Here is a 41,483-nt window from a genome sequence, read left to right on the forward strand (position 1 = left end):
TAAAGACGAAGTCCCTATTGGATGTGTCATTGTCAAAGAGGATCAGATTGTTGCCCGAGCTTACAATCAAAGAGAAACCAAACAGGAATCAACGGCCCATGCGGAGATTCTCGCCATTGAAAAGGCGTGCCGCAAATTGGGGTCATGGCGTCTGGAGGGATGTACATTATATGTGACTCTGGAACCATGTCCTATGTGTGCGGGAGCCATTATTCAGTCTCGAATAGAAAGAGTGGTATACGGCGCCTATGATCCAAAGGGCGGCTGTGCAGGGACGTGTACGAATTTATTCTCGGTAAAAGGATTCAATCACTACCCTTCCCTGTCTGGAGGCGTATTGGAACAAGAATGCTCAAGTCTTTTAAAGGAGTTTTTCAAAAGGAAACGAAAGAAGGCTTGAGCCTTTATGTTATAATAAATAAGTTAGAAAGTGAGGTCTGGTGGTATGTATCAGGCACTATACAGAAAATATCGCCCTCAGCGTTTTGAAGATGTTGTGGGACAGAAACATATCATACAAACGTTAAAGAACGCAGTGGATCAAAATCGAATCGCTCATGCCTATTTGTTCTGCGGTCCCAGAGGAACGGGAAAAACTACGGTGGCGAAGATCTTTGCGAAAATGTTGAATTGTGAAAGTGCAGATCATAAACCGTGCGAAGAGTGCACCAATTGTCAAATGGTACAGAATGGGAATCATCCGGATATCATTGAAATCGATGCCGCTTCAAACAATGGAGTGGATGAAGTTCGTAATTTGATTGAAAGAGTAAAGTATGCCCCTATGCAGGGAAAATATAAAGTGTATATCATCGATGAGGTCCATATGATGACCACAGGTGCCTTTAATGCTTTATTAAAGACCATTGAAGAGCCCCCGGCTCACGTAGTGTTCATTCTTGCGACAACAGAACCCAACAAGGTTATTTCCACGATCATTTCGCGTTGTCAGCGATTTGATTTCAATAAAGTCTGTTTGGAAGATCTAAAGAACCGTCTTCAAATTGTCTGTCAGTTGGAAAACATTCAGATTGATGAAGAAGCAATCGCATTGATTGCTCAGCTGAGCGATGGTGGAATGCGTGATGCCCTCTCCATTTTAGATCAATGCTCGGCTTATTGTGTATCGAAGATCCAGGTCAACGATGTTCGTCAGATCTATGGTGTAATGACCACCGAAGAATTGGGAGATATCTTTTATAATCTTTATAAAGGAAAGATTGAAGAAGTCATCAAAGATCTTCAACAGGCTCAGGAAACCGGTATGGATCTCAAGAGAATGACACAGGATCTGATTTCTTTATTAAAGGACAGTGTAATTCTGGATTATGCATCCAATACAGACCTGGTCACAGAATCGAACAAACAAGTCATAGAAAAAAAGGTAGCACTCTCCCCTGCTCCTTTCCGTATGCGTGTGCTGGAGGAATTGATAGAAACGTATAATAAATACAATCACGCTTCCAGTGTTTTAGACTATTTAGAAACCGCTCTTTTGAAATGTGTATCGGATTCATATGAACAAAAAGAAGAAATCCAGATGGAAAACAAACCTATTCAGAAAGTAGAGATGAATGTTCAATTGGAGAAAAAAGAGGATAAATCATATGAATCTCCATCTGAAAAATCAGAAAAAGTTAAAAAAGAGTTAAAAAATGACGATATTTTGGTTAAAAATGAAGAAAATCAAATATCTGATGTTTCACGTGAAACATTAAAAAGTGAGAAAAAAGACGATCATAAAATCATATTGAACGATGAATATGTGCTTCAGCTCTTGGTGGGAGCAAAGAAATCCGAACGGCAAATGGATACTGAAAAAATGAAGAACAACGATCTCTATTTGTCGGATTTGAGTAGTGCTCGTTACGCCTCCAGTTTAAGAAATTGTAAGATCGTGGCCAGCGGAACGAATTATCTGATTGTAGAAGTAAAATCAGAAATCCAGGCAAAAGAAGTGAATTCGATCCAGCTGGAAGATGGATATGAAAAGTATACAGAACAACTTTTAGGAATACCGAAGGTTATCTTCGCCCTGGACCCGGTACAGTGCGAGCGAGTGCTCAAAGAGTTTAAAGAAAGAATGAGGGACAATGCCCTGCCTGAGCCGGCTATTGTGGATATATGCATCAAAGAAGATGAAAACACAACGAAAGAAGAAACAATCGAACAAAAAATGAAACGATGGTTTCCAGGAATTCAAGTCATAGATGACTGATCCTATGAAAAAGAAAGGAATTGAACTGTATAATGTATCCAATAAAATTTGAAAACCTGATTCTTGCCTTTCAAAAACTTCCGGGAGTAGGAAGAAAAACGGCAGAACGGTATGCCTACGAAACATTGAATTGGAATAAAAACAAGCAGGAAGAGTTTATTCAAGCCATAGAAGTTTTAAAAGAAGGCATAGAACGCTGTGAAACGTGTGGAAACCTATGTGAAGGACGAATTTGTACGATTTGTGAAGATAAAAATCGAGACACTTCCCTTCTCTGTGTGGTTCAAAGCCCAAAAGATATAGAGGTTATAGAATCCATTCAGGAATATAACGGATTGTATCATGTATTAAACGGCCTGATCAACACTTCAAAAGGAATTATGCCAGAAGACATACGGATTGAAGAACTGATCAAACGCATAGAATCCAATCAAGTGGATGAAGTGATCCTTGCGCTGGATCCGACGCTTGAAGGAGAAACGACTTCTATGTACATTGAAAAGCTTGTAGGAGAAAAGGCAAAGGTCACACGATTGGCATATGGCATTCCTATGGGCGGACATTTGGATTATACCGACACATTAACACTGTTAAAGGCTTTTCAGGGCCGAAAATAACCAATATCTTCTCTATCATATGAAATTTATAGGATAAATCATATTAAATATATGGATTTTATAGATTTTATATGATTTTTTATATTCTTTTCACATGGTCTAATGATTTTCTGTAAAGGTAAATTTTAAGCTTTTTTCATTCATATGAATTCAGATTCAAATAAAAATGTCGTATATTATATTCATATGACTGCAAAAACATCTTTTATTCAATCATATGAATAAAGAAATACTTAAAAAATACAATAATAAATTCCTGTGATTTTACATATGAATTGGAACAAATACAAAAATCAAAGAAATTTTAAGATGTGAAATTCCTATGAAACTATGGAAATAAAAAAAGAAGTGTGTTAGAATATAAAAACCAAAATAGGATTGGTGTTAGGAAAATCATAGGAAGGGGAGCTTTATGGAAGAAAAAACACCTATTGATGTTTTCTACGACATGGATATTGCACAGATTTGTCAGCATTTTTCCAAATCACGAAATACAGTGGATAAGGCCATTGCGAAATTGATCAAAGATAACCCGGATAAAGACTGGAAATACAAGAATCCTGAAACACGGCGGATCACGATCAAAGCCGAAGGGGTAGAGCGGTTATCGAAGTATTTCCGCAAGGAGAAACATGAGATTTCAACCGTGGAAATGGAACTTCGCTTTGAAAATGAAAAATTGAAAGCGATCATTGAAGAAAAAGAAAAGGCTCAAGAACAAATTGAAGCCTTATACCAGGAACGTCTTGCCTTAGAAATTGAGAAAAGTAAACAGACTTTCTTGTTGGAAAATCAATCGAAGGAAGAACAGATTCAAAAACTTACCTTGGAAAATAATTCCTTAAAAGAAGAAACCGCTGCCTTAGAAAATATGAGGAAAGAAATCGAAGATTATAAGAAAAAAGAAGAAGAATATAATTCGAAATCCTTCTTCTATCGTTTAACTCATAAATTTTGATATTGAAATGCCCTTGCGATCTTGCTGGGGCAATTTTTTTTATATTGTTTATGAATTGGCTCCAAAATCTGATTAAAATAGGAAATTCCATCGTGTTCATATCGATATTCATATTCAATTTCGTAATCGGTAGCTTGATCGAATTCTGTGATATCGGCACAGATCTGGGCTTGTTTAAGGTTGAGAACGCTTCGGTACGTTGTGAAAGAAACGATGGGTTCTACATCCAGTGAAATGTGATGCATCGAACACCATTCCAGAATTTCCGGATCTTTGATCTCTTTTATGGTATCGACATCAATTTGTTTTTCATATTCATAATGAGTGATGGCATCTTTTTTGATTTTTAAAGTAAAGATGTTCTGGTGATTGATTTTTCGGATTCGAAGCGCTCCGTTACACTTTTTTATTTGATTGTCTGGTGTATCGTAATATGTATTGGTTTGTTTTATTTGTTTCTCAAAATCATATGAATGGATGATTTTATCATATTCTTCTTTGGTGATAAGAATTTTGAGTTCTCTTTCTATCGGGTCGTTCATAAATGTTCCTCCTTTTGAAAATATGGTACAATAGATGAAAATGAAAGGAAAGATGTCCATGCGTTTTACTACGATCGTACGAAATGATGAACATTCCCGTCAAGTTTCGAAACATTTGATTCAGGAATGTCAAAATAGAGGCTGGATCTATGATTCGGACAATCCGGAAATGATCTTATCGATTGGCGGAGACGGGACCTTATTGCGAGGCATTCATCAATATCTTCCTGTATTGGACCAAATCAGTTTTGTCGGTATCCATACAGGGACGTTGGGATTTTTTACGGATTATACGCATGAAGAAATTCATTCCTTTTTAGAGGATATTGTGGCGAATATTCCTTGTTATGAAGAAATGCCTTTATTACAGATGGAGACTTCTTTACAGAAAGAGACTTGTTATGCCTTGAACGAGATTCGTATTGAATCTTTTTCCAAGACTTTGTCCTTTGATGTTTATATCGATGGCGAATTTTTTGAACATTGTACAGGTTCCGGCATCTGCATCAGTACACAGGCAGGGTCTACTGCCATCAACAGAGCTTTGCAGGGGGCTGTAATCGATGATGGACTTCGGGTTCTTCAACTTTGTGAGATCATGGCCATCTCGCATAAAAATCATCATTCTTTAAGAAATCCTTATATCATGCGGTCTGACCGGGAAGTGAAGATCCAAGGGCAGTCTCTGGCGATGGCTCGAGCTTGTTATGATCATCTGGAAACTTCTTTACAGGATGTCGAATGGGTCAAGATCAAAACGTCAAAAAAAAGAGTGCGGTTTGCGCACTATCGAGAATACTCGTATTTGAAACGCTTAAAAAATTTATATTAAGTTCTCGTTTTCTTTCGGGAACTTTTTAATTTCTTAGGTGCTCTATGTCCAATCACAATCACTTTTTTGGAGACAGGTGAAATATTCATGATGATCGCAAAGGCGATAAAATAAGATAATATACTACTTCCTCCATAGGATATCATCGGTAAAGTGATTCCTGTGATTGGTAACAAACCAACGATCATGCATAAGTTTTGAATTTGTTGGTAGATCAACATCGCAATGACACCAATGACAATAAAACGGTCTCTTCGGTTTGCCGTGTTATAGGCAATTTTAAATAAGACCAAGTCAAATCCCAGGCAGAGAATCAAGATGAAACTTGTTCCTAATAGCCCGAAACACTGACCGATCGCCGCGAAGATGAAGTCGGTGTGAGCTTCGGGAATGGCAATGATATCGGCCTGCATTCCATAGCCGGAAACCCCGGCGCTTCCTAACGACAACAAGGCTGTATAGAGCTGATTGGAGCTTCCTTGAATGTTTCCTTCCGGATCCAGCCAGGCATCGATGCGCGAAAGACGATAGTTGGATATAAAGACTTCCAACAGTTCTCTTTGAAAGAAATAAAGATAGAAAAAACCGGCCACAGCGATTCCAATCAGAATAAACAAGACCCAAATATACTGTTTTCGAATACCGGAACACATCAAGAGGATCATTGTGGTCAAGGCGATGATGATCATAACTCCAGTATCTGGCTGTAAAAGGATCAATACCATCGGCGGCACAACGATTTTTGCGATCTTGATAAGAAGGTTCAAATCGTCTTTGTTGGTAGGCTCTGGATGCTCATCCTGGTGCAGGGCAATTGTCTTGGAGACCAGCACGATCAAAACGATCTTGATAAATTCGCTGGGCTGAAAGCTCGCAAAGGGCAAAGAAAACCAGGAAACGGCTCCATTGATGCTGCCGGCAAACGGCAAATGGATCGCATTGCCGCTGACAGAGATCAGGATCCGGGAGATAAGGAGATAGACCAAACATCCCATAAGAACGGTATAGGCTTTTTTCATTATGGAATAGATGGCTTCATTGGGGAAGGAACACAGGATGAACATGGCGGTAAAACCAATGCCGTACCACATGATCTGACGGAACATATATCCATATCCGGAACCATCACTGATCAGGTTGAATGCGTTATAGAGGGCAAAAAAGCTGGTCAGGCCCATCAGCACAAGCATTAAGATAAAACCGGTATCGATGCGAAAGGTGTATTTTCCTAACGTGATGGTCTGTTTCATCAAGGTCCTCCTTTTCTGATGGTTAATAGTATATCATAGAATGGAAACTCTTTGAAAAATTGTTATAATAAGGATATGTCAGAAAAAAAATACACACCAATGATGCAGCATTATATAAAACTCAAAGAAGAAAACCCGGAACCTATTTTGTTTTATCGTCTGGGTGATTTTTATGAGATGTTTTTTGAAGATGCCAAGATTGCCAGTCAGGAGCTGGACCTTGTTTTGACAGGCAGAAGCGCCGGCGTAGAAGAAAAGGTTCCCATGTGCGGGATCCCGTATCATGCCGCGAACTCCTACATTCAGCGATTGATCAAAAAAGGATATAAAGTGGCTATTTGTGAGCAGCTTTCCGACCCGGCAACTTCCAAAGGTCTGGTGGACCGCGGGATCATCAAGATCATCACGCCGGGAACGTACATGGATGAAAACCAGGATGCGAAAGCGTCCAATTATATGGCCAGTGTGATTCTTTCCAGTTTTGAGATCTTGATCCTGTATGGAGAACTCAGCACCGGCGAATTGAAATACCAAACGATTGAACGGTCTCTGGTCGCTCTTCAAAAAGCCGTTTTGGAACAGGAAGTCAAAGAGATCATTTGTCCGGTTTCCCTGGATAAAAAATGGAAAAAAGCGTTAGAAGAAATGGACCTTCTGGTTTCTTATCAGAAGAAAACCGAGCTGGAAAAAGAAGATGCGGTTTTATTGAATGGAGAAACCTCAGAAAATTTAAAACTGGCTTTGGCCCAGCTGATGGGATATTTAAAAGAAACTCAGAAGCAGCATATCGATCATTTTTTACCGGTTCTCTGTATGAACAAAGAGTCCACTTTGATCATGGATTATGAAACCAAAAAACATCTGGAACTGACTTCCAGTCAGTCGTCCAATGAAAAGGGCTGCAGTCTGTGGGAGTTTATGGATCGCTGTCAAAGCGCCATGGGATCCAGACTGTTGAAACGATGGATCGAAATGCCTTTGTTGGAAGTATCGAAGATTGCCAAACGACAACAGGCAGTTCAGGCACTGATCGATCAATTTATGCTTCGGGAAGATCTTAGAGAACATTTGTTCTACGTTTATGATATGGAACGTCTGGCTTCCCGTATGGCCTACGGGAATGCGAGCCCCAGAGATGTTTTACAGCTGGTAGCGACATTAGAACACGCCAAACCGATCCTGGATCTATCCTGTGAACTGGAAAGTTATCCGGAATTCAAACAAACCCCGGACTGTCAGGATCTTTTGGATAAAATTCGGGATGCCATCGTACCCGATCCGCCATTGACATTAAAAGACGGCGGCGTTTTTCAGACGGGTTATGATGAAACGCTGGATCAGTTAAGAGAAATCAGTGAAAAAGGAAAGAATTTCATTCTTGATCTGGAATCCAAAGAACGGGAAAGAACGGGAATCAAATCTTTAAAAATTGGATACAACCGCGTATTTGGGTATTATATTGAAGTTCGTAACGGAAATTTATCCGCCATCAAAGAAGAATTTGGCTATCACGCTAAACAAACGTTAGCCAATGCCACCCGTTTTGTGACCCAGGAGTTAAAAGAAAAAGAAGAACAGATCCTGCATGCCCAGGAGGAGAAAGTAAAGCTGGAACAGGAATTGTTTCGTCAGCTGTTGAATCAGATCAAGTACCGCTTGTTCGATCTGCACGCTTTGGCCAAGACTTTGGCCACGGTGGACAGCCTGGTATCGCTGGCCGTTTTAGCCAGTGAAAAAGGGTATACATGCCCGGTTTTCCATCCTGATCAGAGCGTCTATGTGATCGAAGGGAAGCATCCGATCCTGGATGCCCGGATGAAAAAGAAGAAATATGTATCCAATGACTGGATCATGAAAGATACAGAGTGTATTCAGCTGATCACCGGTCCCAATATGGGCGGAAAATCCACGTATATGCGCCAGAACGCCTTGTTGGTGATCATGGCACAGATGGGAAGTTTTATCCCTGCCAAAAAAGCCGACCTGCCGATTTTTGACCGCATCTTTACCCGCATTGGAGCCAGCGATGATATTCTTAGCGGCAAGTCTACGTTTATGGTGGAAATGATGGAAGCCAATGTTGCATTGCGCTATGCCACGAAACGATCTTTGATCCTCTTTGATGAGATTGGAAGGGGAACCGCAACGTATGACGGCATGGCTCTGGCCCAGGCGATGCTGGAGTATATTGAAGAAGCAATTCAGGCCAAGACCTTATTTTCAACGCATTATCATGAACTGACCCAGATGGAAGAATTTCATTCCGGGATCCATAATGTTCATGTCGATGTAAAAGAACAAAAAAATGAAATCGAATTCCGCTATCGTGTCGTGGAAGGAAAAGCCGATCGGTCTTATGGAGTCAATGTGGCCCGTCTGGCCCATCTTCCCAAAGTTGTGTTAGAAAGAGCCAGTCAGCTTCTCCACGATTTTGAAAGTCAGGGAATTACCCAGGATTATCAGCCCAGTCTTTTTGTGATGGACCAGGTGGAACCGCAAAAATCCGAACTGCTGGAGCGGTTAAGAAATCTGGATGTGGATTCCATGTCTCCAAGAGAAGCGCAGGATTTTTTATACGAAATCAAAAAACTGGCGGATCAAATTGAAGAATAGGAGGCTTTCATGTCAAAGATCCAAGTGTTGAGTGAACATTTAACCAATATGATCGCAGCCGGAGAGGTCGTGGAAAGACCGGCAGGCATTGTCAAGGAATGTGTGGAAAACAGTATTGATGCCGGCGCCAGAGTGATCGATATCGAAGCCTTTCAGGGCGGGATCGAAAAGTTGATCATCACCGATGATGGAAGCGGGATGGATCACGAAGATGCCCAGATGGCTTTTATGCGTCATGCCACCAGCAAGATGCATCGAGAAGAAGATCTTTTTAATATTCAGACCATGGGCTTTCGCGGAGAAGCTCTTCCCAGTATTGCCTCTGTGGCCAAAGTGGAAATGCAGACCAACAACGGGGAGCAGTCTACTTTGATCCGCTATCATTATGGAGAGCTTGTGACCCAGGAGCCCTGCAACTGCCCGTTAGGCACAAAGATCGAGATCAGCGGTCTGTTTTTAAAGACGCCGGCTCGTTTCAAACATTTAAAAAGCATTTCTTATGAATTTAGTGTAATTGCCGATCTGATCAATAAGATGGCACTGTCCCATCCGGATATACGCTTTACGCTTTCTCATGATGGACGCATCGTGTTCCAGACATCGGGGAACGGCGATCTTAAAGAGATCCTGTTTCAGATGTATGGAAAAGAGGTCGCTTCCAATGCCGTTTCTTTTCAGGGACACAATGATGATTTTAAGATTTCGGGACTGGCGGTACAGCCGAAGATTTCCCGGGCTACAAAATATTTTATGTTTATCACGATGAACTCTCGTTTGATTCGAAGCGTGCCGATACAAAAAGCAATCTTGGAAGCGTATGGACATTACATGCCTTCCAATCGTTTTCCTATCGTTGTGCTGGATGTCAAGACCGATGCCCAGCTGGTGGACGTCAACGTGCATCCGAATAAATGGGAGATTCGTCTTTCTAAACAGAATGAACTTCTGGAACTGATCCAGAAAACATTAAGGGAGGCTTTGTCGGCCTCGTTGAGGACCGTGAAGGCAGCCCCAAAACAAACGCCGGTTTTTGAACAACAGAAAATATCATTTCCGTATCCGGTCAAAGAAGAAAAACCGGTCTTTGTCAAAAAGGAAGAAGCCTTGGATCCGATTCTGGAAAGCTTTTCGGATTATGAAAAGCCAGTCATCAAAAATGAGATCCAGGAAGAGATCGTTTCGTATTCCGAAAAGGCCAATGAAGGCTACGAATTTTTTAATCATCTGACTTTGATCGGGCAGTTGAAAGATTCTTATATTCTATGTGAGAACGAAGAAGGCCTGGTGATCATTGATCAGCACGCCGCTCAGGAAAGATACCATTACGAACAGCTGTTGGAAAAGCTGAATCAGCCGGTGATCGCCACCCAGCCTTTAATGGTGCCGCTGGTGCTGAATGTTTCGGCCAACGTACTTTCCCTGGTGGATTCGATCAATGAAAAGATCGCATCGTTTGGTCTTTCTTTTGAGGTGTTTGGAAACGACCGCCTGATCGTTCGTGAGATTCCGCTGTGGTTCCAGGACGTGCATCAGGAAGATTTCTTTTATGATCTGGTCGATTTTTTTGTACAGAACCTCAACGTCAACATGGAATCGTTACGAAAACATGTGATTGCGACAATGGCTTGTCATTCTTCGATTCGCTTTCATCGAAAGCTCACTCGGGATGAGATGGAACAGGTGATCGAAGACTTGCGAAAATGCCGACAGCCCTACCATTGCCCTCATGGAAGACCAACGGTCATCACAATGAGCGATAAAGACCTTAGAAAGGAATTTGAACGTGGATAAAATCATTGCGGTCGTAGGACCGACAGGAATCGGAAAAACATCGCTGTCTTTGAAACTGGCCAAAGAATTGAAGGGAGAGATCATTTCGGGGGACTCCATGCAGGTCTATTCGCAGATGAACATCGGCACCGCCAAGATCCTTCCTGACCAAATGGAAGGGATCATACATCATCTGGTGGGGATCCAGAATTATTCGGAACCTTATAATGTGAAGATCTTTCAAAATAAATCCAGACAAGCCATTCAAGAGATATTGAAAAAAGGGAAGGTTCCTATCTTTTGCGGAGGTACAGGGCTGTATCTCAAAGCGGCCTTATATGATTATGAATTTGAAGAAGAAGAACCGGATCTGGAATATACTACTTTTTTAAACACCCTTTCCAATGAAACACTGTATTCCATGTTGGAAGAACAGGATCCCAAAGCCGCCAAAACGATCCACCCTCACAATCGAAAACGGGTGATCCGGGCTTTGCAGATCGTTCATTCGGGCCTGTCAAAAAGCCAAAGGGAAGACAGACAGGAACATCGGCTTTTATACGATGTCTATTTTATCGGTTTAGATATGGACCGGGATCAACTGTATGCCCGTATCGATCAAAGGGTGGAAGAAATGTTTGAACAAGGACTTCCTGAAGAAGTCTGTACTTTGTTCAAGGATCCAAAGACATGGGAATATACCAGTTTTCAGGGAATCGGCTATAAGGAGTTTCGGCCTTATTTGGAAGGAAAAACAGATTTGGCGTCGGTAAAAAAAGAGATCCAGAAACACTCCCGGCAATATGCGAAAAGACAGTATACGTGGTTCAAAAACCAGATGCCGGTACATTGGTTTGATAAAAATGACTTGTCGATCCTTGATGCGGTAAAGGAATGGTATTATGGAAAATAAGCGCACAGAAGCACTTTTCGGCAAAGAGGCAGCAGGCTTGCTGTCTGAAAAAACGGTGATGGTCTTCGGTGCCGGCGGGGTGGGCTCTTTTTGTATCGAAGCACTGGCCCGTACCGGAATCGGACATTTGATCCTGATCGATGCCGATGTTTTTGAACCCAGCAATCTGAACCGCCAGCTGATGGCGACGACTTTGACTTTGAATCAAAAAAAGGTGGAAGTCTGCAAGGAGAGAATTCTTTCCATCAATGAACACTGCCGGGTGGATGCATACTGTATCTTTTACGATAAAACCAAAGAGGATGAATTGTTTTCCGGTCCTGTCGATTTTGTGATCGACTGCATTGATTCGATTTCCAGTAAACAAGATTTGATTCAGGCGTGTTTAAAACGAAAGATCCCGTTTCTTTCGTGCATGGGGACAGCACGCAAAAAGGATCCGTCACAGTTAAAGATCATGGAATTGGAAAAAACATCGTACGATCCCCTGGCCAAACGGCTTCGTCAATGGAAAAGAAAAGAAAAGATCAAAGAAAAGATCTGGGTCGTTTCCAGTACGGAGGCGCCTTCTTTCCAGAAAAGCGATCAGCCGCTGGCTTCGGCCATTTTTGTGCCCGCCAGTGCCGGGATCCTGTTAGCGAGTGCCTGTGTGCAAAGATTGATTTCCACAGAAGGATAAAAGAGGTGAGGCATATGAAAGATGTATTTATCATCAATCCAAATTCCGGAAAGAAAGAACAATATCGTTTGATTCAGCAGATCAAAGAGAATTTTCAGGGACGCCGAATCATTATCGAAAAGACAAAAGGCGAAGGGCACGCTCAGTTTATCGCCCAGAAATATGCACTGAAAACAGAAGAAGATGTGCATATCTTTGTATGTGGAGGCGATGGGACCCTTCATGAAGTTGTCAATGGAATGGCGGGCTGTGAGCACATTTCTCTTTCGATCCTTCCGGTAGGAACCGGAAACGATTTCATCAAAAGCTTTTCCGGACTGACAAGGGAAGATTTCCTGGATCTTTCCAATTATGACAAAGGCCAGGAAGTGGATTGCGACTTGTTGAAGGTGAATGGGGAATACGTTTTAAATACCGCTTCGATCGGGTTTGATGTCAATGTGGCCGTATATGCCAATAAATATAAAAAATACATTCCTGCCGGAGGGATCATTCCTTATTATATGGGGATGTGGGCCAGTCTGAGACGGCCGTTAGGCAAAGAATACCGTCTGCAGATCGATGACAGACGCCTGCCGGAAACAAAATATACATTCCTTGTATTCTCCAACGGTCGCTTTTACGGCGGCGGTTACCAGCCGTGTCCGGATGCGCTGATCAATGATGGAATTCTGGATGTCTGTCTGATCAAAGATGTCAAACGGACCCAGATCGTTTCGATGGCAAAACTGTATGAAAAAGGGGAACACGTAGACTATCCCGACCTAGCCGAAATGTACCAGGCACAGACGGTTCATGTGGATACGAACAACGAAGAAGTGATCATGAATCTGGATGGAGAGATCCGAACGATGAAAAATCCTACGATCGAGATTGAACCTTCCATGATTCGCCTGATTCTTCCGCGCACCAAAATGTCTTCTCTGGAATAGAGAGGACTTTATTTTTTTAAGGAAAACCTATGGTATAATACAAAGCAGGTGATGATGATGGAAAAGAAGACGATCTCAATCAAAGGAGCTCGTGAAAACAATCTTAAAAATATAGACCTTGAGATCCCAAGAGATAAATTGGTGATCATGACGGGTGTCTCGGGAAGCGGCAAGACCAGTCTTGCCTTTGATACGATCTATGCCGAAGGACAAAGGCGTTATATGGAATCGCTGTCGGCCTATGCCCGGCAGTTTTTAGGCAACAGTGAAAAACCGGATGTCGATCAGATCGACGGTTTATCTCCGGCCATTGCGATCGATCAAAAGACAACGTCAAACAATCCTAGAAGTACGGTAGGAACCGTTACGGAGATCTACGATTATCTTCGACTGATGTATGCCCGGATCGGGGTGCCGTATTGCCCGCATCACAATGAACCGATCACTGGCTCTACGATCAAGGAGATGATCGATCGGATCATGGAACTGGAAGAGGGAACGCGGTGTACGATCTTGTCGCCGGTGGTTTCTGGAAAAAAGGGAACACATAAAGAATTGATCGAGAAACTGATCAAGGAAGGGTATGTTCGTATTCGTCTGGATGGACAAATCGTATACCTGGAAGAAGTGGAGACTTTAGAAAAGAATAAAAAACACAACATCGATGTCGTGGTGGACCGTATCGTGAAATCCGACAACCGTTCCCGGTTTCACGATTCTTTGGAGACCGCTTTGAAACTGAGCGATGGAATGGCGATATTGCTGACGCCAAAGGAAGAAATCCTTTTTTCCAGCAATTACGCCTGTAAGATCTGCGGATTCAGCGTTCCTAAACTGGAGCCGAAACTGTTCAGCTTTAATGCGCCTTTCGGGGCGTGTCCGGAGTGTAAAGGCTTAGGCATTACCCAGAAGGTGGATGTTCAGCTTTTGATCCCGGATCCATCGCTTTCGATCGCCCAAGGCGGGATCCGATATTATAAAAATATCGTAAATACGGAGAATCTGGAGTGGCAAAGGATGCAGGCCTTGATCGATTTCTACAAGATCGATATCCATACGCCGATCAAAAACCTTCCAAAAAAGGATCTTGACCATATCTTATACGGTTCGGATGTTCCGATTGCCTATCAGCTTCATTCGCGCGGCGGGATTCATCAGACCAAAAATGAATATATCGAAGGGGTGATCCCGATGATCGAACGCCGTTATATGGAAACCAACTCGGCCATGTCCCGCGACTGGTATGGTTCTTTTATCGCCGATGCACCTTGCCCTGTCTGTCATGGGGCCCGTTTGAACCAGCAGGCATTAAGCGTTCGGGTCGGCGGCAAAAACATCTATGAATGGACCCGGATGTCCATTAAAGAAGCATTGGAGTTTATGAACGACCTGAAATTGACCCCTATGCAGGAAAATATAGCGCATCTGATCATTAAGGAGATCAAAAGCCGTCTGGAGTTCTTGAATCATGTCGGATTGAATTATTTGACGCTGGACCGTTTGGCTTCTACGCTCTCCGGCGGGGAAGCTCAGCGAATCCGTCTTGCGACGCAGATTGGTTCTCGTTTGACCGGTGTCATGTATGTATTGGATGAACCAAGCATCGGACTTCACCAAAGAGATAATGACCGCCTGATCTCCGCTTTAAAGGAAATGCGGGATCTTGGCAATACTTTGATCGTTGTGGAACACGATGAAGATACCATGAGAGCCAGTGATTATATCGTCGATGTTGGGCCGGGGGCCGGGATCCATGGAGGCCAGATCGTTGCGGCGGGAACACCGCAGGAGATCATGGACAATGCGGATTCGATCACCGGTGCTTATTTGAGCGGAAGAAAGCGCATCGAAGTACCTTTAAAACGCCGCAAAGGAAACGGAAAGAAATTAAGGGTCGTAAAAGCGACGCAGAACAATTTAAAAAATGTAACAGTGGATTTCAAACTCGGAACACTCACCGTTGTCACCGGTGTTTCCGGATCGGGGAAATCCAGTCTGGTAACCGAAGTGCTGACGCACGGGGTACAAAATGCCCTGGGACGTTTACGGATCAAGCCGGGTGCCTGTAAAGAGATCAAGGGATTGGAAAACATCGATAAGATCGTTGAGATCTCCCAGGATCCTATTGGCCGGACCCCGCGAAGCAATCCGGCGACCTATACGGGGGTATTTGACGATATCCGCGATTTGTTTGCCCAGACCAAAGAGGCAAAGATGCTGGGATACGATAAAGGAAGATTCTCCTTCAATGTAAAAGGGGGACGCTGCGAAGCCTGTCAGGGTGATGGGATCTTACGGATCTCGATGCATTTCCTTCCGGATGTCTATGTTCCCTGTGATCAGTGTGAAGGAAAGCGTTATAATGAAGAAACTCTGCAGGTGACTTATAAAGGAAAAAATATAGCGGACGTTTTAGATATGACGGTGGAAGAGGCGCTCGACTTCTTCGGCAATGTTTCCAAGATCCGTCATAAGCTTCAAACGTTGTATGATGTAGGTTTGTCTTATATTAAATTAGGTCAAAGCGCGACAACGCTCTCGGGCGGAGAGGCTCAGCGTGTCAAACTGGCCAGTGAACTGCAGAAGAAGGCGACAGGAAAAACATTGTTTGTGCTGGATGAACCGACAACAGGGCTTCACAGTGACGATGTGAAGAAACTGATCGAAGTTCTTCAGCGGCTTGTGGATCATGGTGACACGGTCATTGTGATCGAACACAATCTGGATGTGATCAAATGTGCGGACCAGATCATCGATATTGGTCCTGAAGGCGGACAGGAAGGCGGAACGATCTTAGTGAGCGGGACGCCGGAACAAGTGGCCGCCTGCAAGCAGAGTTATACAGGAAGATACTTAAGGCCTTTACTGGAAAGGAAGTGAAATCATGCCGCAAGAAACACAGCCAACGATCAGCGTTAGAGATTTGGCCGCAAAATTCGCATGGGAGCAAGTAACAGGAGACGAAAACAGTCTGAAAAGACGGCTCGTCACCGCGGAAACCAACCGTCCCGGGCTGGAATTGACGGGTTATTTTCCCAATACAGTAGCCAAACGATTAACGATTTTAGGCGATAAAGAAATTCTATATATTGACCAGGAAATGGATGAAGTTTCACAGCGAAAAAGCTTTGAATTTTTAACCGGGGAGAATACTCCGGCCATTGTGATCGCCCATGGACACCAGTGTCCGCCGATACTGGCCGAAATTGCGATCCGTAAAAACTTTCCCATCTTTAAAACAGCGGTGGAAACCGCGCATACGATCGTAAATGTGACCAACTATCTGGATGAAAGACTGGCTCATTCCATCATTATCCACGGCGAATTGATGCAGATATATGGAGTTGGGGTCATGATCACCGGAGATTCCGGAATGGGGAAAAGCGAGATTGCTCTGGAATTGATCAAAAAAGGACATCAGCTGGTAGCGGATGACCGCATTGACTGTTATCGGATCCATAATGTTCTGGTAGGAAGAACCCCAAAGATGTTAGAAGGATTTATGGAACTTCGAGGAGTCGGCATCATCAACATCGGCCGTATGTATGGCGTAGGGGCCTTTGCCCATCAGACCAATATCGATTTTCAGATCGAACTGGTTTCTTTTGACGGAGAAGAAGAATACGACCGTGTCGGGATCGAAGAGAAAGAGTACTCTGAGATCATGGGCGTCAAGATCTTGAAGATGCGTATCCCGGTCAGCGGCGGCCGTCCGATGTCTGCCATCATTGAAACCGCGGTGACCAACTATCTTCTGCTTCAGGATGGATTTGATTCTGCCAAGGAATTTGAAGAGATCGTACTGAAAAAGATCGCTGAGAACAAGGAAGGTAACGACGATGAGTCTGTTTCCGGATACTAAGGTGATCCTTTCCTTTGGCGGATTTCATATTACCTGGTATGCCGTACTGATTTTGACCGGCGTGATCATTGCCTATATTCTGGCACAAAAGACGGTAAAAAAGTGGGGGTATTCCAGTGCGCTTTTAGAAGATTACGTGATTCCGATGATGGTTTTGTCGATCTTGGGCGCAAGAGCGTATTATGTGATCTTTGAATGGGATTTTTACAGTTCCCATCCCGATCAGATCCTTGCCATATGGAATGGCGGCCTGGCCATCTATGGCGGATTGATCGTAGGCGTTCTTTACAGTGTTTATTATTTTAAAAAGCGAAACGTCAGCATTCTTAGAATGTTTGATGCGATCATGCCCGGGGTCATGGTGGCCCAGGCTTTTGGCCGCTGGGGCAACTTTATGAATCAGGAAGCCTTTGGGAAGATCGTCGATGAAAGTTACTTTGATCTTTTTCCGGGCTTCATCAAAGACCAGATGTATATTCAGGGGGCCTATAGAGAACCAACATTCTTATATGAAAGCATGGGCAATATCTTAGGCTTTCTTTTTATCTATTTTATTTTCCGGAAGAAGTTTTACCGCCATCGCGGGGACTGCGGTTTTATGTACTGTGTCTGGTATGGGGCTCTGCGCTTTTTTGTCGAAGGGCTTCGCACCGATTCTTTGATGATAGGACCGCTCCGGGTATCGCAGCTGGTATCCATCGTGATCATTGGGATCGGTATCCTGGGATTAAGCGGCATCCTGCACAAGCTTTTTCACTGGTATAAAAAACCCGTTCTTCTTTTTGATCTGGATGGAACGCTGCAGGATTCAAAACATCTTGTATTTGAAACGTTTAAAGAAGTTTTCCATAAGTTAAAACCGGACCTTGTCTTAAGTGAAGAAGAATTGTATTCCTTTTTTGGACCGACATTGGAAGAAACGTTTGGCCGCTACTTCAAACCGGAAGATATCGAAAACGTGATCGAAGAATACCAGAAGATCAATCGAAGACTCCATAACGATCTTTTGAAAGCCATGCCGGGCGCTTTTGAGACCGTTTCGACATTGAAGGAACAAGGATATGCGATGGCAGTGGTATCCAACAAGCGGATCGCGGTCGTACAAATGGGATTAAAAGCGGTGGGACTGGAACCCTACTTTGATATAGTGCTGGGAAAAGAACAGCTTCCGGAACCTAAACCGAGTCCTTCCGGACTTTTGAAAGCATGTGAGTTGATGAAAACGGGACATGATGATGTAATCTATGTAGGCGACAACGTGACAGACATTGTCTGTGCCAAAAATATGGCCGCCTATTCGATTGGTTTCAGTAACGATCCTTATCAAAGAGAAAAACAAGCCAAGGCCCATCCGTGTGCCCAGATACAGGATCTTAGAGAACTGATAGAACTTTGTAAGGAGGAAAAAGCATGGAGCGACAATACGATTTGGTAATCATTGGAGCCGGGCCAGCCGGCATGGCAGCCAGTGTGTATGGATCCCGCGCAGGATTAAAGACATTGTTGCTGGATAACGGCGCACCGGGAGGAAAACTGATCAAAACGCATAAGATCTCAAACTATCCGGGAGTCAAAGAACTGGCTGGTGCCGATTTGGCGATGCAGATGTTTGAACAGGCCACTTCATTCGGGGCGGAATATGCCTATGGTGATGTGGAGAAGGTAGATGCGGATAAAAAAGTGTATTTAAGCGATGGCACGGTGATCGAAGCCAAAGCGGTCCTGGTGGCCACAGGAACAAGGGAAAGACTGTTGAATATCCCAGGGGAAAAGGAAAATATCGGCAAAGGGGTATCTTTTTGTGCAGTGTGTGATGGAGCGTTCTTCAAGGATAAAGAAGTCGTTGTGATCGGCGGCGGCAATTCCGCTTTGGAGGAAAGCCTTTATTTAACACAGTTTGTCAAAGGATTGACCATCGTGATTCGAAGAGATGTCTTCCGGGCCGAAAAGCGAATCCAGGATCAAATCGAAGCCAATGAGAAGATCAAAGTCATCGTGAAACACATTCCTAAGGAAATTTTGAGCGAAAATGGAAAGGTTTCCGGAATCGTTTTGGAAAATGTAGAGACCAAAGAAACAAGGACCTTGGATTGTCAGGGTATTTTCCCATATATCGGACAGGATCCTATGACGGCGTGTTTGGAAGGGCTGGATGTATTGGATCCGAAAGGATATGTGATCGTGGACAAGAATATGGAGACCAAGATCCCGGGTATCTATGCGGCCGGGGACGTGATCCAGAAAGAACTTCGCCAGGTCGTGACGGCGACCAATGACGGAGCCATCGCCAGCCAGCATGCGTTTCACCAAATCACCGGAATTTAGTATGTAAAGGCTTTCGTTTTATATGAAAAAATGCTTTAATATAAATATCGAGGTGAGTCATATGAACGCAATGGATGCAATCAATAAAGCGATGAACGCTTATCATGAGATCACAGGACTGCATAGCTATTTTGTACAGAATGAAGCGGATATCGTCAGTGCCAGTGCCAAGGAAAAAAATTTTTTCTGTAAATGTTTAAAGACCAGCACATCGGCCTTGAAACACTGTGATGAATGTACGGTGGAAAATTATACTCAGGCTCTTCAATCCAACAAAGTGCAGACGTATTCCTGTCATGCGGGACTTGTCAAATGGTCCGTTCCTGTCAACATCAAAGGTTTGAAAGGCGTCATCATTTCGGAAGGTGTTATTTCCAAACAGCAGGTGGAGGAAAGTCAGGACTGGATATCTTATCTGTCAGAAAAATACAATGTATCAAAGTCGATCTTATTGGAGAATTATAATCAGGTCGTACAAATGACAGAGGAACAAGTGGATCGAACCATTCAGCTGTTCCAGGATATTCTGTCTTATTATGCATCGACGGTGGACGAAGACTAAACGGATGATTCATCCGTTTTTTTTGTGTTTGATGATAAAAAAGATGCATCACGCATTTAAATAAGCGTAAAGTGCATCTTTTAAAGCTTCCATATCCTGATATCCGGTTTCGTATAAGCGTTCCAATTTTACGGGGTCTTGTTCCAGCCGTCCTACATCATGAGTGTCGCTGGGATAGATGACAAACAGTTTTCCTTCCTGTTCCCACTGTTCCATTTTTTCAACCTCTTCATTGTAGCGGAAGTGACGATTTTTTAAGGCGTCGATCACATAAGGGTAGTCTTTGTACATCGTTTCGATCATCGGCATAAGTTTATTGGATGTTTTACGGTATCCTTTTGGCTTTGTCGATACGACCACGATCTTGTCATATCCTTTTTCTTTCATAAATTCAAAAGGAATCGAGTCTCCCAGTCCGCCGTCCAGCATTTTATGGCCGTCGTATTCAACGATCTTACTGACGATCGGCAAAGAAGCGCTGGCACGAATGTATTCCATGTTTTCCTGTATATGCGGGATCGGAACATAGAGTGTCTTTCCGGTTTCGCAGTCAAAACAAACGCAGTACATGCGTGTTTTTGAATTGTTGAAAGTTTTATAGTCAAAAGGATCGATTACATTGGGAATCTCGTCATAGATAAACTGTGCGTTGAACAAATCGCCGGTTTGAATCAGAGATTTGAACGAAAAACTTCTTTTGTCGACCAAATAATGAGCGCCGATCCGGATGGCTCGGCCTCGCTGTTCGCTGATCAGGCTGGTCGCATGACAGGCACCGGCACTGACGCCGATCACGCCGTCAAATTGGATCTTATGATCTAAAAAGAAGTCGATCGTGCCGCATGTATAGGCGCCGCGCATACCGCCGCCTTCCAATACCAAAGCTGTTTTCATGAAGCACCTTCTTTCTTTTGAGTACTTATTATACATCAATTTACCGGAAAAGAAAGTGTAGTGAACGATAGGGGATTAAGCTATAATAAATTTAAAGAAAGAAGGAACATACTATGAAATTGATTTTAGCGATCATGTCAAACGATGACAGTCCCACTGTCAGTTCAAAATTGAATAAAGCGGGGTATCAGGTCACAAAGCTGGCAACGACAGGCGGATTTTTAAGAGCGGGAAATACGACTTTGATCTGCGGATGCGATGATGACAAGGTGGATACGGCCATAGATATCATAGGAAAATATTCCAGCAAGCGGACCGAGATCGTTCCTAACACGGCGGGGTACGATATGTCCCATTTTGCCTCTTTTCCTTTAGAAGTACAGGTTGGCGGCGCCGTTATTTTCGTGTTGGATGTCGAACAGTTCTATAAAGTGTAGATTGGTTAGGGGGCACTTACCAAACTCTCTTGTTTTTCTTTAAATAAAGATATAAACTAAGAATGGTTCTTAGATAAGGAGACAAGATGCACAAGACTTCAATACAGAGGGAATGGATCTATGCCTACATGCAGGAGCACCCGGATCAGCATTTCAGTGCGGAAGAGATCTATGATGGACTGAACCAGGAAGGAAAAACGATATCGCTGGCTACGGTCTACCGGAATCTGAAGATCCTTCAGAACGAACATAAGATCACGAGCCTGATGTTGGAAAAGGGGAAACAGGTGTTTGATAAAACGTGCCGTCCTCATGATCATTTGATCTGTGTAAAATGTCATCGCGTATTCGATGTGGATATGCCTTACGACCGTTCCGTGGAACGAAAGGCTCAGGAAGCTCTGCAGCTTCCCATAGAATCACACGCGCTGACGTTGTATGGAACGTGTGCTCAATGTCTTAAGGAAAGGTAAGGTACAGGACAATGGAATTAAAAGGATCAAAAACAGAACAGAATTTACAGACGGCATTTGCCGGAGAAAGCCAGGCTCGTAACAAATATACTTATTTTGCGGAAGTTGCCCGCAAAGAGGGAATGAATCAGATCGCAGAAATTTTTGAAGAAACGGCCCGTAATGAACAGGAACATGCCCGTTTATGGTTTGAAGCTTTAGGCGGAATTGGTACAACCGCTGAAAACCTGAAAGCAGCTGCTTCGGGAGAAAACTACGAATGGACGACAATGTATAAAGAATTTGCCGACACAGCCCGTGAAGAAGGATTCACGAAGATCGCTTTCCAGATGGACAAAGTTGCGGAAATTGAAAAACAGCACGAAGAACGCTATATGAAGCTGTTGTCCAATGTGGAAAACGACAATGTGTTTGCCGGAGAAGAAAACGATACATGGATCTGTGGCATCTGTGGTTTCCAGTATACAGGGAAAAATGCACCAAAAGCTTGCCCGGTATGTGGATATCCTCAGGCTGTATTCAGAAAGCTTGCCAAGAATTATTAAGAATTTGCCTAAGACTTTTGTCTTGGGCTTTTTTTTAATGGGTAATCCCGATATAGTAGTATATATACAAAGAGGTGTTACTATGTCCGTGCTTACAATACTAGGGATCTTGATCGTTGCGTTTCTGGCTGGGGTCGAAGGGGTCTTGGATGAATTTCAGTTTCATCAGCCTTTGGTCGCATGCACTCTGATCGGAATCGTCAGCGGTTGTGTAAGAGAAGGAATCTTATTAGGCGGCAGTCTGCAGATGATGGCGTTAGGCTGGGCCAATGTCGGAGCCAGTGTAGCGCCGGATGTGGCCTTAGCTTCGGTGGCGTCTTCAATTTTGATGGTACACGGACTTCATAGTACGGTTCCTTCTGAATATGTGATCTCTTTATCGATTGCGATTGCGATCCCCCTTTCTGTCATCGGCTTGTTTTTGACCCGGATATGCCGCACCAAAGCGGTTTCCATCGTCAAAAAAATGGACCAGGCTGCTCTTCAGGCCGATTTTAAAGCAATCGAAAGATATCAGATTTCGGGCATCGTAATGCAGGGAGCCAGAGTGATGATTCCTTCTGTTTTCCTGGTGGCCATTCCTTCTGTGTGGATCGTTTCCCTGGTTCAGGCTCTTCCCTTGGTCTTTCTGGAGGGATTGAATGTGGCACGGGGACTGATTCCCAGCCTGGGCTTTGCGATCGTGATCAATGTTCTTGCTTCTAAAGAAACCTGGGCGTTCTTTGCGCTGGGGTTTTCCATTGCGGGCATATCTTCCTTGAGCTTGATTGGGATCTTTATTCTGGGAGCCAGCTTGATGTTGATCTATATTGTGTTGAAAAAAGGCGAAGAAGATACGCCGGATAAAGAACTTCATAAAAATCTGAAAGATGTATTGAATTCTTGATAATATTTGGTGAGTTGAAAAGGATTCATGATAAAATAATAAAATATAAGAAGGAGATTGATTCATGAAAATTCTAGTGATTGGTAAAGGCGGAAGAGAACACGCCCTGGCACATGCGTGCTCAAAGAGTGCTCTGTGCGATCGGTTGTATATGGCACCGGGCAACCCGGGGATGGCAAAACTTGGAACGTGTGTGGATATTTCCGATGGAGATGTCGAAGGACTGGTGTCTTTTGCGAAAGAGAAAATGATCGATTTAACGATCGTGGGTCCGGAAGCGACGCTGTCCAAAGGGGTAGTGGATGCCTTCCAGAAAGAAGGACTGAAGATCTTTGGTCCGACAAAAGCGGCCACGCAGGTGGAGTCCAGTAAAGATTTTGCGAAAAAAATCATGGCAAAATATCACATTCCTACAGCGTCCTATCAGACATTTGATCGTTATGAAGATGCCGTGGCCTATGTTAAGGAAAAAGGAGCACCTATTGTCATCAAGGAAGATGGCTTAAAGGCCGGAAAAGGGGTTACGGTTGCCCAGAAAATTTCGGAAGCTTTAGAAGCCTTGGAAGTGGCTTTTAGTCAGCCGGGCAATAAAGTAGTGATCGAAGAATGTCTGGTTGGTTTTGAATTCTCTTTGATCTGTCTGGTTCATAATGATCAGGTCGTTCCTTTGGAAATTGCCCAGGATCATAAATGTGTCAATGATGGTGATACCGGACCGAATACCGGCGGTATGGGCTCTTACAGTCCGGTCAAAAAAATCACGAAAGAAATCATTCAGAATACAATGGATACGGTCATGGTCCCTATGGCCAAAGCAATGATGTCGGAGGGCGTTCCTTTCACCGGTTTCTTATATGGCGGACTTATGTTGACAAAGCAAGGTGTTAAGGTCATTGAGTTCAATGCCCGTTTTGGGGATCCGGAAGCGGAAGTAATCTTGCCTAGACTGCAGAGCGATTTTGTACAGGCGATCCTGGATGTGATGGACAATAAAGAAGTGTCGTTGACCTGGTCCGACAAGGTAAGCCATGGTGTCGTTATGGCAAGCACGAATTATCCGGCTTCTTCGACAAAGGGTTCTCTGATTGAAGGGGTGGATCAAAGTGATGCCTTGATCTATCATATGGGAACAAAAGAAGAAGATGGAAAGCTGATGACCGATGGCGGCCGTGTTTTAATGGTCGTTACGTTAGAAGATACTCTGGAAGAGGCATTTGCCCATACATACAGAGAAGTGAAAAAGATTCATTGTAAAGATCTGTTCTATCGGCATGATATTGGAAAGAAGGATATGTAAGATGAGTAAATCAGATTTAGAGATCGCCCAGGAATGTGTGCTGGAGCCGATTGAAAAAGTCGCAGCGAAAATCGGGATCCCAGCGGATTCTTTGGAACATTACGGAAAATATAAGGCAAAACTTTCATTTGATTTTATCAAAGAACTGGAAAACCACGAGAACGGAAAACTGATCCTTGTAACGGCCATCAACCCTACGAAAGCCGGAGAAGGAAAGAGTACGACGACGGTTGGTTTGGGGGATGCCTTAAATCAGATTGGAAAAAAGACGATGATGGCTTTGCGCGAGCCAAGTTTAGGTCCGGTATTTGGCCTGAAAGGCGGAGCGGCCGGCGGCGGTTATGCCCAGGTTGTTCCCATGGAAGACATCAATCTTCATTTTACCGGAGATATGCATGCGATCACGACCGCAAACAATCTTGTATGTGCGATGATCGATAACCATATCCATCAGGGAAATGAATTGAATATCGATCCGGAGAAAATTACTTTCAAACGCTGTCTGGACATGAACGATCGAACCCTGCGGGATATTACGATTGGCCAGGGATCCAAAGCTAACGGAGTAGAACGCAAAGATGGATTCAATATCACGGTAGCCAGTGAAGTTATGGCTGCTTTGTGCCTTGCCAGTGATTTGATGGATCTAAAGAAACGCTTTGGAGAGATGCTGGTGGCATATACTTACGATGATCAGCCGGTCTACATCAAAGACTTGAAGTGCGAAGGAGCCATGGCGATGGTCATGAAGGATGCGATCCTTCCCAATATCGTTCAGACACTGGAACACAATCCGGTCTTGATCCATGGCGGTCCTTTTGCGAATATTGCCCACGGCTGTAACTCGGTCATTGCGACCAAAGCTTGTCTCCATTTGGCGGACTATACCGTTACGGAAGCTGGTTTTGGTGCTGATCTGGGCGCTGAAAAATTTCTGGATATCAAATGCCGTCTGGCTCATCTGCAGCCTCATGCGGTCGTGATCGTTGCGACGATCCGTGCCTTGAAACAACACGGCGGTGTGGCTTTTGAGGACTTGAAGGAAGAAAATGTGGAAGCTTTATTAAAAGGCTGTGAGAATCTTGCCAAGCACATTGATACGGTTCAACAGTTTGGGCTTCCGTATGTTGTCGCTATCAACCAGTTTGTTTCGGATACCGATAATGAAATTCAAGCTTTGGAAAACTGGTGTCAGGAAAACGGCCATCCGATGTCTTTATCTACGGTATGGGCCAACGGAGGAAAGGGAGCTATCGATCTGGCGCATAAAGTGGTTGAACTTTGTGAACAGGAAAATCATTACGCTCCATTGTACGATGTAGAGAAATCCATTGAAGAAAAAATCACGGTCATCGCCCAGAAAGTCTATGGTGCCGATGGTGTGGAATTTACCGAGGAAGCCAAAGAACAAATTGCCCTCTTCAACAAAAACGGATGGAACAAACTTCCAATCTGTATGGCCAAAACACAGATGTCGCTCAGTGATGATGGATCAATCATGGGGCGTCCGCATGGATTCAAGATCACGGTCCGCGAGCTTCGTCCAAGCTTAGGAGCCGGATTCATTGTCGCTTTAACTGGAAAAGTGCTCACCATGCCGGGCTTGCCGAAACATCCAAGTGCCTTGGACATGGATATTGACGAAAACGGTGTGATCACAGGATTATTTTAATCGAAGGGGCTGTTTATCAGCCTCTTTTTCATGGGAAGGTGAGTTATGACGATTAAGTGTTTAGCGTTTGATTTGGATGGAACGTTACTGACGGACCAAAAAGAGATCGACCCGCGAACTTTCGCATCCATTCAAAGGGCCATGAGACAAGGCCTGCATATTGTGATTGCCAGCGGGCGGGATAAAAACGGAACCGCATTCGTATATGAACCGTTGGGGTTGGAAAAGGGAAATCACTATTTGGCTTTAGTGAATGGACAGATCCTCTATGATTTTGAAAAGAAAGAATACGATCTGGACGATGTTCTTTTACCGGAGGATGGAAAAAAGATCCAACAAGTATGCCGAAAGTTTGATGTGGAAGGAATATTCTGCTGCGGGTATGATTTCTACAGTTATATATCGGAATCCAACCGGCAAAAAAAGCGCGAACGAGAAAAGAAGTATGGAAAACCGATGGACTACGGGCTGAAAAAGGGAGGACCGCATCGAAATTTTATTGACCTCCCTTATAAAGAAATCACTTTGACACAGGATATCAATAAAGTGATCCTGGTACACACGGCGCAGTTTTTTGAAGATCATCTTGAGGAGCTGAAAAAAGCGTTGAGCGATTACGATGTTCTTTTGATTGGTTCAGATTGGCTGGAGATCATGCCTAAAGGGGTATCGAAAGCCAGCGCATTAAGGAAGATCTGTCAGCGAGGCGGCTTTACCATGGATGAAGTCATGGCGTTTGGGGATGCTCAAAACGATATCGATATGATCAAAGACGCCGGCATTGGTGTTGCCATGGCCAATGCGATGGATGAAGTCAAAGCGGTTTCCCGTTATATTACCGATTCCAACAATGACAATGGCATTGGAAAGACGATCGATTTGATCCTGGCGGGCAAAGAATTGGACTTACGCGCAGGAAATCAGTAAGATAAAAATAAAGAAAGAGAGGACAGAAAAATGGAAATCATCAATGCACAACAATTTAATGAATACATGAAAGAAGATGCCGTATTGGTCGACTTTTTCGCAACGTGGTGCGGACCTTGTAAGATGCTGGGACCGGTATTGGAAAGTGTAGCGGATAAAATGAAAGACAAGGTCAAGATCGTTAAAGTGGATGTCGATCAAAGTCCGGATCTGGCACGTCAATTTGGAATCATGTCGGTGCCGACGATGATCTTGTTTAAGAAAGGACAGCAGGCTGCGGCTTTTTCTGGATATATGCCGGAAGCACAGCTGATTGCGACCTTGGAAAAATCATTATAAATTTCAGCGAGAAATCGCTGATTTTTTTTTATGGTTTTTCGTTTTTCCGTCGTATGTATATATATGAAGAACAAAAATACGAGATTGTTGGATACTTTGGAACAAAAACGAAACGCCTACGATGAATGTTGTAAGAAGATCTTACTGGATCCTCAAATCATGGCATATATCTTGAAGGAGTGCGTTAACGAGCTGAGTTGTTTTTCCCGAAAAGAAATTGAACATCTTCTTTGTACAAACATGGTGATCGGGAATACAGAAGACCTTACTGTGTCCGGGGCAAAAGTTTGTTTTGACATTTGTTTTCAGATCCCTGATAAAAATTTGATCATTGATCTGGAAGCACAGAGTAAAGACCCTTCTGCATATCCTCTTCTTTCCAGAGCCATATATTATGGAAATCGTTTATTGGATGGACAAATCGAAGAAAGATACGGGTCGTTTAGAAAAGTCTATTCGATATGGATCTTACTGGATCCGGCCAGAGATGGAGGAAATGTGATCAATGTTTATAGAGTGAACGAAAAAACAATGTTAAAGGAATATAAGGGGAACGAAGCGTATTATGATTTGGTTTGTATTGTTATGATCGGTGTTCCAAAAGAGAATGAGGAGCCAATGAATGAGCTGATGGGGTTATTGCAGGTGTTGTTTGTGAAAAATCAGGAGGTTGAATATATAAAAACGACACTCATACAAAAATATGGTATACTATTGACAAAGGAACTGGATCAGGAGGTGGATGCGATGTGTAACTGGAGTGAGGTAGTGTATCAAAATGCCATGCGAAAAGGAATGCAGGAGGGCATGCAGAAAGGAATGCAGAAAGGTATCCAGAAAGGAATGCAGGAAGGTATCCAGAAAGGCATCCAAAGAGGAATGGACAAAGGGATCCAAAAAGGAAATCGTGACAGCGCGCTCCTTCATACAAAAAAAATCATGGAAAGATTTTTGATCGGTCCGCAAGAGGCAATGGATGTGCTGGATATACAGGGACAATTGCGAGAAGATCTGTTGAAAGAGTTAGAATAATAAAATAACGAAGCTTTTGCTTCGTTATCGTTTTTTATAAAAATGGTCGGGACGACAGGATTTGAACCTGCGACCTCTTCGTCCCGAACGAAACGCACTACCAAGCTGTGCTACGTCCCGACAATTCGTTCTTATTTACTATAGCGCGATTCGATGATGAACACAAGAAAAATCAAAAGAACAAACTGGAAACAAAAACGAAAAAACTGGCTGCTAAGGCGACGGTCAACAAACTTTTTTCCCGATATGCCAGAATGATGGCCGCTATGCATCCGATACAGGAAGGAATCAGAGCGTTTCCAGAAGTAAAGATCGCTGGAAAAGTCATAGCGCCTAATACGGCATAGGGGACATAATAAAGAAAAGACTGTATAAACGGACTTTCTATCTTCTTTCGAAAAAACAGCATAGGGATGGCGCGTATTGCGTAGGTCACCAAAGCCATAATGATCATGTATCCAGTAAGTCTAGTCATGGGCTTTCTCCTTTTTGACAGGAAAGAGCCATGCCCCCAGGCTGGCGGCAACCAGGGTGCATAGAATGATCACAAAGCCTTGCCCGATAAAAGAAAACCACTGGAGCAAGCAGCTTAAAAAGGCAGCAATCATACATACCCAGAGAATGGGTCTGGACTTTTTTGAAGGCGGGATAATAATGGCCAGAAACATACCATAGATCATAATGCCCAGGGCATCGCTCACCCGGGAAGGCAAAATCGAACTGGTAATGCCGCCCAGCAGGGTTCCTGCAGTCCAGCCTAAAATAGGAAGGATCATCAGTGCCGTCATGTACTGAAAACCAACCCCGTTGTATCGGCTGGAAGCCACCGCAAAGATCTCGTCTGTGATACCAAAGGATACCACGGCGCGCTGAGGAAGATTCATTTTTTCATCGGCTTTCTGCGACAATGATAAAGACATGAGAAAATAGCGCAGATTGATCACAAACTGCGTCAGTGCCATTTCTATCATAGAGCCTGCTGAGGCGATGATCCCCAGGGCCGCAAATTGTCCAGCGCTGGTCAGGTTGGTCAAAGAAATCAAACCGGCAGCCCACAATGGAATGCCCTGTGAGGAAGCCATCATGCCAAATGTGAAAGACACGGATAAATATCCCAAAGCGATAGGAATGCCATCTTTGATTCCTTGCCGAAAACTATTTTGTATCAAAAAATCACCAAAAAGATTATATCCTTTTTTTACAAAAATATCTCGCAGTCGGATTCAACTTTTTTACAATTTTTCTCAACGTTTTTCATGACTTCTTTGATGTCGGCTCCTTCTTCGAATTCAACGATCATCTTCAGTGTCATAAAATTGACAACGGCTTTTTGAACACCGTTTGTTTTATTGGCAGCTTCTTCCATTTTGTTGGCGCAGTTTGCGCAGTCTACATCGATCTTATATGTTTTTTTCATAGAACCTCCTATAATTGTTTGATTGAACAACTGTTTAATTATACTTTATCAGAATTTAGATAGAATTCAAGCTTTTTCTCAGATACGATTCATTATTATATTTTTCGTATTCGTGCTATCATAATTCCGAGGTGTTGTTTATGAAAATCATCGTCGATCTTAAGGAAAAATCTTATCCGATCCTGATAGAAAAAGGGGCGTTGGACCATATAGATTCAATCATTGATACCCAAAGAAAGCTGGCCCTCATCGTGGATGACGGGGTGCCTGAAAAATATGTGGAAACGATTCGAAGACAGTGTCCAGATAACTTTATGGTCTATTTTCCGCAAGGAGAATCCGCAAAATGTTTTGACCAGTATAAGCGCCTTCTAGAAGAGTGCATCAGGCATGATATGACACGCAAGGATGCAATCGTTGCGGTGGGAGGCGGTGTAGCCGGGGATCTTTCAGGCTTTGTCGCTGCCAGCTATATGCGCGGAATTGATTTTTATAATATCCCTACGACTTTTCTTTCTCAAGTGGACTCCAGCGTAGGCGGAAAGGTTGCGATTGATTTAGACTCTTATAAAAACATTGTCGGTGCCTTTCATCAGCCTAAGGCGGTTTTGATCGATCCGACTGTGTTAGAAGATCTTTCTGTACGCCAGCTTCATAACGGTATGGTTGAATCCTTGAAAATGGGATTGATCCAGGATGAAGCACTTGTTTCACTCTTTGAAAAAGAAAATTTGGATCATACCAGGATCATAGAACGTTCGATAGAGATCAAAAGACAGGTCGTAGAAAAAGATGAAAAAGAGAGCGGCCTTAGAAAGATATTGAATTTTGGGCACACGATTGGCCATGCCATTGAAAGTGCTTATGGACTGGATACTTACCTTCATGGGGAATGTGTGGCCATGGGAATGTTGTTCTTTATCGAAGATGAGGCTTTAAAAAAGCGGGTCTTAAACATCTATAAACGATTGAACCTGCCTGAGATTCCGCATTATGATGTGGATACATTGATGTCTTACATTCGTCACGACAAAAAGAGCAGCACAGACTCGGTTACGATCGTGAAAGTCAAACACGCCGGATCTTTTGAATTGGAAGAAATGACCTTTGATCAAATTCGGAACGTTTTGGAAAGGGGCCCTTATGCAGAATAGTATTGGAACAAATCTCACAATGACCATTTTTGGGGAAAGTCATGGTCCTTATATTGGTGCCGTGCTGGATGGCTTGCCTAGCGGGATCCTGATTGATATGGATTTCTTGTATCGTGATATGGAAAAACGGAAAGCTTCTGGGAATATCTCTACCCAGCGGCATGAAGACGACCTTCCGGAAATCGTTTCCGGACTCTTCAACGGATATACAACTGGTACACCGCTGACGATCTTGATCAAGAACAAGGATCCGCATTCCAAAGATTATGAAAAGATTCGCGGACGCCTGCGGCCCGGCCACGCCGATTATACCGCTTTTGAAAGATATTCCGGCTTTCAGGATTATCGCGGGGGCGGACATTTCTCGGGAAGATTAACGGCCTGCATCACGGCGGCCGGCAGTATATGTAAACAGATCTTATATGCCAAAGGGGTGCTTGTAGGCTCCCATATGGAACAAGTACATGATGTGTATGATGAAAAATTCAGCGACGATCTTCACATCCTTCATCAACAAATCCAAAAGATGAATCAAAGTACTTTTCCGATGTTGGATGAATCAAAGGCACAGGAGGCAAGAAAACGGATTGTATCCGCAAAAGAAGAAGGCGATTCTGTAGGGGGTATTCTTGAGACTGCCATCACAGGATTTCCCGCCGGGATCGGCGATCCTATTTTTGGCTCTTTGGAAAGCCTTTTGTCCTCGCTTTTATATGCCGTTCCGGCTGTAAAAGGCGTGAGCTTTGGCTTGGGATTTGATTTTGCGAACCAGAAAGGATCAACGGCCAACGATGAATTCTATTATGATCAAACACTCTGTACCAGAACCAATCATAATGCGGGTATCAATGGCGGAATCTCCAACGGGATGCCGATCCTGATCCATACGTGTGTCAAACCGACGCCTTCGATCTATAAAGAACAGCGATCCGTGGATTATATGACCAAAGAAAATGTTACTTTACAGATTGAAGGACGTCATGATCCATGTATTCTTCATCGGGCCCGTATCGTTGTGGACAATATTGTCAGCTTTGGTTTACTGGATGCGTGGATGAGCAAAGTTGGACGTGACTATTTTACAGGTGAACGGCATGAAAGTTAGAGTACGCCCTTCAAAAGTAGCGGGAAACATTTCCATTCCCAGCAGCAAGTCCATGGCGCACCGCGCTTTGATCTGTGCGTCTCTGGCCCAAGGAGAGAGCTTTCTTTACGGCATTACGCCTTCCAAAGATATTGAAGCGACCATAGCGTGTATGACTTCTTTAGGCGCTGAGATCACCGAAGAAAAAGAGGGATATCGCATAAAGGGAACCGATTTAAAATTAGAAGGACAAACTCCGGTTTTAGATTGTCATGAATCGGGATCCACCTTGCGTTTTTTGATTCCGATCGCATCCCTGACGCATCAAAAAATCATCTTCAAAGGACAGGGACGGCTGATGGAAAGACCCATGGATGTTTATTCGGACTTGTTTTGGAAACAAGGACTGTTTTTTAAACAAGATCAGGAAAAAATCGAGATCCAGGGTTCGATCCAGGCGGGCAAGATCCTCCTTGCCGGCGATGTTTCTTCTCAGTTTATCAGCGGTCTTCTTTTTGCCCTTCCTTTGTTGAAAAAAGACAGTACTCTGGAGATCGTACCGCCTTATGAATCAAGAAGTTATGTGGATCTAACGATACAGATGCTGAAGAAATTCGGCATTGTGATCCATACCCTGGATGAATATCATTATCATATTCCTGGCAGCCAGTCTTATCAGGCGGGGAATGTGCAGGTTGAAGGCGATTATTCCCAAATGGCATTTTTTGGCGTATTGGCTGCCATTCAGGGAAAACTTTCTTTATTCAACATGGATCCTATATCTTTACAGGGGGATAAGGAGATCTTATCGTTCTTAAAGAAGGCCGGCGCTTTGGTATCGGTGCATAATGATCGGGTGGACGTGGTGAAAAACCATCTCAAGGCCCAGGAAATCGATCTTTCCAATTGTCCCGATCTTGGTCCGATCTTATGTGTTTTGGCTTCTTATTGCCTGGGGACGACCCATTTTTGGCATGCCGGCCGTTTGCGAATCAAAGAAAGCGACCGTGTTGAAGCGATGGAAACCGAATTGAAAAAGTGGGGCGTGCCGATTTCTTCCACTTTTGATTCGATCACCATCACCGGGAAAAAGAGTTATGAAAAGAGTCCGATAACGATCAATGGTCATAATGACCATCGTATTGTGATGGCGATGACCGTGTTTGGCTTATGCGCCCAGGCTGAAAGTATCATTGAAGATGCGCAGGCCATCACAAAGAGCTATCCGACATTCTTTGAGGATGTTCTTTCGATAGGTGGAAAGGTGGAGATATTGTGAAAACGATAGGAATCGTAGGTTTGGGGGTCATGGGAGCCAGCTTTGCCAAACGCTTGTCGCAAAAAGGCTATGCGGTATATGGATTTGAAGTTTCACAGAAAGTACTGGATCTGGCCTTGGCTAAGCAAATCATCACAAAAGGAACAACAGAACCCAGGGAGCTCTTATGGGAATGTGACGAAATCATTCTGGCTCTGTATCCTACACAGATCTTGCCATGGGTAAAGGAAAATCAGAAATACTTTCGACCGCAGACCCTTTTAATGGATATCAGCGGTGTGAAGTCCAATATCATTCTTCCTGTTCAGGAAATCCTTCGAAACGATGTGGAACTCATCAGTATTCACCCGATGTGCGGAAGAGAATCCCGGGGAATCGAATTCAGCGATGAAACGATCTTTGACGGAGCCAATTATATTGTTGTACCGACTTCGAGAAATTCCAAAGAAGCCATTCAGACTGCCAGAGAATTGGGAAGTGTCCTGGGAGTCAAACGAATCAATGAGCTGAGTATAGAAGAACACGATCGAATGATTGGTTTTCTGTCTCAGCTGACGCATGTGATTGCCGTCAGTTTGATGAATACTCACGAGAACAGTCATCTTGTGGAATATACGGGAGACAGTTTTCGAGATCTGACAAGGATCGCTTCCATCAATGAAGATCTCTGGAGCGAATTGTTTGTTTTAAATAAGGATATTCTTCTGGAGGAGATCGATCAGTTCATGGAGGCCGTATCGCATTTTAAAACGGCGTTGAAACAAGAAGATACAGAGGAAATGAAGCGCTTGTTTATTCAGTCGACCCAGCGAAGAGAGCGTTTTAATCAATAATTATGAAAAAAGTACGAATCACAGCTCTTCGGCAGACGGTCTATGCCGATTTGATCGAAAAATATGAAAATCCGCTCTTGCATGCCTGTTTCATTCAGGAAGGGCAGACATGGATCAGTCAGGATGCTTGTTGTCCTTCAGGGTTTTGCGAAAGCGCCTGGATGAACCTCTATCCCTATGTGCTGGCTCTGGCTTCAGGGGCAAAAGACTTGCACGATGGATGGATGAAAGATCCTAAAAGCGCAATGATCAGCTGCAACGACGGATTCAGACCATTTTCTTTCTATTTAGAAACGGTGGAGTAAGTATGAAAATCAGTATTGTTTATGACAGTGTAACAGGAAACACGAAGAAAATCGCAGAAGCGATATATGAAGTTTTAAAAGAAGAGACGATATCCTTTGGAAAAGACTATGACGAACAGGCCGATCTTTATTTCATCGGCTCCTGGACGGACAAAGGAAACTGTTCAGAGAAGATCCAGGACGTTTTAAAAAAAGTCCAGGGGAAAAAGATCGCATATTTTGGTACTTGCGGATTTGGCGGATCGTTAAATTATTACGAAGCTTTATATCAAAGAGCGGCTTCTTTTATCGATTCATCAAATACCGTCATCGGTCACTTTTATTGTCCAGGACAGATGCCGGAGGCGGTAAAGACGCGTTATGAATCGTTATTAAAGGCCCATCCGGAAGATCAAAAGCTGCAGGTCAGTTTAGAGAATTTTGAACAAGTCAAAGGGCATCCAGATCTTAAAGATATGCAGGATGCCAGGACATGGGCATTGAAAATGAAAGAGGAGGCTTTACGATGCGAATAGGTTGGATTGGTGCAGGAATCATGGGAAATCCCATGGTATCTCATTTGATGAAACACGGATATACGATGCATGTATACGCCAGACATCCAGAAAAAGTACAGAATCTGATCGATGAAGGAGCCGTTTTAGAAACCGATATTCCTTCACTGGTCCATCATTGCGATGTGATCTGTACCATGGTGGGTTTTGTCAGCGATGTTCAGGAGGTTTATGAAAAAATATTGGAGGCCATTGAACCGCACAAGATCTGTATTGATTTCACGACGTCAGACGTTCAGCTGGCCATGGATCTGCATGAAAAAGGAAAAGAAAAACAAGTAGAAGTTTTGGATGCTCCGGTGACCGGAGGCGACACAGGGGCCAGACAAGGAACGCTGACCGTTTTGGTGGGAGGTTCCAAAGAGGTGTTTGATTCTCTTCAAGGTGTGTTTAACGCATTTGGAAAGAACGTTTACTATTGCGGCCAGGCAGGAGCCGGTCAAAAAGTAAAGATTGCCAATCAGATCATGATCGCCAATACACTTCAGGGGATCTGTGAGGCCATGAGCTATTTGAAAGGACAGGATCTGGATCCGGATCTTGTGAACCAGTATTTAAAGGAAGGCGCTGCGGGTTCCAAACAGCTGGAGATCAATGGCGCCAAGATGGTTTTAGAAGATTTTGAACCTGGCTTTTATATCAAACATTTTGTCAAGGATCTGAAGATCGCCTTAAGTCAGGACAAGGTGAAACTGGCCGGAGTGGAAAGAGTGATCTCTGAATATATCGATTTAATGGACAAAGGCTACGGGGACAAGGGCACGCAGGCTCTGATCAAATTTTTTGAATAAAACCGCAAAGGCGGTTTTTTTTCTTTGAAAGTATGTGAAATTATAGAATTGTTAGCACAGTTATTGACAGAGTGCTAAAAACAGTTATAATGCCCTGTATAAACAGGGGGTATTGTATGAATCAGAAACCAAAAAAATCACTTTATCGATATTATATGATCATTATCGCAGTGATCCTGTGTTTGAATTTTATTGTTGCACCTTTGATACGCTCCAGCCGCATTGAGACCACGGCCTATTCAGATTTTCTGGATGCGATCGAAGAAAAACAGGTGGAAAATGTACAAATTGAAAACCAGGAGGTCTTCTATACGTTAAAAGAGGACAATAAAACATACGAAACGGGATTGATGAACGATCCCGATCTGGTGAATCGTCTTGAAGATGCCCAGGCGACATTTACCCAGGTCGTTTCGGATACGGTCAATCCGTTCGTGTATTATCTTCTGACCTTGCTTCTTCCGCTGATCGTTTTTTTCTGGCTGGGAAGAAGAACTTTCAAAAAGATTCAGGATAAGACCGGCAATGAAAGCATGTCGTTTGGACAGTCCGGCTTTGGTTTTGGCAATCTGGGAAAATCCAACGTGAAGGTCTATGAGGGAAACAAGACCGGCACAACGTTTAAGGATGTTGCCGGGCAAAATGAGGCCAAAGAAAGCTTGAAAGAGATCGTAGATTTCTTAAACGATCCTCAGAAATATAAATCCATTGGAGCCCGCATGCCCAAAGGGGCCCTTCTGGTGGGGCCTCCAGGGACAGGAAAAACATTATTGGCCAAAGCGGTTGCCGGAGAAGCCGGCGTTCCTTTCTTTTCCATTTCCGGTTCGGAATTTGTCGAAATGTTTGTCGGCCGCGGGGCTGCCAAAGTGCGTGATCTTTTTAAACAGGCTCGAGAAAAAGCACCTTGTATCGTATTTATCGATGAGATCGATACGATTGGTAAAAAGCGGGATGGCGCCGGATTGACAGGTAACGACGAAAGAGAGCAGACCTTGAACCAGCTGTTGGCTGAAATGGATGGATTTGACGGATCGGATGGTGTTGTTTTACTGGCGGCAACCAATCGTCCGGAGACCTTGGACCCGGCTTTGACAAGACCCGGCCGTTTTGACCGTCAGATTCCTGTGGAGCTCCCGGATCTTACCGGACGGGAAGCCATCCTCCGTCTTCATGCGAAAAAGGTGAAATGTTCCCCGGAAATTGATTTCAATATGGTCGCAAGAGCCAGTGCCGGTGCCAGCGGAGCCGATTTGGCCAATATGGTCAATGAGGCCGCTTTAAGAGCGGTTCGTGACGGTCGAAAGTCAGTGGTTCAAAAAGATTTGGAAGAAGCCATTGAGGTTGTGATTGCCGGAGAGCAGAAAAAAGGGACCACGATCTCCAATAAGGAAAGAATGATCGTCGCTTATCATGAAATTGGACATGCACTGGTGGCGGCCAAATGCCAGAACACGGCACCGGTTCATAAAATAACGATCATTCCCCGCACCAAAGGGGCCTTAGGGTATACGATGCAGGTGGAACAGGATGAACAGTATCTCATCTCCAAAGAAGATGCCTATCATCGGCTGATGATCTATACAGGTGGCCGCTGTGCGGAAGAACTGATTTTCAATACGATAACAACAGGTGCCTCTAACGATATCGAACAGGCCACTAAACTGGCCAGAGGAATGATCACACGCTATGGCATGAGTGAAAATTTTGGCATGATGGCCCTGGAAACGGTCAACAATGCCTATCTTGGCGGGGATACCAGCCTTCAATGTTCAAACGATACCGCCGCAAAAATCGATGATGAAGTCATCAGCCTGATCAAAAAAGCCCATGATGAAGCGTACCAGATCTTGTCAGAGAACAAGATGAAGCTCCATGAACTGGCCAAGTATCTGTATGAAAAGGAGACCATTACCGGCGAAGAGTTTATGGAGATCTTGAATCGTCCGGCTTGTTTGCCCGATGTGAAATCATGATTTGTTCGCTTTTCGGGCAAAAGTGTACACGGTGAGAACTAGACGTTTAAAAAGACATCTTCTACAATATTCTTAAGGAGGATAAAAATGGATCTGGGAAAAAATTTATCGGCGGCAAGAAAGAAAAAGGGGATGTCGCAGGAGGAAGTGGCAGAACATCTGGGAATCAGCCGGCAGACGGTTTCAAAATGGGAAACCAATGAAACTTTGCCCGATGTTTTTCAGGCAAACAAACTGGCAAAACTGTATGATATGTCACTGGATAAACTGATGGAATACGATGTGCAGATAGAAGCGATCGAAAAGGCAATCCAGAACACGAGTGAAGAAACCACCAAGAAAGTCGACTGGACAAAGATGTGGGCCCAAAAATATCCGGTTCTGGCAACGTATCCGGAAAAAGTGGATTGCGCATATTATGCCCGTGAACTTCGAAATCTAATCCATACGCTTCAAAAAGAGTATGATTATAATGAGCTGGATGCGATGTTGGTGCTCAAAGATATTCTGGGAAAAACATGGAATAAAAAAAGTTAGGCAAGGCCTAACAAATTCTTGGCAAGGGTCTTCCGGTCAATTTGTGTAATTGACGGAGGGCCCCTATTTTTGTCCTTAAATAGAGTTTTTTAGGATGATCCTTTGTGATCCTTCCGATGATGCGTGCCTCTTTTCCTAAGGCGGAACAAAGATCGGCAGCTTCCTTTTGATCGACGATGCACAACATCCGTCCTTCACAGGCAAGATACAGGGGATCCAATCCCAGGATGGAACACAGTGTTTCGACGTCTTTATCAACAGGCAAGGCATCTTCCCACAATTCCATGCCAAAATCCGATCTTTCGATCAATTCGATACAAGTAGTGGCAACGCCTCCGCGGGTAGGATCGCGCAGGATCCGAAGTCCTTCACAGGCAAAGGCCTGAAACGCTTTCTCTTTTAAAAGGGCACAGTCCGAGTGTAATTCGCCTTGAATGCGGATGTCTTCACGGGCCATAAAAACACTGGCTCCATGCCGGCCCATGCTTCCCGACAAGATCACAGCATCGTTTTCCTGGTACTGATATCCGGTCTTTTTTTTCAAAAAACCAATACCGGATGTGTTGATAAAGATCTGGTTTCCTTTTTGTCTTTCTATGACCTTAGTATCTCCGGTCACTAAGGAAACACCGGCCTGAGCGCAAACGGTTGACAGGGACTGCAGGATCTGTTTTAGGTCTTCGATATCAAAGCCTTCTTCAAGGATCAAAGCGCAAGAAAGGTATTTTGGATCGCCGCCGGCCATGCAGATGTCATTGATAGTGCCGCAGGCGGCCAGTTTACCGATATCGCCGCCAGGAAATTTCCAGGGATCGACGATAAAACTATCGGTAGAAAACACTAGCTGGTCATTGAGAACGGCACCATCCTTGAGTTCTTTTAAAGCGGGATCCTCAAAACTGGGAATGATCAGTTCATCGATCAAATCGGAAGTCAGCTGTCCGCCGCTTCCATGATCCAGGGTGATTTTTTTCATAGTGTTTCCTCCTCATAATAATAGCTGGCTGCACAGGCACCTTCGCTGGAAACCATACAGGGGCCAACGGGGTGATAGGGGGTGCAGCTTTTATGGAACAAAGGACATTGGTGCGGTGACAAAGTACCGCAAAGGATATCGGCACATCGGCATCCGGCGGGTTCTTTATTGGTCATCTTTTCAAGATCAAAATGTTTCCAGGCATCCCAGGCTTCGTATTCTTTTCGAATCTGAAGTCCGCTTTGTTTCAGAAGGCCAAGCCCTCTCCAAAGTGAATCTCTGGATTCAAAAACTTCTTCGATCAAAGACAGGGCAGCCGGGTTTCCCTTTTTTTTGACGGCCCGGGTGTAAGTATTCTCAAGCTTTGGGGTCTTTTTGTCGATCATCTGGATCAGTTTTTCAATGGAAATCAGAAGGTCCTCTTCTTCAAACCCGCAGATCACGCCAGGCTTGTGATATGTTTTGGGAAGAAAGGAAAAACTGGTTTCGCCCAAGATCACGGCCACATGCCCGGGGCAAAGAAATCCGTCGATCTGGGTATCGGGCGCCTCTAAAACTGCCTCCATGGCAGGCTGGGTTCTTTTCAGAGCGCTTAGAAAATAAAAGTTTTGAAGCTTTTGTTTCTTTGCCTCTTTGATACAGAGGGCACTTCCCGGGGCGGTGGTTTCAAATCCGACTCCTAAAAAAAGGATGTCTTTTGAAGGATTCTTTTTGGCGATCTCCAGGGCTTCCATACACGAAAGACAAATGCGGACGTTGGCATACTCATGCAGACTTTGGCCCTGACTTCCCGGTACCTTCAACATATCGCCATAACTGCACAGGATCTTATTGGGATCTTCTGCCAGCTTACATGCGGTATCGATATAGGAAGAAGGGGTAACGCAGACAGGGCATCCGGGGCCGGAGATCAATTGTACATTGTCCGGCAGCAGGGATTTGATTCCGGATCGCGCAATGGCCATGGTATGGGTGCCGCAGACTTCCATGATCTTAATGGGACGGTTTGGCTTACTGAATCTCATCGAAGATCTCCTGATAAATCGATCGGGTCTTTTGGGCTTCACCGGCATCGATGATCTCAATCGCAAAGCCGGCATGAACCAAGACTTCATCACCAACTTTGACGCCGGGCACAAAATCAATGCGGATCTCCTGAGAGAGCCCGTTGGCCTGAACAAGGGCCTTATTTTGATCGATCTTTTGTACTGTCAATGGAATCGCAAGACACATCGTATCACTTCCTTCTTTTATGGGCGATGGCAAGCTGCCCTAAGGCAATGCCTTCATCGTTACAGCTGACTTCCCGGTGCCAGAAAACAGGGTAATGCAGCTGCATCAATTTTTCAATCAAACCATGGAGTATCGTCATATTTTGAAAACAGCCGCCGCTGAGCACAACAGGCTTCTTTTCTGGATTCAAAGTTTTTACCTGATCGATGGCCATCTCTATCAGGGTATTCATCATCTTTTTGGCCTGGATCGAAGGTTGTTCGGCTTCTGTCAAAGCCATAAGGATCATTTCTTTCCAGTCAAAATAACGGATCCCGTTTTGAATATAAAACGAGTAAGGATATGTTTTATCGGTTTGTGCTGCCATGTTTTCCAGACTGACAGGGGCCTCTCCTTCGTAGCGCCGTTTGGTCTTTGATGTGATCAAAGAGTAGAAACCATCAAAGAGTCTTCCCATGCTTGTGCAGGACAGGCTGTGAGGCATACCGATCGTTTTAAGAAGTTCCTGTTTTTCTTTTTCAAAAAGTAAGATTTCCTGACCGGCTTCCAGGCTTAACGCAAGGCCGATGCGGCCGATCTCTACGATGGCCTTTTCGTTTCCTATCAAAGGAATCGGGCGAATGGAACCCATACGGCGAAAGTCTTTTCGATCGCCCATGAGAAATTCACCGCCCCAGAGAGAACCGTCCTCTCCATATCCGGTTCCATCCCATATAATACCGAAGCACTCTTCATCCAGATCGTTTTCGAACATGCAGGAGGCCATATGGGC

The 41,483-nt window shown here is 44.0% G+C and carries 43 protein-coding genes and 1 tRNA gene; 33 read left to right on the forward strand and 11 right to left on the reverse strand.

The features are described from left to right. From Q0K03_RS01735 to Q0K03_RS01750, 4 genes are all read left to right on the forward strand, one after another. The coding region (locus Q0K03_RS01735; protein WP_297237092.1) for a nucleoside deaminase at nt 1-400 on the forward strand (400 nt) is incomplete at its 5' end. 45 nt (nt 401-445) lie between these two features. Next, nucleotides 446-2,218, forward strand: a complete 1,773-nt coding sequence (dnaX, locus tag Q0K03_RS01740; protein ID WP_297237094.1) for a DNA polymerase III subunit gamma/tau — start codon at nt 446-448, stop codon at nt 2,216-2,218. A 32-nt stretch (nt 2,219-2,250) separates the two neighbouring features. After that, a complete protein-coding gene (gene recR / locus Q0K03_RS01745; RefSeq protein WP_297237096.1) occupies nt 2,251-2,835 on the forward strand; it encodes a recombination mediator RecR in 585 nt (194 codons plus the stop codon). A gap of 412 nt (nt 2,836-3,247) precedes the next feature. Next, on the forward strand, nt 3,248-3,793 hold the full coding sequence (locus Q0K03_RS01750; RefSeq protein WP_297237098.1) for a hypothetical protein: 546 nt from the start codon (nt 3,248-3,250) through the stop codon (nt 3,791-3,793). Here the strand turns inward: Q0K03_RS01750 and Q0K03_RS01755 are convergent. After that, complete coding sequence (locus Q0K03_RS01755; RefSeq protein ID WP_297237100.1) at nt 3,781-4,335, reverse strand: CYTH domain-containing protein; 555 nt, start codon at nt 4,333-4,335, stop codon at nt 3,781-3,783. The genes Q0K03_RS01750 and Q0K03_RS01755 overlap by 13 nt on opposite strands. Nucleotides 4,336-4,369: 34 nt before the next feature. Here Q0K03_RS01755 and Q0K03_RS01760 point away from each other — a divergent pair, with 34 nt between their 5' ends. Continuing rightward, complete coding sequence (locus Q0K03_RS01760) at nt 4,370-5,167, forward strand: NAD kinase (protein ID WP_297237102.1); 798 nt, start codon at nt 4,370-4,372, stop codon at nt 5,165-5,167. Here the strand turns inward: Q0K03_RS01760 and Q0K03_RS01765 are convergent. Further along, the gene (locus tag Q0K03_RS01765; RefSeq protein WP_297237104.1) at nt 5,164-6,417 is read right to left on the reverse strand and encodes an FtsW/RodA/SpoVE family cell cycle protein; all 1,254 of its coding nucleotides are present in this window, start codon (nt 6,415-6,417) and stop codon (nt 5,164-5,166) included. The two genes, Q0K03_RS01760 and Q0K03_RS01765, sit on opposite strands and share 4 nt — an antisense overlap. A gap of 75 nt (nt 6,418-6,492) precedes the next feature. Between Q0K03_RS01765 and mutS the strand changes: the two genes are divergently transcribed. The 10 genes from mutS (at nt 6,493) to Q0K03_RS01815 (ending at nt 20,073) form a co-directional block, all read left to right on the forward strand. Further along, nucleotides 6,493-9,030: a DNA mismatch repair protein MutS gene (mutS, locus tag Q0K03_RS01770; protein ID WP_297237106.1), complete on the forward strand. Its 2,538-nt coding sequence runs from the start codon at nt 6,493-6,495 to the stop codon at nt 9,028-9,030. Nucleotides 9,031-9,039: 9 nt separating this feature from the next. Further along, entirely contained in the window at nt 9,040-10,821 is a 1,782-nt protein-coding gene (mutL, locus tag Q0K03_RS01775) for a DNA mismatch repair endonuclease MutL (RefSeq protein WP_297237108.1), read from the forward strand. Then, complete coding sequence (gene miaA / locus Q0K03_RS01780; protein ID WP_297237110.1) at nt 10,814-11,713, forward strand: tRNA (adenosine(37)-N6)-dimethylallyltransferase MiaA; 900 nt, start codon at nt 10,814-10,816, stop codon at nt 11,711-11,713. The genes mutL and miaA overlap by 8 nt, the downstream gene beginning before the upstream one ends. After that, nucleotides 11,703-12,392 (forward strand): tRNA threonylcarbamoyladenosine dehydratase, encoded by a 690-nt coding sequence (locus tag Q0K03_RS01785; protein WP_297237112.1) that lies wholly within the window; start codon nt 11,703-11,705, stop codon nt 12,390-12,392. Before miaA ends, Q0K03_RS01785 begins: the two co-directional genes overlap by 11 nt. Nucleotides 12,393-12,406: 14 nt before the next feature. Further along, nucleotides 12,407-13,324, forward strand: coding sequence for a diacylglycerol kinase family protein (locus tag Q0K03_RS01790; protein WP_297237114.1), 918 nt, complete (start codon nt 12,407-12,409; stop codon nt 13,322-13,324). Nucleotides 13,325-13,381: 57 nt separating this feature from the next. Next, nucleotides 13,382-16,204, forward strand: coding sequence for an excinuclease ABC subunit UvrA (uvrA, locus tag Q0K03_RS01795; RefSeq protein WP_297237175.1), 2,823 nt, complete (start codon nt 13,382-13,384; stop codon nt 16,202-16,204). Between the two features lie 4 nt (nt 16,205-16,208). Continuing rightward, nucleotides 16,209-17,186, forward strand: a complete 978-nt coding sequence (gene hprK, locus Q0K03_RS01800) for an HPr(Ser) kinase/phosphatase (RefSeq protein ID WP_297237116.1) — start codon at nt 16,209-16,211, stop codon at nt 17,184-17,186. After that, the gene (lgt, locus tag Q0K03_RS01805) at nt 17,164-18,621 is read left to right on the forward strand and encodes a prolipoprotein diacylglyceryl transferase (protein WP_297237118.1); all 1,458 of its coding nucleotides are present in this window, start codon (nt 17,164-17,166) and stop codon (nt 18,619-18,621) included. The genes hprK and lgt overlap by 23 nt, the downstream gene beginning before the upstream one ends. Continuing rightward, on the forward strand, nt 18,597-19,511 hold the full coding sequence (trxB, locus tag Q0K03_RS01810) for a thioredoxin-disulfide reductase (RefSeq protein WP_297237120.1): 915 nt from the start codon (nt 18,597-18,599) through the stop codon (nt 19,509-19,511). Before lgt ends, trxB begins: the two co-directional genes overlap by 25 nt. Before the next feature lie 61 nt (nt 19,512-19,572). Then, complete coding sequence (locus tag Q0K03_RS01815) at nt 19,573-20,073, forward strand: PocR ligand-binding domain-containing protein (protein ID WP_297237122.1); 501 nt, start codon at nt 19,573-19,575, stop codon at nt 20,071-20,073. Between the two features lie 48 nt (nt 20,074-20,121). Here the strand turns inward: Q0K03_RS01815 and Q0K03_RS01820 are convergent, their stop codons facing one another. Then, a complete protein-coding gene (locus Q0K03_RS01820) occupies nt 20,122-20,967 on the reverse strand; it encodes a patatin family protein (protein WP_297237124.1) in 846 nt (281 codons plus the stop codon). A 113-nt stretch (nt 20,968-21,080) separates the two neighbouring features. On the opposite strand from Q0K03_RS01820, the gene Q0K03_RS01825 reads away from it, so the two are divergent. The 9 genes from Q0K03_RS01825 to Q0K03_RS01865 all read left to right on the forward strand — a co-directional run bounded on the left by Q0K03_RS01825 (nt 21,081) and on the right by Q0K03_RS01865 (nt 28,575). Then, on the forward strand, nt 21,081-21,404 hold the full coding sequence (locus Q0K03_RS01825) for a cyclic-di-AMP receptor (protein ID WP_297237126.1): 324 nt from the start codon (nt 21,081-21,083) through the stop codon (nt 21,402-21,404). Nucleotides 21,405-21,490: 86 nt separating this feature from the next. Further along, entirely contained in the window at nt 21,491-21,877 is a 387-nt protein-coding gene (locus Q0K03_RS01830; protein ID WP_297237128.1) for a transcriptional repressor, read from the forward strand. 11 nt (nt 21,878-21,888) lie between these two features. Further along, nucleotides 21,889-22,422, forward strand: coding sequence for a rubrerythrin (rbr, locus tag Q0K03_RS01835; RefSeq protein ID WP_297237130.1), 534 nt, complete (start codon nt 21,889-21,891; stop codon nt 22,420-22,422). Nucleotides 22,423-22,504: 82 nt separating this feature from the next. Then, on the forward strand, nt 22,505-23,308 hold the full coding sequence (locus Q0K03_RS01840; RefSeq protein WP_297237132.1) for a mannose/fructose/sorbose family PTS transporter subunit IIC: 804 nt from the start codon (nt 22,505-22,507) through the stop codon (nt 23,306-23,308). A gap of 64 nt (nt 23,309-23,372) precedes the next feature. Next, nucleotides 23,373-24,605, forward strand: a complete 1,233-nt coding sequence (gene purD, locus Q0K03_RS01845; protein ID WP_297237134.1) for a phosphoribosylamine--glycine ligase — start codon at nt 23,373-23,375, stop codon at nt 24,603-24,605. A 1-nt stretch (nt 24,606) separates the two neighbouring features. Further along, nucleotides 24,607-26,277: a formate--tetrahydrofolate ligase gene (locus Q0K03_RS01850; protein ID WP_297237136.1), complete on the forward strand. Its 1,671-nt coding sequence runs from the start codon at nt 24,607-24,609 to the stop codon at nt 26,275-26,277. Nucleotides 26,278-26,322: 45 nt separating this feature from the next. Next, nucleotides 26,323-27,204 (forward strand): Cof-type HAD-IIB family hydrolase, encoded by an 882-nt coding sequence (locus Q0K03_RS01855; RefSeq protein WP_297237139.1) that lies wholly within the window; start codon nt 26,323-26,325, stop codon nt 27,202-27,204. A 30-nt stretch (nt 27,205-27,234) separates the two neighbouring features. Continuing rightward, nucleotides 27,235-27,543 carry a thioredoxin gene (trxA, locus tag Q0K03_RS01860; RefSeq protein ID WP_297237141.1) on the forward strand — a complete coding sequence of 103 codons (309 nt, stop codon included), beginning with the start codon at nt 27,235-27,237 and terminating at the stop codon, nt 27,541-27,543. A 63-nt stretch (nt 27,544-27,606) separates the two neighbouring features. Further along, nucleotides 27,607-28,575, forward strand: coding sequence for a hypothetical protein (locus Q0K03_RS01865; protein WP_297237143.1), 969 nt, complete (start codon nt 27,607-27,609; stop codon nt 28,573-28,575). Nucleotides 28,576-28,618: 43 nt separating this feature from the next. Here Q0K03_RS01865 and Q0K03_RS01870 read toward each other — a convergent pair. The 4 genes from Q0K03_RS01870 to Q0K03_RS01885 form a co-directional block, all read right to left on the reverse strand. Continuing rightward, nucleotides 28,619-28,695 (reverse strand) — tRNA-Pro (locus Q0K03_RS01870). 52 nt (nt 28,696-28,747) lie between these two features. Continuing rightward, a complete protein-coding gene (locus tag Q0K03_RS01875) occupies nt 28,748-29,050 on the reverse strand; it encodes an AzlD domain-containing protein (RefSeq protein WP_297237145.1) in 303 nt (100 codons plus the stop codon). After that, nucleotides 29,043-29,744, reverse strand: a complete 702-nt coding sequence (locus Q0K03_RS01880; protein WP_297237147.1) for an AzlC family ABC transporter permease — start codon at nt 29,742-29,744, stop codon at nt 29,043-29,045. Before Q0K03_RS01880 ends, Q0K03_RS01875 begins: the two co-directional genes overlap by 8 nt. A 29-nt stretch (nt 29,745-29,773) precedes the next feature. Then, nucleotides 29,774-29,992, reverse strand: a complete 219-nt coding sequence (locus Q0K03_RS01885; RefSeq protein ID WP_297237149.1) for a cation transporter — start codon at nt 29,990-29,992, stop codon at nt 29,774-29,776. A gap of 140 nt (nt 29,993-30,132) precedes the next feature. Between Q0K03_RS01885 and aroB the strand changes: the two genes are divergently transcribed. The 9 genes from aroB (at nt 30,133) to Q0K03_RS01930 (ending at nt 38,502) form a co-directional block, all read left to right on the forward strand. Next, nucleotides 30,133-31,146: a 3-dehydroquinate synthase gene (gene aroB / locus Q0K03_RS01890; RefSeq protein ID WP_297237151.1), complete on the forward strand. Its 1,014-nt coding sequence runs from the start codon at nt 30,133-30,135 to the stop codon at nt 31,144-31,146. Continuing rightward, complete coding sequence (gene aroC, locus Q0K03_RS01895) at nt 31,136-32,251, forward strand: chorismate synthase (protein ID WP_297237153.1); 1,116 nt, start codon at nt 31,136-31,138, stop codon at nt 32,249-32,251. The genes aroB and aroC overlap by 11 nt, the downstream gene beginning before the upstream one ends. After that, nucleotides 32,241-33,509 carry a 3-phosphoshikimate 1-carboxyvinyltransferase gene (gene aroA, locus Q0K03_RS01900; RefSeq protein WP_297237155.1) on the forward strand — a complete coding sequence of 423 codons (1,269 nt, stop codon included), beginning with the start codon at nt 32,241-32,243 and terminating at the stop codon, nt 33,507-33,509. Before aroC ends, aroA begins: the two co-directional genes overlap by 11 nt. Beyond that, a complete protein-coding gene (locus tag Q0K03_RS01905; protein ID WP_297237157.1) occupies nt 33,506-34,342 on the forward strand; it encodes a prephenate dehydrogenase in 837 nt (278 codons plus the stop codon). The genes aroA and Q0K03_RS01905 overlap by 4 nt, the downstream gene beginning before the upstream one ends. A gap of 2 nt (nt 34,343-34,344) precedes the next feature. After that, on the forward strand, nt 34,345-34,647 hold the full coding sequence (locus Q0K03_RS01910) for a TIGR04076 family protein (RefSeq protein WP_297237158.1): 303 nt from the start codon (nt 34,345-34,347) through the stop codon (nt 34,645-34,647). Between the two features lie 2 nt (nt 34,648-34,649). Next, on the forward strand, nt 34,650-35,162 hold the full coding sequence (gene bilS / locus Q0K03_RS01915) for a flavodoxin family protein BilS (protein ID WP_297237160.1): 513 nt from the start codon (nt 34,650-34,652) through the stop codon (nt 35,160-35,162). Next, nucleotides 35,153-35,992: an NAD(P)-dependent oxidoreductase gene (locus tag Q0K03_RS01920; RefSeq protein WP_297237162.1), complete on the forward strand. Its 840-nt coding sequence runs from the start codon at nt 35,153-35,155 to the stop codon at nt 35,990-35,992. Before bilS ends, Q0K03_RS01920 begins: the two co-directional genes overlap by 10 nt. A gap of 116 nt (nt 35,993-36,108) precedes the next feature. Then, nucleotides 36,109-37,965: an ATP-dependent zinc metalloprotease FtsH gene (gene ftsH, locus Q0K03_RS01925; protein WP_297237163.1), complete on the forward strand. Its 1,857-nt coding sequence runs from the start codon at nt 36,109-36,111 to the stop codon at nt 37,963-37,965. An 87-nt stretch (nt 37,966-38,052) separates the two neighbouring features. Then, complete coding sequence (locus Q0K03_RS01930; protein ID WP_297237165.1) at nt 38,053-38,502, forward strand: helix-turn-helix transcriptional regulator; 450 nt, start codon at nt 38,053-38,055, stop codon at nt 38,500-38,502. A gap of 7 nt (nt 38,503-38,509) precedes the next feature. On the opposite strand, the gene hypE is transcribed toward Q0K03_RS01930, so the two are convergent. From hypE to Q0K03_RS01950, 4 genes are all read right to left on the reverse strand, one after another. After that, nucleotides 38,510-39,478, reverse strand: coding sequence for a hydrogenase expression/formation protein HypE (gene hypE, locus Q0K03_RS01935; protein ID WP_297237167.1), 969 nt, complete (start codon nt 39,476-39,478; stop codon nt 38,510-38,512). Further along, on the reverse strand, nt 39,475-40,503 hold the full coding sequence (gene hypD, locus Q0K03_RS01940) for a hydrogenase formation protein HypD (protein ID WP_297237169.1): 1,029 nt from the start codon (nt 40,501-40,503) through the stop codon (nt 39,475-39,477). The genes hypE and hypD overlap by 4 nt, the downstream gene beginning before the upstream one ends. Then, nucleotides 40,490-40,711, reverse strand: a complete 222-nt coding sequence (locus tag Q0K03_RS01945; protein WP_297237171.1) for a HypC/HybG/HupF family hydrogenase formation chaperone — start codon at nt 40,709-40,711, stop codon at nt 40,490-40,492. The genes hypD and Q0K03_RS01945 overlap by 14 nt, the downstream gene beginning before the upstream one ends. Nucleotides 40,712-40,715: 4 nt before the next feature. Continuing rightward, nucleotides 40,716-41,483: hypothetical protein (locus Q0K03_RS01950; protein WP_297237173.1), on the reverse strand; the 768-nt coding region annotated here is incomplete at its 5' end.

It is taken from the genome of uncultured Faecalicoccus sp. (genome assembly GCF_944327125.1).
In the GTDB taxonomy this organism is placed as follows: Bacteria; Bacillota_I; Bacilli_A; order Erysipelotrichales; family Erysipelotrichaceae; genus Faecalicoccus.

Excerpts from the sequence above, each read along its gene's own strand:
- Q0K03_RS01750 (WP_297237098.1), top strand. The coding sequence starts at position 3,248 with ATGGAAGAAAAAACACCTATTGATGTTTTCTACGACATGGATATTGCA.
- bilS (WP_297237160.1), top strand. The coding sequence starts at position 34,650 with ATGAAAATCAGTATTGTTTATGACAGTGTAACAGGAAACACGAAGAAA.
- lgt (WP_297237118.1), top strand. The coding sequence starts at position 17,164 with ATGAGTCTGTTTCCGGATACTAAGGTGATCCTTTCCTTTGGCGGATTT.
- aroB (WP_297237151.1), top strand. The coding sequence starts at position 30,133 with ATGAAAATCATCGTCGATCTTAAGGAAAAATCTTATCCGATCCTGATA.
- Q0K03_RS01755 (WP_297237100.1), bottom strand. The coding sequence starts at position 4,335 with ATGAACGACCCGATAGAAAGAGAACTCAAAATTCTTATCACCAAAGAA.
- Q0K03_RS01875 (WP_297237145.1), bottom strand. The coding sequence starts at position 29,050 with ATGACTAGACTTACTGGATACATGATCATTATGGCTTTGGTGACCTAC.
- Q0K03_RS01830 (WP_297237128.1), top strand. The coding sequence starts at position 21,491 with ATGCACAAGACTTCAATACAGAGGGAATGGATCTATGCCTACATGCAG.
- Q0K03_RS01765 (WP_297237104.1), bottom strand. The coding sequence starts at position 6,417 with ATGAAACAGACCATCACGTTAGGAAAATACACCTTTCGCATCGATACC.
- Q0K03_RS01815 (WP_297237122.1), top strand. The coding sequence starts at position 19,573 with ATGAACGCAATGGATGCAATCAATAAAGCGATGAACGCTTATCATGAG.
- Q0K03_RS01840 (WP_297237132.1), top strand. The coding sequence starts at position 22,505 with ATGTCCGTGCTTACAATACTAGGGATCTTGATCGTTGCGTTTCTGGCT.
- Q0K03_RS01945 (WP_297237171.1), bottom strand. The coding sequence starts at position 40,711 with ATGTGTCTTGCGATTCCATTGACAGTACAAAAGATCGATCAAAATAAG.
- Q0K03_RS01825 (WP_297237126.1), top strand. The coding sequence starts at position 21,081 with ATGAAATTGATTTTAGCGATCATGTCAAACGATGACAGTCCCACTGTC.
- Q0K03_RS01920 (WP_297237162.1), top strand. The coding sequence starts at position 35,153 with ATGCGAATAGGTTGGATTGGTGCAGGAATCATGGGAAATCCCATGGTA.
- Q0K03_RS01855 (WP_297237139.1), top strand. The coding sequence starts at position 26,323 with ATGACGATTAAGTGTTTAGCGTTTGATTTGGATGGAACGTTACTGACG.
- purD (WP_297237134.1), top strand. The coding sequence starts at position 23,373 with ATGAAAATTCTAGTGATTGGTAAAGGCGGAAGAGAACACGCCCTGGCA.
- trxB (WP_297237120.1), top strand. The coding sequence starts at position 18,597 with ATGGAGCGACAATACGATTTGGTAATCATTGGAGCCGGGCCAGCCGGC.
- hypD (WP_297237169.1), bottom strand. The coding sequence starts at position 40,503 with ATGAGATTCAGTAAGCCAAACCGTCCCATTAAGATCATGGAAGTCTGC.
- Q0K03_RS01885 (WP_297237149.1), bottom strand. The coding sequence starts at position 29,992 with ATGAAAAAAACATATAAGATCGATGTAGACTGCGCAAACTGCGCCAAC.
- mutS (WP_297237106.1), top strand. The coding sequence starts at position 6,493 with ATGTCAGAAAAAAAATACACACCAATGATGCAGCATTATATAAAACTC.
- rbr (WP_297237130.1), top strand. The coding sequence starts at position 21,889 with ATGGAATTAAAAGGATCAAAAACAGAACAGAATTTACAGACGGCATTT.
- Q0K03_RS01785 (WP_297237112.1), top strand. The coding sequence starts at position 11,703 with ATGGAAAATAAGCGCACAGAAGCACTTTTCGGCAAAGAGGCAGCAGGC.
- Q0K03_RS01910 (WP_297237158.1), top strand. The coding sequence starts at position 34,345 with ATGAAAAAAGTACGAATCACAGCTCTTCGGCAGACGGTCTATGCCGAT.
- recR (WP_297237096.1), top strand. The coding sequence starts at position 2,251 with ATGTATCCAATAAAATTTGAAAACCTGATTCTTGCCTTTCAAAAACTT.
- Q0K03_RS01865 (WP_297237143.1), top strand. The coding sequence starts at position 27,607 with ATGAAGAACAAAAATACGAGATTGTTGGATACTTTGGAACAAAAACGA.
- uvrA (WP_297237175.1), top strand. The coding sequence starts at position 13,382 with ATGGAAAAGAAGACGATCTCAATCAAAGGAGCTCGTGAAAACAATCTT.
- mutL (WP_297237108.1), top strand. The coding sequence starts at position 9,040 with ATGTCAAAGATCCAAGTGTTGAGTGAACATTTAACCAATATGATCGCA.
- ftsH (WP_297237163.1), top strand. The coding sequence starts at position 36,109 with ATGAATCAGAAACCAAAAAAATCACTTTATCGATATTATATGATCATT.
- Q0K03_RS01820 (WP_297237124.1), bottom strand. The coding sequence starts at position 20,967 with ATGAAAACAGCTTTGGTATTGGAAGGCGGCGGTATGCGCGGCGCCTAT.
- Q0K03_RS01760 (WP_297237102.1), top strand. The coding sequence starts at position 4,370 with ATGAAAATGAAAGGAAAGATGTCCATGCGTTTTACTACGATCGTACGA.
- Q0K03_RS01930 (WP_297237165.1), top strand. The coding sequence starts at position 38,053 with ATGGATCTGGGAAAAAATTTATCGGCGGCAAGAAAGAAAAAGGGGATG.
- Q0K03_RS01850 (WP_297237136.1), top strand. The coding sequence starts at position 24,607 with ATGAGTAAATCAGATTTAGAGATCGCCCAGGAATGTGTGCTGGAGCCG.
- hypE (WP_297237167.1), bottom strand. The coding sequence starts at position 39,478 with ATGAAAAAAATCACCCTGGATCATGGAAGCGGCGGACAGCTGACTTCC.
- dnaX (WP_297237094.1), top strand. The coding sequence starts at position 446 with ATGTATCAGGCACTATACAGAAAATATCGCCCTCAGCGTTTTGAAGAT.
- Q0K03_RS01790 (WP_297237114.1), top strand. The coding sequence starts at position 12,407 with ATGAAAGATGTATTTATCATCAATCCAAATTCCGGAAAGAAAGAACAA.
- aroA (WP_297237155.1), top strand. The coding sequence starts at position 32,241 with ATGAAAGTTAGAGTACGCCCTTCAAAAGTAGCGGGAAACATTTCCATT.
- trxA (WP_297237141.1), top strand. The coding sequence starts at position 27,235 with ATGGAAATCATCAATGCACAACAATTTAATGAATACATGAAAGAAGAT.
- aroC (WP_297237153.1), top strand. The coding sequence starts at position 31,136 with ATGCAGAATAGTATTGGAACAAATCTCACAATGACCATTTTTGGGGAA.
- hprK (WP_297237116.1), top strand. The coding sequence starts at position 16,209 with ATGCCGCAAGAAACACAGCCAACGATCAGCGTTAGAGATTTGGCCGCA.